The organism is Streptomyces sp. NRRL S-337 (assembly GCF_000720175.1).
GTDB lineage: Bacteria > Actinomycetota > Actinomycetes > Streptomycetales > Streptomycetaceae > Streptomyces > Streptomyces siderophoricus.
This window is the reverse complement of sequence record NZ_JOIX01000008.1, coordinates 113,215-155,678: the sequence shown is the minus strand read 5'-3', so window position 1 is coordinate 155,678 and position 42,464 is coordinate 113,215. Positions and strand designations below refer to the sequence as shown.

Here is a 42,464-nt window from a genome sequence, read left to right as displayed (position 1 = left end):
GGGCGGGGGCGCATAGTCGGGTCAGGGGGTCGGGTCAGGGTGGGCCGGTCCCGTCCACGCCCACGGCCGGTTCGCCGCCCGCCGCCAGCCGTCGGACGGCCGCCATCGGGACGGACAGCCAGTCGGGCCGGTGCCGGGCCTCGTAGAGCACCTCGTAGACCGCCTTGTCGGTCTCGTAGGCCCGCATCAGCTCGGGCGCGGAACGCGGATCGAGCCCGCCGGCCTCGGCGTAGCCCAGGCAGTAAGCGGCCCGGGTGCGCCGGGCCCACTCCAGCGCCCAGGGGTCCGCGCCGGCCGGCCCGCTGCGCGCCGCGTAGTCGAAGGACCGCAGCATCGCCGCGACGTCCCGCACCGCGGGCTGCAGCTTGCGCCGCTCGGCCAGCGGACGGGCCGGTTCGCCCTCGAAGTCGATCAGCGACCAGCGGCCCTCGTCGGCGGAGCGCAGCGTCTGGCCCAGGTGCAGATCGCCGTGGATGCGCTGGGCGGCCCAGCTGCGGCCGTCGTGCCCGACGGCGGCCAGCGCGTCGAAGGCGGTGCGCAGCCGCGCGCGGTAGGGCTGGAGCACGGGCACGGCCCGGGCGGTGGCCTCCAGTCGCTCGATCATCTGCGCCGCGATCACGTCCAGCTGCGGGCGGCGCAGCTCGGTGGTCGGCAGCGTCTGAGCCAGCGCGGTGTGCACCTCCGCGGTGGCGTGCCCGAGCGCCCGGGCCGAGCCGGTGAAGTCGGCGCGGACGGCCAGCGCATTGAGTGCCAGCTGCCAGCCGTCCGCCGAGCCGGGCAGGAACGGCTGGAGCACGCCCAGTGTGGTCGCCTCGCCGTTCTCCTCGGCGATCGCCGACTCGAACCACGCGGCCGGCGCCGGGACCCGGGCGCACTTGGCGTCCGCCAGCGCCCGGGGCAGTTCCAGATCGGGGTTGATGCCCGGCTCGACCCGCCGGAAGACCTTCAGGATGAACGAATCCCCGTACACGATCGAGGAGTTGGACTGCTCGACGGCGATCGGCCGGGCCGGCAGACCGGAGGGGATGTCCGCGTCGGGTTCGCGGCAGAAGCGCAGGGCCCCCAGCCGTCCGGGGATCCGCAGCCGTTCCAGCAGCAGCCCGCAGAGCCGGTTGTCCACCAGTGCGTCGTAGACCACCCGGCCGCGCAGCGGGCCGCCGCCGGGCCGGCCGATCACCGCCGGGGCCAGCTGGGGCGGTGGCGCCGGATGGACCCCGAGCAGCAGCTGGTAGCGGTCCCCGCCGGCCGGGGTGCGGCTCGGTGGGGAGCTCTGCTGGGCCCGGACCAGCAGCTGCAGCAGGCCCGGCGAGGTCCCGTCGCCGGTGCACGGCAGCAGCTCGGTCGCGGACAGCAGGGAGAAGCCGGTGAGCAGCCGTCCCTTGCCGGCGAACCAGCGCTGGCGGGGAACCCATTCGGCGAGCAGCGGTGTCAGCGAGGAGAGCAGATCGGGGGCGGTGACGAGCGGACGGTGGTCAGGGGTGTTGCGGGTGGCACGGGTCGGGGCGGTGTCCGACATGGCGTCGCGTCCTTTCCCCGGGCACACGACAGGTAGGGCAAAGTGTCCCGGAATACGGCCTTCACTGTGCGGTGGCGCGGTGGCGGTACCCCCGGACGGAGGGTGTGAAGATCCTCCCGGCGGGGGTGTCGGGATCGTCCGTACGGCAGCGGTCGTTCGATGTGCGTGTCCGCTGCGTGGCGGTCCCCCTCGAACCCGGGACCACCGGGGGCTCACCCGGCCCGTGCGGTAGTAAGGAGCCTGCCCGAGCGAAAGGTCAGAAAACGCCCGTACGCGGTATGCGGCCGCGTACGGGCGGGGTGCTCGGTGCCCGTGCCCGGTCAGGGCCGGGGCACTAGGTGGCGTTCTTGCGCAGCCGGAACCAGTAGAAGCCGTGACCCGCGAGGGTGAGCAGGTACGGCAGTTCCCCGATGGCAGGGAAGCGGACGCCGCCGATGAGTTCCACCGGATGGCGGCCGCTGAACGCCCGCAGGTCCAGCTCGGTCGGCTGGGCGAAGCGGGAGAAGTTGTGGACGCACAGCACCAGGTCGGCGTCCGCGCCGCCGGTGCCCGGCGAGGCCCGCAGGAAGGCCAGCACCGCCGGGTTGGTGGAGGACAGCTCGGTGTAGCTGCCGAGGCCGAATGCCGGGTTCTGCTTGCGGATCTCGATCATCCGGCGGGTCCAGTGCAGCAGCGAGGACGGCGAACTCATCGCGGCCTCGACGTTGGTGACCTGGTAGCCGTAGACCGGGTCCATGATGGTCGGCAGGAACAGCCGGCCCGGGTCGCAGGAGGAGAATCCGGCGTTGCGGTCCGGGGTCCACTGCATCGGGGTGCGCACCGCGTCCCGGTCACCGAGCCAGATGTTGTCGCCCATGCCGATCTCGTCGCCGTAGTAGAGGATCGGCGAACCGGGCAGCGACAGCAGCAGGGCGGTGAACAGCTCGATCTGGTTGCGGTCGTTGTCGAGCAGCGGGGCCAGCCGGCGGCGGATGCCGATGTTGGCCCGCATCCGCGGGTCCTTGGCGTATTCCGCGTACATATAGTCGCGCTCTTCGTCCGTGACCATTTCGAGGGTCAGCTCGTCGTGGTTGCGCAGGAAGATGCCCCACTGGCAGCCGGACGGGATCGCCGGGGTCTTGGCGAGGATTTCCGAGACCGGATAGCGCGATTCGCGGCGCACCGCCATGAAGATGCGCGGCATGACCGGGAAATGGAACGCCATATGGCATTCGTCGCCGCCGACCGCGTAATCGCCGAAGTAGTCGACGACGTCCTCCGGCCACTGATTGGCCTCGGCCAGCAGTACGGTGTCCGGATAGTGCTTGTCGATCTCGGTCCGGACCCGCTTGAGGAAGGCGTGCGAGGCGGGCAGGTTCTCGCAGTTGGTGCCCTCCTCGGCGTAGAGGTACGGCACCGCGTCGAGCCGGAAGCCGTCGATGCCCAGGTCCAGCCAGAAGCGCAGGGCGGAGATCATCTCCTCCTGGACCGCCGGGTTCTCGTAATTCAGGTCCGGCTGGTGGGAGAAGAAACGGTGCCAGTAGTACTGCTTGCGGACCGGGTCGAAGGTCCAGTTGGAGGCCTCGGTGTCGACGAAGATGATCCGGGCGTCGGCGTACTGCTTGTCGTCGTCCGCCCAGACGTAATAGTCGCCGTAGGGGCCGTTCGGGTCGCTGCGTGATTCCTGGAACCACGGGTGCTGGTCGCTGGTGTGGTTCATCACCATGTCGATGATGACCCGCATGCCGCGGTGGTGTGCGGCGTCCACGAATTCCACGAAGTCCGCCAGATCGCCGAATTCGGGGAGCACCGCGGTGTAGTCGGCGACGTCGTAACCGCCGTCCCGCAGCGGCGATTTGAAGAAGGGGGGCAGCCAGAGGCAGTCCACCCCCAGCCACTGCAGGTAGTCGAGCTTCGCGGTGAGGCCCTTGAGGTCACCGATGCCGTCGCCGTTGCTGTCCTGGAACGAGCGCACCAGGACTTCGTAGAAGACGGCCCGTTTGAACCAGTCGGGATCGCGGTCCTTGGCCGGGGTGTCCTCGAACGTGTCGGGGACAGGCTCATTGACGATCAATTGGGTGACCCTCCGATCGGTGAGGACGGTCGCAGCGACAGCACATGGGCGGGCGCGAGCGAGCGGCCCGGCTCCAGGCGCACATAGTTGTCCCTGCCCCAGTGGTAGGTATCGCCGGTGAGCTCGTCGCGCACCGGGAAGGACTCGTGCCGGCCGAGGCCGAGTTCCGGCATGTCCAACGACACCGTCGCCTCGTGGGTGTGGTGCGGGTCGAGGTTGACCACCGTGAGCACCGTGTCGGTCCCGTCGCCGTGCCCCGCGCGCTTGGAGAACGCGAGCACGGCGTCGTTGTCCACGGGATGGAAGTGCAGATTGCGGAGCTGCTGCAGGGCAGGGTGCCGGCGACGGACGCGGTTCAGGGCGGTGATCAGCGGGGCGATGGTACGCCCCTCCTTCGCCGCCGCATCCCAGTCACGGGCCTTGAGTTGGTACTTCTCCGAGTCGAGGTACTCCTCGCTGCCGGGGCGTACCGGGGTGGACTCGCAGAGCTCGTATCCGGCGTAGACGCCCCAGGTGGGGGACAGGGTGGCGGCCAGCACGGCACGGATCTCGAAGGCGGGGCGGCCGCCTTCCTGGAGGTAGGCGTGGAGGATGTCCGGGGTGTTGACGAAGAAGTTGGGCCGCAGATAGGCGGCGGACGCGCCGGACAGCTCGGTGAGGTAGTCGGTCAGCTCCTGCTTGGTGTTGCGCCAGGTGAAGTACGTGTACGACTGCTGGAAGCCGATCTGGGCGAGGGTGTGCACCATCGCGGGGCGGGTGAACGCCTCGGCGAGGAAGAGCACGTCCGGATCGGTGCGGTTGATGTCGCCGATGACCTTCTCCCAGAAGGCCACCGGTTTGGTGTGCGGATTGTCCACCCGGAAGATCCGTACGCCCTTGCCCATCCAGAAGCGCAGCAGCCGCTCGGTCTCGCGGACCAGCCCGCGGAAGTCGGCGTCGAAGGCGAGCGGATAGATGTCCTGGTACTTCTTCGGCGGGTTCTCGGCGTACGCGATCGAGCCGTCGGAGCGGTGGTGGAACCACTCGGGGTGCAGGGTGACCCAGGGGTGGTCCGGCGAGCACTGCAGCGCGAAGTCCAGGGCGACCTCCATCCGCAGGTCGCGGGCGGTGCGCACGAAGTACTCGAAGTCCTCGAAGGTGCCCAGGTCGGGGTGGAGCGCGTCGTGCCCGCCGGCCGCCGAGCCGATCGCCCAGGGGGAGCCGACGTCGTCCGGGCCGGCCGACAGGGCGTTGTTGGGGCCCTTGCGGAAGGACGTCCCGATGGGGTGCACGGGCGGCAGGTAGACCACGTCGAAGCCCATGGCGGCCACGGCCGGGAGGCGTTCGGCGGCGGTGCGCAGGGTGCCGCTGACGGCCGTGCCGTCCGGGGTGACCACCGCGCCCTCGGAGCGCGGAAAGAGTTCGTACCACGAGCCGTACAGGGCCCGGCGGCGCTCGACGACCAGCGGCATCGGGCGCGAGACGGTGAGCAGTTCCCGCAGTGGGTGGCGGCCCAGGGCCTCGATGACCTGCGGGGCGAGCGCGGCGGCGAGCCGGGTGGCGGCGGGCAGCTGCGGGTCGCGCAGGGCGTCCACGGCGGCCAGCACCGCCTCCCGGCCGTCGCTCTTGGGAACATCGGCGGCCGCCCGCTCGTGCAGCTCGGCGCCCTCGGCGAGGACCAGCTCGGTGTCGATGCCCGCCGGGATCTTGACCGCGGCGTGCTTGCGCCAGGTGGCCAGCGGGTCCGACCAGGCCTCGACGGTGAAGGTCCAGCGGCCCTCGATGTCCGGGGTGACCTCGGCGCTCCAGCGGTCGGTACCGGGCGCCCGTTCCTGCATCGGTGTCCAGGGCCCGCAGCGGCCGGCGGGATTGCGCAGCACCACATTGGCCGCGACCGCGCCGTGGCCTTCGCGGAAGACCGTGGCCGAGACCTCGAAGGTCTCGCCCACCACGGCCTTCGCCGGGCGGCGGCCGCAATCGATCTGCGGGTGGATGTCCAGAACAGGGATGCGACCGATCATGGGCTCACCTGGGGGCTTGTGACGCTTTGCGGGGTTTTGTCCTTTGTATCCGCTCCGCGGGAGGGGGACCGGGTGCGGGCATGGGGGCTCCTGTCCGCTTCACCCGGCTGGCGGAGAACACGGCCGACCGGGGCGTACTCGATGAGCCTTCCCTCGACCGGCGGACATGAACTCGGGCGGAAGGTGAACGACTGGTACGTCACCAGGGACCCGGTGCGGCCTCGCGGACACGCGGCCACCTCGGTGCGGACGGCTGCGGAGCTGGGCGGACACGATCGGCGTTCGCCTCCTCAACTCAGGTGTGATCACAGCGGAGTTGCGGTGTGCGGAAGTACCGGTGTCGCGCCGCGGCCGGTCGGCGCCACACCGCAGCCTCTCTCCAGGAGGGATCTCGTACAAGGGCGCCTGAGGGGGTGGAATCGGCCATATCGGGAAACGCGCGGGTAGGGAGGTGCGTGTGGCCCGCGGGTTCGCTCAACTTCCCTGATTCGCAGGTGAGTTGGCACGCCGTACCTGGTGTGGTCGCCGCCCGGGCCACCCGGATGAGGGAGTGGCGGGCTGCCGGGCGTCAGCGGTCCCGGCGATGGGCGACGGCCTTCCTGACCAGACGGCCCTCGGCGAAGCACAGCTCGTAGGCCGCGTCGGGGTCGGGGTCGATGCCGTAGTACGTGCAGGACCAGCCGCGGGGCGGTGCGGGGGTGCCGCCCGGGGGCACGTCCAGGTGGAAGAACGGCACCAGGCCGTCCACCTGCGCGCGCGGCATGCCCGGGCGCAGCCGGTCGTAGCTCGCCCGGTCCAGGATCGTCCACTCGGTGCTGACCAGGGCGAAGACGCCCATCAGTACCAGCAGTGCGGCGGTCACCGCGAGCGGGACGGTCACCGTCTGGCGCAGCCGACGCCGCACCTGGCGCCGGGCCCGGTCCAACTCGCGGGCCGCGGCGGTCGGTTGGGGCGCTGCATTGGCGCCGGTGAGCGGGCCGCCGGTGAGGGGGAGCCGGGCGGCGACCGTGAAGCCGCCGTCGGGGGTCGGGCCGCTGTGCAGGGCGCCGCCGGCCAGTCGTACCCGCTCGTCCAGGCCGACCAGTCCGCTGCCGCCGGAGACCGCCGCCGGGGCGGGGCCGGGCGGCGGCGCGGCATTGGTGACGGTGACCCGAAGCTGCCCCTCCGCCCGCTCGATCCGCACCCGGACGGCCGCGCCCGGGGCGTGCTTGGCGGCGTTGGTGAGCGCCTCCTGGACGAGCCGGTGCACGGCGGGTCCGGTCATGCCGGGCAGGCCGGCCGCCCCGGCCTGTTCCGCGCCGGCCCGTTCCGTCCCGCCCGGCTGCTCCGGGCCGCCCGGCCGTTCCGCCGCGTGGGGCGGCTCGGCCCCGTCGGGCTGCTCCAGTGTCACCGTCATCCCCGACGCCCGGGCGCGTGCCACCAGCTCCGTCACGCTCCCGTCCGCGGGCCGCCGGGGCGCGCCCTCGTCGTCCGTCCGCAGCACGCCGATGATCTCCCGCAGCCGCTCGGTCGCCGCACCGGCCGCCGCCCGCAGCTCACCGGCCGCCGCCCGGCGGTCCGCGGCCAGCGCCGGATCCAGCTCCAGCGCACCGGCCCGTAGCGCGATCAGCGCCAGCTCGTGGCCGAGCGAGTCATGCATGTCGCCGGCGATCCGGGCCCGTTCGCGCAGCCGGGTGCGGTCGGCCACCGCCTGCTGCTCGCGCTCCATCCGGTCGGCCAACTGCCAGCCGGTGCGGACGAGTTCGGCGTACTGACGGCGGTAGCGGCCCAGCAGCCAGGGCAGCACCACGTTCAGCAGCAGCGTCATCAGGAAGGTGAACCACGGCCACAGGGTGCGGGCGGCCAGTGCGCACACCGGTACGCCGGCCAGCGCGACGCCGGTGAAGAACCACAGCGCGGGCCGGGCCCGGGCCACCCGCACCCCGGCGAGATGCCCGAGCACGGCCAGGGCGAGGAAGTACGCACCGGTGAACAGCTGCACCGACAGCACCAGGCTCGGCACGACCGGCACCGCGACCGCCACCAGCGGGGCCCGCCGGCGGACGAGCACGGCCAGCGCGAGCAGCGGGAAGCCGGCCAGGGTCGCCCAGCGCTGTGGTCCCGAGGGGTCTTCGAGGGCGTAGAGCAGCGGAGGTACGCACAGCAGCAGCCACAGTGCGAGGCCGGGCAGCCGGGCGCGCAGCCGTCCCGCGTCCGTGCGCCGCGTCCAGGACCGCAGTGCGGCCCGGGACGGCGGACGTCTCACGAGGCGGGGACCAGGCCGGCCTCGTAGGCGAGGACTGCGGCCTGGACGCGGTTTTTGACGCCCAGTCGGGCCAGGGCCGCGCTGACGTACGCCTTGACGGTGCCCTCGACCAGGAAGAGCCGCCGGGCGATCTCCGCGTTGGACAACCCGGCGCCGACCAGGCCGAGCACCTCGCGTTCGCGCGGGGTCAGCTCGGCGACCCGGGCCCGGGCCGCCGCGCCCCGGCCCAACTGCCCGTTCGCCATATGGGAGATGACCCGCCGGGCAACCGACGGGGCGAGGCAGGCGCCGCCCTCCGCGACGGCCCGGACCCCGGCGATGAGCTCCCGCGGATCACCGGTCTTGAGCAGGAAGCCGGCGGCGCCCGCGCCGAGCGCGCCGGCGATGTGGTCGTCCTCCGAGAAGGTGGTCAGCATGACCACCGCCGTCTCCGGGAGGGCGGTGGCGAGTTCGGCGGCCGCGGCCAGGCCGTCCAGGCGCGGCATGCGGATGTCGAGGAGGCACACGTCGGGGCGGTGCCGCAGCGCGAGGTCGACCGCCGCGCGGCCGTCCCCGGCCTCCGCGACCACCTCGATGCCGGGCGCGGTGGCGAGGATCGCGCGCACCCCGGCCCGCAGCAGGGCCTCGTCGTCGGCGAGCAGCACCCTGATCGTGTCGTCCATCCGGACCCCCGTTCCGCCCCGTTGCGCGCGCCGACCGCCCCGGGACGCGCGAAGGCGGTGTCCGGAGGGTCTCCGGACACCGCCCGCTTCGGGGTCACGTTACCCCGGGCCGATCAGTGCGCATCGGCCAATTGCGTCACTTGACGGCGACGCCGGTCCAGGCCGCCTCGACGCCCTTGACCTCGGCGCTGTCCGCGCCGTAGAGGTCGGTCGCGGCCTTCTTGGTGGCCTCACGGGCCGCCTTGTAGTCGGTGTTCGAGGTCATGTACTCGGTGAGGGCCTTGAACCAGATCTTCTCGGCCTTGTCCCGGCCGATGCCCTCGACCTTCTTGCCGTCCGCCGTCGGGCTGTCGTACTTGACGCCACCGATCTCCTTCGCGCCGCTGCCCTCGGACAGCAGGTAGAAGAAGTGGTTGGCGACGCCCGAGGAGTAGTGCGGGTCGAGGTTGCCGGTGTTGGAGTCCCAGTTGTCCTGCGACTGGCCGTCCTTGCTGGGCTTGTCCATGTAGCGCAGCGGCTTGCCGTCACCGTTGATGTCGATCTTCTCGCCGATGAGGTAGTCGCCCGGGTCCTTGGCGTTCTTGGCGTAGAACTCGACCGAGGTGCCGAAGATGTCCGAGGTGCCCTCGTTGAGGCCGCCGGACTCACCGCTGTAGGTGAGGTTGGCGGTGGCGGAGGTGACACCGTGCGACATCTCGTGCGCCGCGACGTCGATGGCGGTGAGCGGCTTCTTGTTGCCCTCGCCGTCGCCGTACGTCATGCAGAAGCAGCTGTCGTCCCAGAAGGCGTTGACGTAGCTGTTGCCGTAGTGGACGCGGGACGAGGCTCCCTTGCCGTCGCCCTTGATGCCGCTGCGGCCGTGCACGGTCTTGTAGTAGTCCCAGGTCAGGGCCGCACCGTAGTGGGCGTCGACGGCCGCGGTCTGCGGGTCGTCGGGCTTGCCGGTGCCCCAGGCGTCGTCGTCGTCCGTGAAGGCCTTGCCGTCACCGGACTCGCTGTTCCCCAGGTTGGAGGTCTTGTGGCCACCGCGCCCGTCGTCGGTCAGGGTGAAGCCGCTGCCCTCCTTCTTGGTGCCCAGCTCGACGCTGCCGCTGTACTCGCTCTCGCCCTTGCCGGTGTGGATCTCGTCGTACTGGAAGAGCTTCTTGCCGGTGTTGGCGTCGGTGATGACGTGCAGCCGGCTGGGGGTGCCGTCCTTCTGGACGCCCTTGACGACGGTGTCGTAGGCCAGGACCGGCGTACCGGAGGCGGCCCAGACGACCTTCTTCGGGGTCTGCGCGGCGGGGGCCTGCTTGGCGGCGAGCGACTTCACCGCGGTGCCCTGGGCCGACTTCGCGGCGGCCTGGGGGGCGATCTTGGCGGTGGTGGAGGCCACCTTGATGCTCTTCTGCGTCGACTTGGTGGTCGACTTGATCGCGCCGCCCTTGGCGGTGTGCACGACCAGGTCGCCGCCCAGCACCGGAAGTCCGGCGAAGGTGCGGTCGTAGCGGGTGTGCGTGGTGCCGTCGGCGTCCTTGATGACGTCCTTGACGACCAGCTTCTCCTGGCCGCCGAGGCCGAGGGCCTTCGCGGTCTGCGCCTTGGTGGTGTCCGCGTCGCGCAGGAGTTCCGCGCGGTGCGAGGCGCTGAGCTGGAGAGGGGATGCGTCCTTGTGGGGGGACGGGGCCGGCGAGGCGCCGGCCGTACCGGCGGTGATGCCCGCCGCCAGCAGGGCGGCGGCCGCCAGGCCGCCACCGATCACACGGGTCTTACGGGATATGTGGGGGGCCACGGGTGCTCCTTCAACTTTGCCAAGTGGTGGGGGTGCAAAGCGATGCGGGTGTGACTCGCGTTCCGGAACACTGCCAGCTGTACGCGTGCATGTCAGGAGCCTGTTCACAGGTTGGCCGAAAGTCGTCCGTACTGAGGTGATCGGTGTTCGCATAACGGAGGCGGGCGCCGCCCCCGGAGTTCCGGGGACGACGCCCAATTTCCCTGCTCACCAGGTCAGTTGCCCGTCTTCCCGGCGACCGGCCCGGCTATGTCACAGCAAGGTGACGACTGAGTGCCCTCGCGGGATCAGAACGTCAGCTTCCAGCCGTTGATGTAACCGGAGTCCTGCGAGTAGACGTCCTGGACGCGCAGCTTCCAGGTGCCGCTCGCCGCCTCCGAGGAGGCGTTGACGGTGTACGTGGTGTTCACGTTCGCCGCGGAGTCGTACGCGTTGGAGTTCTTCAGCCGGTAGGCCGTGCCGTCCGGGGCGATCAGGTCGATGACCAGGTCACCGCGGTAGGTGTGGACGATGTCCACGCCGACCTTCAGCGTGCTGGAGGCGTTGCCGCTGCGGCTGACGGTGATCGGCGAGGTGACCGCCGCGCCCGCGTCCGGGATCTGCACATCGGCGGAGTTCTCGAAGACGTTGCCGCCGCCGGTCGCGTTGACCGTCCAGGTGAAGGAGGTGGTTCCGGTCTTCTTCGCGGAGTCGGTGACCGTCACCGTCACGTTGGACGTGCCGGCCGTGGTCGGCGTCCCGGAGATCAGACCGGTGCTCGCGTTGATGGACAGCCCGGAGGGCAGTCCGCTCGCCGCGTAGGACAGCGCGCCCGCGGTGCCGCTGGTGGCCTTGATCTGCAGGCTCGCGGCCTGGCCGACGGTGCTGGTCTGGTTGCCCGGGTTGGTGACGGTGACCCCGCCGCCGTCCGGTACGCGGGAGCCGACGTTGACCGCCGCCCAGGTGTTGGCGACCGTGTTGTACGACGCGCTGCCCTGGCCGAACAGGTCCGCTGCCGCCTTCAGCGTGGCGGTGCGGGCGTCGGCGTAGTTGGTGGTGGCGGTCATGTACTGGCTGAGCGCCTTGAACCACACCTTCTCGGCGTTGGCCCGGCCGATGCCCGGCACCGGAAGGTTGTCGGAGGTCGGGCTGTCGTAGTGGACGCCGCCGATGTCCTTCGGGCCGCTGCCCTCGGACAGCAGGTAGAAGAAGTGGTTGGCGACGCCGGACGAGTAGTGCACGTCCTTGTTGCCGACACCGCTCGACCAGTAGTCCGCGGAGGCGCCGTCCTTGCTGGGCTTGTCCATGTAGCGCAGCGGGGTGCCGTCGCCGTTGATGTCGATCTTCTCGCCGATGAGGTAGTCACCGGGGTCGGACGCGTTGTTGGCGTAGAACTCCACCGCCGTGCCGAAGATGTCGGAGGTCGCCTCGTTGAGGCCGCCGGACTCGCCGCTGTACTCCAGGCCTGCGGTGTTGGAGGTGACACCGTGCGACATCTCGTGGCCGGCCACGTCGAGGGAGGTCAGCGGGTCGGCGTTGCCGCTGCCGTCGCCGTACGTCATGCAGAAGCAGCCGTCGTCCCAGAAGGCGTTGACGTAGCTGTTGCCGTAGTGGACGCGGGAGTAGGCGCCGACGCCGTCGCCCTTGATGCCGCTGCGGCCGTGCACGTTCTTGTAGTAGTCCCAGGTCTCCTGGGCGCCGTAGGCGGCGTCCACACCGGCCGTCTGGGCGTTCTGCGTCGTGCCGTCGCCCCAGGTGTCGTCGGCGTCGGTGAACAGCGAACCGGTGCCCGACGAACCGTGGTTGAGGTTGTAGGTCTTGTGGCCGCCGCGGGTGGCGTCGGTCATCGAGAAGTTCGGGGCGGAGCCCGAGGTCCCGATGGTGACCTTGCCGCTGTACTTGCTGTTGCCGACGCCGGTCTCGATGCCCTGGTACTGGAAGATCTTGGCACCGGTGGTGGCGTCGGTGATGACGTGCAGCTGGTTGGGGGTGCCGTCGTCCTGCAGCCCGCCGACCACGGTCTCGTAGGCCAGCCGCGGCTTGCCGTCGGCGACCCAGATCACCTTGCGGGGAGCCTTCGCCGGGGCGGTCTTCTTCGACCCGAGGGTCTTCGCCGCGGAGACGGCCTTCGCGGCGGCCGCGGCCGGGGTGATCTTGGCGGTGGTGCTCGCGACCTTCAGCTGCGAACGGACGGCCTTGGTGACGCCCTTGAGCGTGCCGCCCTTGCTCTCGTGCACGACGAGGTCGCCGCCGAGCACCGGCAGTCCGGCGTAGGTGCGCTCGTAGCGGGTGTGGACCGTGCCGTTGGCGTCCTTCGAGACGTCCTTGACGACCAGCTTCTCCTTGGCGCCGAGCTTGAGCTCGCGGGCCGTCTTGGCGGTGGTGGCGCCGGCCGCCCGTATCAGCTCCGCACGCTGGGACGGGGACAGCTTGGCCGGCAGTGCGCCGGGATCGGGTACGGCGTGCGCGGTGCCGGGCCGCGGGGCGGCCGCCGTACCGGTGCCGGCCTGGACTCCGACGGCCAGCATCGCGGTGACGGCGACCAGCGCGCCGGTCGCGACGGCGCGTCCATGGGGGGTGCGTCTCACACTGACTCCTTCTGCGGTGGCCGCTACGTGACGGCGCGGCCGAGGGGGACCGGGCGGCCCAACGGCCGTCCGGGCAGATCGAGGCAGAACACTTGGAGCGTGTGGGGGGAGACGTACGCAAGAGGTGCGACGTACTGGTGGAACGGATCGTGCAGGGGAAGCCCGCTGCCGCAGGGCGTGGTGCTGTGGGGACCGTGCGGCGGCTGCGGGGAAGAGTCCCACCACGGCTGGCTGGTTGTCAGGGTCCGTTCAAGTAATTGGCCGGAAAACGTCCGTTGCGCGAAATCGACGTCCGGAATCCGGACGATGAGTGATCGCCGTCACGGCCGTCCCCCGTGCCAGGACCGCCAGAGCGCCGCATACGCACCACCGGCCGCCACCAGCTCGTCATGGGTGCCGAGTTCGGCCAGCCGGCCGGCCTCCATGACGGCGACCCGGTCCGCGTCATGTGCGGTGTGCAGCCGGTGCGCGACGGCGATGACCGTACGGCCCGCGAGCACGGCGGCCAGCGCCCGCTCGGTGTGCCGCGCGGTACGCGGATCGAGCAGCGCCGTCGCCTCGTCCAGGATCACCGTGTGCGGGTCGGCCAACACCACCCGTGCCAGGGCCAGTTGCTGGGACTGCGCGCCGTCGAGGCGGTGGCCGCCCGGCCCCAGCTCGGTGTCCAGACCGGCCGGCAGTTCCCCGGCCCAGCCGGCCCCGACGGCCGCCAGCGCGGCCCGCAGCTCGCCGTCCCCGGCACCGGGCGCGGCCAGCCGGAGGTTGTCGCGGACGCTGCCCAGGAACACGTGGTGCTCCTGGGTGACCAGGACCACGTGCCGCCGCAGCACCTCAGGATCCAGCCCCGCGACCGGCACCCCGCCGACCGTCACCGACCCGCGGCGCGGCGCCTCGATGCCGGCCAGCAGCCGCCCCAGCGTGGACTTCCCGGCCCCGGAGGGACCCACCAGCGCCAGCCGCTCACCGGGGCGGACGGTGAGGGTGACGCCGTGCAGGACGTCCCCGGCACCCGGGTCCGCCGCCCCGGCCGGCCCGTCACCGCCGGTGGGGTAGGCGTAGTGCACGCCACACGCCTCGATCCGGTCACCGGCCGGGACCGGACCGGCGCCGCCGGCCGCCTCCCGGGCCTCCGGGACCGCCCCCAGCCCCTCGACGCGGGCGAACGCCGCGCCGCTGCTCTGCAGTTGCTCCATCCACAGCAGAACCGTGTCCAGCGGCTCGGACAGCTGCCGCAGATACAGCGCGGCGGCGACCACCGCGCCCAGACCGACACCTCCCCGCCCCATCAGGGCCCCGCCGGCCAGCAGCACACCGGCCACCGGCAGGACATGGCCGACGTCCACGGCGGGCAGCAGCACACTCCGCAGGAACAGCGTCCGCAGCCGCGTGCGGCGGCACTCGGCGATCGCCCGCTCGCTCGCCGCCCACCGGCGCTCCTGCAGGCCCAGCGCCTCCACCGTCCGGGCACCCGCGGCGGTGGCGGCCAGCAACTCGGCCAGTTCCGAGGTCGCCGCGCCCTCCGCGAGATACGCCCGGTGCGCCCGGCGCAGATACCAGCGGACCGCCAGCAGTCCGCCCAGCAGCCCCAGCGCACACAGCCCGAGCAGCGGAGCGACCACCACCACGGCACCGAGCAGGAACAGTGCCTGCACGGCCGCGACCGAGACCTCCGGCGCGGCGTCCCGCAGCGTCCGCCCGACCGAGGTGACGTCCGTCGTGCCGCGGGCCGTCAGATCGCCGGTCCCGGCCCGCTCCACGACCGCGGCCGGCAACGCCAGCGCCCGGTCGACGTAACGCTCCCGGATCCGCGCCGCGGCCCGTTCCCCGAAGCGGTGGCCTACGTACCGGGCCTGCCGTGCCAGCAGCAGCTGGGCCACCGCGCACACCAGGATGACCAGTGCCAGCCGGTCCACCGCGGCCACCCCGCCGCCGTCCCGGACCGTGTCCACGATCCGGCCGAGCAGCCACGGGCCGGCCAGTCCGGCACCGGCCGCCAGCGCGTTCAGCACCAGCATCAGCGTGAACGCCCGGCCGTCCCGGCGCACCAGCCGCAGCGCGGCCCGCCGGGTCGCGGTCGGCCCGGCCACGGGAAGCCCGTGCGAGCCGGGTGGTGTGGCGTGTGCCGTCGATGACGTCATGACGCGGCCCCTCCGTCCTGGTCCTCGTATGCTTCCGCGTCGTGTTCCTCGCCCTCGCCCTCGTCCTCGTCGCGGGCCACCAGGCGGCGGTACGCGGGTACGTCGTCGAGGAGTTGGCGGTGCCGGCCGACCGCGCTGACCTTGCCGTCAACGAGGAAGCACACCACGTCGGCGTGGTCCAGCAGCAGCGGGGAGGCGGTGGTGACGACCGTCGTACGGCCGGTGCGGGCGGCGTGCAGCCGGGCCGCGACCGCCGCCTCGGTATGGGCGTCCACGGCCGAGGTCGGCTCGACCGCGAGCAGCACCTCCGGGTCGGCCAGCAGGGCCCGTACCAGGCGCAGCCGCTGCCGCTGGCCGCCGGAGAGGTTGCGGCCCTGCGCCGCGACCGGCGCGTCCAGCCCGTCGGGCAGGGCCCGGACGATGTCCTCGGCCAGGGCCGTGTGCAGGGCCCGGCCGATCGCCGCGTCGGTACGGTCCCGGCGTCCGCTCACCACCTCGCGCAGGGTGCCGGCGAACAGGTCCGCCTCGTTGTCCGCGACCAGGATGCGTGCGCGGACCCGGTGCAGCGGGATCTCGTCCAGCCGGACCGCGCCCCACGCCGCCGCGGAGTCGGCGAACCGGCCCAGGCGGTCGACCACCGCCGCCGATTCGGCCGGCCGGGCGGCGACCAGCGCGGTCAGCAGCCCGGGCACCACCTCGACGCCCGACTCCGGATCCCGCAGCACGGCCACCTGCTCGGGCCCGGCCGATCGCCGCGTCGCTACGGTCCCGCCGTCCGCTTCCACGGCATCCGCTTCCACGGCATCCGCGGCGCCGGTGACGCCCTCGGGATCCGCCGCGTCCGCCCGCAGGTGCAGGAACCGTACGACCCGGCGGGCGGCGACCAGGCCGCGGGTGAGGTCGTAGCCGCCCTCGATGAAGAACGACACCGGCACCACCAGGGCCGCCGTATAGCCGTAGACCGCCACCAACTCGCCGGTGGTGAGGTCCCCTTGTGCCGCCATCCGGGCCGCGAGCCAGGTGACGGCGGCCAGGAACAGGACCGGCAGACCCACCCCGAGTGCCTGGATCCAGCTCGTCACCGCACCGACCCGGTAGCCCTCGCGGCACAGCTCCTGCGACGCGCGTCGGTAGCGGCCGGCGAAGACCTCCTTGCCGCCCAGCCCGCCGAGCACCCGCAACCCGCCCACCAGATCGCCCAGTTGGGCCGCCAGCCCGCTCTGCCGCTCGCGGTAGTGGGTCTCCGCGCCCTGCAGCCGTCCCAGCAGCGGCCCGACCGCCACCGCCAGCAGCGGCACGCCCAGCAGCACCACCGCGGCGAGCAGCGGCGAGACGGCCAGCAGCAGCACGGCGACGACGCCGTACGCCAGCACCCCGCCGACGCCCGGCCCGGTCATCGTCAGGGTCTGGCTGATCACCGCGACGTCGCCGATCCCGATGGTGACGACCTCCCCGGTCGTCACCTGCCGGGGCAGCGCCGCGCCCAGCCGCAGGGTGTGCGCCACGACCGCCCGGACCGTACGGAACGTGGCGTCCATCCGGATCCTGGTCATCGTGCGGTGCCGCATCATGCCCAGCCAGGCGGTCAGCCCGCCGACGGCCAGCAGCACCGCCACCCAGCCCGCCAGCGCCGCGGTCCGCCCCGGCGCCAGCCCCTCGTCGATCGCCCGGGAGAGCACGTACGGCGGCACCATCAGCCCCGCGTTCCACAGGCTCCCGTACGCCGCCCCCGCCGCCACCCGCCCCCGCTGGCTCGCCACCAGCCACCACAGATAGCGCCCGGCACTCCGCGGCGCGTCCGCCGGCTGCTCCATGTCATTCCCCCCGGTTCGGTCCGCCCACTGTAGATCGCCGGCTTGACCTTCGCCCATGGGGCAATCCCTGGCGTCGCCGCCATGAACTCCGCACCGAAGAGCGCAGTGGCATCCACCCGTTCCGCCGGTCCCCGTACGGGACTTGAGGTCCGGCTCGCCGGGCGGCCCGAGGGGCTGCCCGGCCCCGACGACGTCGAGGTCAAGGCGGTACCGCGGACGCACCGGCCGCCTGGACGACGCAGATCCGGGCCACGCCGCCTACCCCACGCTGTCCCGCCACGCCTGGTGCAGGGCGGCGAACCGGCCGCGGTCCTTGATGAGCCGGTCCGGTGGGCCGTCCTCGACGATCCGGCCGTCGGCCATCACCAGGACCCGGTCGGCGATCTCGACGGTGGACAGGCGGTGGGCGATGACCACGGCCGTACGGCCCCGCAGCACAGTGTCCATGGCCCGCTGGACCGCGCGTTCACCGGGGATGTCCAGGGAACTGGTCGCCTCGTCGAGGATCAGCACGGCCGGGTCGGCGAGCAGTGCCCGGGCGAAGCCGACGAGCTGGCGCTGGCCGGCGGATATCCGGCCGCCGCGCTTGCGCACGTCGGTGTCGTAGCCGTCCGGCAGGGCGGCGATGAAGTCATGGGCGCCGATGGCCTTCGCGGCGCTCTCGATCTCCGCGCGGGTGGCGTCCGGCCGGCCGAGGGCGATGTTGTCGGCGACCGTGCCGGAGAACAGGAACGCCTCCTGGGTGACCATCACGACGGCGCGGCGCAGCTCCGCCGCGGACAGCTCGCGCAGATCGACGCCGTCGAGCAGGACCCGGCCCTCGGTGGGGTCGTAGAAGCGGGCCAGCAGCTTGGCGAGGGTGGACTTGCCGGCGCCGGTGGCGCCCACCACGGCGGTGGTCGAACCCGCCGCGAGGGGCAGGTCGAAGCGGGGCAGCACCTCGCCGCCGGTGCGGTAGGCGAAGCTGACCCCGCGGAACGCCACCTCGCGGCCCGGACTGCCGGACGCGACGGCCGGCAGCCCGGCGGGGGCGGACGGTTCGGGGACCGTCGGGCGCTGGGCGAGCAGACCGGCGATCTTCTGCAGCGAAGCGGCGGCGCTCTCATAGGCGTTGAGGAACATGCCGAGGCGGTCGATGGGGTCGTAGAGCCGGCGCAGATAGAGCACCGCGGCCGCCAGCACACCGAGCGCCAGCCCGCCCGTGGCCACGCGGTAGGCGCCCCACAGGACGATCGCGGCGACCGCGACGTTGGCGGCCAGGCGGGAGAGGACGACATAGCGGGCCATCTCCAGGAACGCGTCGCCGTTGACCCGCTCGTGGCGGTGGTTGAGCCGGGCGAACGCCTCGTCGTTGGGCCGCTCGCGGCGGAACGCCTGCACCGGGCGGATGCCGTTGAGGGTCTCGGTGAACTGCACGATGACGCCCGCCATCGCCGTCGACTTGGCGCTGTAGACCCGGTGGGAGCGGCGGCGGTACGAGCGCACCTCGAGCGCCAGCGGGGCGGCGGAGACGAGCGCGGCCACGCCGAAGCCCGGGTCCAGGAAGAGCAGGGTCACGGTGATGTAGACCGACGACAGGGCGATGGTGATCAGTTCCTGGATGCCCTCGTCGAGGAGTTCGCGCAGCGACTCGACGTCGGTGGTGGCCCGGGATATCAGCCGGCCGGAGGTATAGCGCTCGTGGAAGTCCAGGCCGAGCGCCTGACCGTGCCGGAAGATCCGGCCCCGCAGGTCCAGCAGCACGTCCTGGCTGACCAGGGCGGACACCCGGATGAAGCCCCACTGCAGCCCGCCGGACGCCGCGGCGCACAGCCCGGCCGCGACCGCCACGGCGACCAGCGGCCCGTGGTCGCCCGCGCGCAGCGCCGGCACCGCCCGGTCCAGTGCGTAGGCGACCAGCAGCGGACCGGCCTGCACGGCGGCCTGCTGCAGGAGCAGCAGTACGGCGACCAGGCCGACGCGGCGGCGGTGCGGCGCCAGTAAGGAGGCGAGGAGTGCCCGGGCGGCGTTCCTGGGGGCGGGCAGCCGGTCCCGTTCGAAGGCGTCGTCGACCTCCGGCCGCTGCCCTGCGGAGCGCTCCGTGTCGGCGGAGGGCTGCCGGGTCGCTCCGGGGCCGGGCTCGGGGGCGTCGGAGGGGCGGCCGGTCGTGGTGGTGGTCATCGGGCGGCCTCTTCCTCGCCGGACATCAGGGCGGCGTATTCGGCGTGGTCCCGGAGGAGTTCGTGGTGGGTGCCGACGGCGGTGATCCGGCCGCCGGAGAGCAGCGCCACCCGGTCGGCGAGCAGGACCGTGGACGGGCGGTGGGCGACGACCAGGGCCGTGGTCGTCGCCAGGACCTGGCGCAGCGCCGCCTCCACCAGGGCCTCGGTGTGCACGTCGAGGGCGGAGAGCGGATCGTCGAGGATCAGGAAGCGGGGCCGGCCGACCACCGCGCGGGCCAGCGCCAGCCGCTGCCGCTGCCCGCCGGACAGGCTCAGGCCCTGCTCGCCGACCGGGGTCGCGCCGCCCTGCGGCAGCGCGTCGACGAACCCGTCGGCCTGTGCCACCCGCAACGCCCGGCGCAGATCGGCCTCTTGGGCGTCGGCCGCGCCCATGAGGACGTTCTCCGCCGCGGTCGCGGAGAACAGCGTGGGCTCCTCGAAGGCCACCGCGACCAGCGAACGGACCTCGTCGCGGCCGATCGTCGCCAGATCGCGGTCGTCGAGGGTGATCCGGCCGGCGGTCGGGTCGTACAGCCGCGGCACCAGCGCCGTGAGCGTGGTCTTACCGCTGCCGGTCGCGCCGACCAGGGCCATCGTCTCGCCGGGCCGGATGTGCAGGGTGACGTCCTGGAGGGTGGGCGGGGCGTCCGGCGGGGCGTCGGGATAGCGGAACTGAACCCCGGAGAAGACCAGACCGCCGGGGGCCGACCGGGGCCGGCCCCCGCTCTCCGGCCCGCGACCCGCCACCGGCTCCGCGCTCCCCGCCGGCCTGCCGCCATCCGCCGCGTCGGCGCGCGGCTCACCCGGTGCGCGGCCCACCTCCGGCCCGCCCGCCACCGGCGCGTCGCTCACCTCCGGCTCGTCCATCACCTCGAAGTACCGGTCGGTGGCCGTGGCCGCCTCGTTGCTCATGGCCAGCAGGAAGCCGATCGACTCCACCGGCCAGCGCAGCGCCAGCGCCGTCGACAGGAACGCGACGAGCGTGCCCGCGGACAGCGCGCCGTCGGCCACCTGGACCGCGCCGAGCACCAGGGCGGCGCCGAGCGCACACTCCGGGAGGGTGGTGTTCAGCCCCCATATCCAGGCCAGCAGCCGCGCCTTGCGCAGTTCGGAGGCGCGCAGCCGGCGGGTCAGCTCCTTGAAGGCCCGGGCCTGGCTGCGGTGGCGCCCGAAGCCCTTGATGATCCGGATGCCGAGCACCGACTCCTCGACCACGGTGGTCAGATCGCCGATCTGGTCCTGGACGACGCGGGCCGCCCGCCCGTACTTCGCCTCGAAGACCGAGCACAGCACCAACAGCGGCAGCAGCGGCGACAGCAGCACCAGCCCCAGTGACCAGCGCTGGGCCACCAGCAGCACCCCGCCCACCAGGATGGTCACGCCGTTGACCAGCAGGAACGTCAGGGGGAAGGTCAGGAACATGCGCAGCATCTGCAGATCGGTGGTGCCCCGCGACAGCAGCTGGCCCGACGGCCAGCGGTCGTGGAAGGCCACCGGCAGCCGCTGGAGCCGGCGGTACAGCGCCGCGCGCATCGCCGCCTCCACCCCGGACAGCGGGCGCGCCACCAGCCAGCGCCGGAACCCGAACAGCAGCGCCTCGGCGAGCCCGAGCAGCAGGAGATAACCGCCGCCCAGCCACACCCCGCCCGGGTCACCCGTCGCGATCGGCCCGTCCACCAGCCACTTGAGCACCAGCGGGATGACGAGGCTGACGCAGGAGGCCACCACCGCCACGAACGCGGCCGTGAACAGCCGCGCCCGCACCGGGCGCACGAACGGCCACAGGCGCAACAGCGAGCGCACCGCGGAGGGTTGGGGTGAGGGGGATAAGGACGTCGGGTCGGTCGGGTTCGTCGCGTACGTGGTATCGGCCATCACTCGCGAGCGTAAGGCGCACCACTGACATCGCTCAGCCGGATTTCCGCGGGCCGCGGCCGGCACCCGTCAGTTCGCGCCGCGCCGCGCCGCGCCGCTCCCGCGCCGGCCCGCACCGCCCCGGCCTCAGCCCGGCACCGCCCGGAACAGCAGCACCGACCGCCCCTCCACCGTGAGCGCGCCGCCCGCCGGGCAGGGTGGTTCGCCGGCGGTGGGCTGTTCCTCGCGGGCGGTGTCGACGAGGAGTTCGTAGGTCTGGGCCCAGGGCGGGCCGGGGAGGGTGATCCGGCGGGGGCGGGCGGCGGCGTGCAGGACGGCGAGGAAGCTGTCGTCGACGATGCGGACGCCCCGTTCGTCGCGCTGGGAGATGTCGTTGCCGGAGAGGTACATGCCGAGCGTCGCCCCCGGGGTGTACCAGTCCTGTTCGGTCATCTCCGTCCCGTCCGCGGTGAACCAGGCCAGATCGCGCAGCCCGCCCTGCTCGTGCGGCCGCCCGGAGAAGAACGCCCGGCGGCGCAGTACGGGGTGGGCGCGGCGCAGCGCGATCAGCCGGGCGGCGAGGTCGGCCAGCGGGCGCCAGCGGGGGTCGTCCAGGAGCGACCAGTCGAGCCAGCCGGTGGGGTTGTCCTGGCAGTAGGCGTTGTTGTTGCCGTGCTGGGTGCGGCCCATCTCGTCGCCGGCCACCAGCATCGGCACGCCGGTCGACAGCAGCAGGGTGGTCAGGAAGTTCCGCAGTTGGCGGTGGCGCAGCGCGGTGACCTCGGGGTCGTCGGTCTCGCCCTCGGCTCCGCAGTTCCAGGACCGGTTGTCGTTGTTGCCGTCCCGGTTGTTCTCGCCGTTGTCGCCGTTCCGTTTGTGCTCGTAGGTGACCAGGTCGCGCAGGGTGAAGCCGTCGTGCGCGGTGATGAAGTTGACCGACGCGTACGGGCGGCGGCCGCCCCAGGCGTAGAGGTCACTGGAGCCGGAGAGCCGGTAGCCCAGGTCCCGCACGTCGTGCTGGGCGCCGCGCCAGAAGTCGCGGACGGTGTCGCGGTAGCGGTCGTTCCACTCCGTCCACAGGGGTGGGAAGGCGCCCACCTGATAGCCGCCGGAGCCGACGTCCCACGGCTCGGCGATCAGCTTGACCCGGCGCAGCACGGGGTCCTGGGCGATCACGGCGAGGAACGGGGAGAGCATGTCGACGTCGTGCATCGAACGGGCCAGCGCGGCCGCGAGGTCGAAGCGGAAGCCGTCCACGCCCATCTCGGTGACCCAGTAGCGGAGGGAGTCCGTGATCAGCCGCAGCACGTGCGGCTGGACGACGTGCAGGGTGTTGCCGCAGCCGGTGTAGTCGGCGTAGCGGCGGGCGTCGCCGGCCAGCCGGTAGTAGCCGCGGTTGTCGATGCCCCGCAGGGAGAGAGTCGGGCCCAGTTCGCCGGCCTCCGCGGTGTGGTTGTAGACCACGTCGAGGATCACCTCGATGCCCGCGTCGTGCAGCGCCCGCACCATCCGCTTGAACTCGCCGACCTGCTGCCCGCGGGTCCCGGTGGCGGCGTAGCCCGCGTGCGGCGCGAAATAGCCGATGGAGTTGTAACCCCAGTAGTTGCGCAGCCCCCGGCGCACCAGGTGGTCCTCATGGGCGAACTGGTGGACCGGCAGCAGCTCGACGGCCGTGACGCCGAGCCGGACCAGGTGGTCCAGCGCGGCGGGGTGCGCCAGCCCCGCGTACGTGCCGCGCAGCCGCTCCGGAATGCCGGGGTGACGCATCGTGAAACCGCGGACGTGCAGTTCGTAGAGGACCGAATCCGGCCAGGGGGTCTTCGGGCGGCGGTCGTCCCGCCACTCGTCGTCGCCCTCCTCACCGGCGTCCCCGCCGACCACGACGCCCTTGGGGACGAACGGGGCGGAGTCCCGGTTGTCGCGGACCGTGTCGGCGAGGTGCTGGTCCGGCCAGTCCCGGACGTGCCCGTAGAGCTGGGCCGGCAGCGCGCCCCCGGGGCCGGCCGGCTCCGTACGGTGGCCGAAATCGCCGTCGACGGCCCTGGCGTACGGGTCGAGCAGCAGTTTCGCCGGGTTCCAGCGGGCGCCGGACCAGGGGTCCCAGCGGCCGTGCACCCGGTAGCCGTACCGCTGGCCGGGGCGCACGCCGGGCAGGAAGCCGTGCCAGATCTCATGGGTCAGCTCGGTCAGCGGATGGCGGGTCTCCTGCTCCGCCTCGTCGAACAGGCACAGCTCCACGGCCTCGGCGCCACCGGCCCACAGGGCGAAGTTGGTGCCGGCGACCCCGTCGGGGCCGGTGCGGTGGCGCGCTCCCAGGGGAGTGGGGGCGCCGGGGCGGATGTCCGCGGGCGGGGCGAGGGGTTCGTCCGCCACCGCCTCTTGTTCGGGTGCGCTCGACACGTGCCGGCCTCCTGCGGCTCATGGCTCGGTCGGGCGGTGCCCCCGCACGGAGTCCCGGCCGCGCGTACGTCCCGCCCTCCCGGTTGTTCTTCCCGCAACCGGCCGTTGCCTCACGTTTCCCCGCGCGGGGGCTCGGCGCGCCGTCCCGGAGCCCCTCGGGGACGGGACAAACGGATGGATCCGCACGCGACATACCGTCGTCACTCCCCACCATCCCGCACACTTCGGTATATGACCGGCCATCAGCAGGAACGTGCAGGGGGACGAGCGAAGAACCACCGGGCCGTCCGCGTCCGCGTCGCCCGCGTCGTCGCGGCCTGGCTCGCCGGGACGGTGGCACTGGCCGGCTGCGGGGACCCCGAGGCGCTCATCGGCGGCGCCCCGCGCTCCCCGGAGGAGGCGATCAGGATCGTCCCGGAGAACGGCGCGCGCGGTGTACGGGCCAACGGGCGGTTCGAGGTCCGGGTGCCGGAGGGGCGGCTGGAGCGGGTGCACGTCACCCGCACCGCAGGAGCCGGCCGGCTGCCGGTGGTCGGCCGGATCTCACCGGACGGCATGGTCTGGCGGCCCGCCGCCGGCCCGCTGCGGCCCGGCACGACGTACACCGTCGACGCGGTGGCGCTGGACGGCGCCGGCCACCGCGCCGCCCGCCGCACCACCTTCACCACCGCCCCGCCGGTCCACCACGTCACCGGCTCGTTCTCGCCGCAGAGCGATGCCACGGTCGGCACCGGCCTGATCTTCTCGATGGTCTTCAACCGCCCGATCGCCGACCGCGCGGCCGTCGAGCGCGCCGTCCGGGTGAGCGCCCGGCCCCGCGTCGAGGTCGCCGCCCACTGGTTCGGCCACCGCCGCCTCGACTTCCGCCCCCGCGACCGCTGGCGGCCGGGCACCAGGGTCACGGTGGAGCTCCGGCTGCGCGGCGTGAAGGCCGCACCCGGCGCCTACGGGACGCAGCGCCGGACCGTGCACTACCGGGTGGGCCGGGACCAGGTCAGCTTCATCGATGCCGCGCGGCACACGATGACGGTGCGGCGCGACGGACGGACCGTCGCGGTGCTGCCGGTCACCGCGGGCGACGCCGCGAACCCCACGTACAACGGGCGGATGGTCATCCTGGAGCGGCATTCGCTGACGCGGATGGACGGCGGCACGGTCGGCTTCGGCGGTGAGTACGACATCCCCGACGTGCCGCACGCCATGCGCCTCACCAGGTCCGGGACCTTTCTGCACGGCAACTACTGGGCGCGGCCCGAGGTCTTCGGCGGCCTCAACACCAGCCATGGCTGCGTCGGCCTCAAGGACATCAGGGGCGGCGGCCCGCACACCCCGGCGGGCTGGTTCTTCGCCCAGTCGATCGTCGGGGACACCGTGGTCGTCCAGAACTCCCCGGAGCGGCTGGTCGCACCGGACAACGGCCTGGGCGGCTGGAACCTGTCCTGGGAGCAGTGGCGGTCCGGCTCCGCGCTGCGCTGACCGGCGCCGACGGCGAACCGGCCGGGGCGAGCCCGGAAGCGACCGGGGCGGGCGCCGGGCCGGAGGCACGGGGCGCCGGACGGGCCCGCGACCGCGCCGGAGCCGCTCCGGCGGGCGTGCCCGGCCGTCCGCTCCCGCTCACCCCCGCACTTGGGACTAAACGGTGACATCCGCGGGGAGTTCACATGTCAGTGCGGTGTGGTTATCTAACGCCAGGCGCGCGGCCCTTCCGCGTCCGCGCGCGGGGGAGTGCGGGCCGTGCGAGGGGAAATGGGGCCAGTGGTGGACGTCCAGCCGAATCCGGGGGTGCCGGCGCGCCGGCGTCGGGGGCCGCGCGGGGGCCGCGCACCGCTCGCGTTGCTGCTCGGCGCGACGCTGATGCTGGTGAGCGCGTGCGGTGGCGACGACGGCGACGACGGGAAGGCGGCCGGCAAGGCCGGCGGCGCCCAGGCCGCCTCGCAGGCCGCCGTGACGATAGCCCCCAAGGACGGCGCGGACGGCGTGGCCACCAGTGGCGCGCTGAAGGTGACCGCCCGGAAGGGACGGCTCAAGACCGTCAAGGTCACCGACGGCAAGGGCAATGCGGTCGACGGGAAGATATCCGGCGACGGTGCGCTGTGGCAGCCGAGCGGCCATCTGGGCGCCTCGACGAAGTACACCGTCGACGCGGTCGCGGTGGACGGCCGGGGCCGGGCGGCCGCCGAGCACGCGACGTTCACCACCCTCGTCCCGAAGAACACCTTCATCGGCCAGTACAGCCCGGAGAACGGCCAGCAGGCCGGCGTCGGGATGCCGGTCTCGCTCCGCTTCACCCGCGGCATCACCCACCCCAAGGCGGTGGCGGACGCCATCAAGGTCACCGCCAGCCCGTCGGTCCCGATCGAGAGCCACTGGTTCGGCAACGACCGGCTGGACTTCCGGCCCGAGAAGTACTGGGCGCCCGGCACCAAGGTCACCCTGAAGCTCGACCTCGACGGCGTCGAGGGCCGCCCCGGCGTCTACGGCACCCAGGCCAAGCAGGTCTCCTTCACCGTCGGCCGCAGCCAGGTCAGCACGGTCGACGCGGAGAAGAAGACGATGACCGTGGTCCGCGACGGCAAGAAGATCAAGACCGTCCCGATCACCGCCGGCGCACCGGGCACCGAGACGTACAACGGCACGATGGTGATCAGCGAGAAGCACGTGGTGACGCGGATGAACGGCGACACCGTCGGCTTCGGCGGCGAGTACGACATCAAGGACGTCCCGCACGCCATGCGGCTGAGCAATTCCGGCACGTTCATCCACGGCAACTACTGGTCGGGCGGGTCGACGTTCGGCACCCGCAACGCCAGCCACGGCTGTGTCGGCCTGTTCGACCAGCGCGGCGGCGGCGACGGCTCCACCCCGGCGGCGTGGTTCTTCCGGAACTCCCTCGTCGGCGATGTCGTCATCGTCAAGAACTCGCACGACGAAACGATCCAGCCGGACAACGGCTTCAGCGACTGGAACCTCTCCTGGGAGAAGTGGAAGGCCGGCCAGTAGGTCCCTGCCGGAGCGCCGGAGCGCCCGAGAGTCGAGAGCAGGCGGGGAGCGGCGGGAAACGGCCGGAAGGTGGCCGGGTGCGGACACTGTGACGGACCGCACCGGTCCGCCCGCCGTTAACGCGTACTAACCTTCCGGCATGACTGTGAATCTTGAGGTCACCGAGGGTGTCGGCACCATCCGCCTGGACCGCCCGCCGATGAACGCACTGGACATCGCCACCCAGGACCGGCTGCGCGAGCTGGCCGAGGAGATCACCCGCCGCGACGACGTGCGCGCGGTCGTCGTGTGGGGCGGCGAGAAGGTCTTCGCGGCCGGCGCGGACATCAAGGAGATGCAGGTCATGGACCACGCGGCGATGGTCGTGCGGTCCAAGGCGCTGCAGGACGCGTTCACCGCCGTCGCCCGGATCCCCAAGCCGGTGGTCGCCGCGGTCACCGGCTACGCCCTCGGCGGCGGCTGCGAGTTGGCGCTCTGCGCCGACTTCCGGATCGCCGCCGACAACGCCAAGCTCGGCCAGCCGGAGATCCTGCTCGGCCTGATCCCGGGCGCCGGCGGCACCCAGCGGCTGGCGCGGCTGGTGGGCCCGTCCAAGGCCAAGGACCTGATCTTCACCGGCCGTCAGGTGAAGGCCGAGGAGGCGCTCGCCATCGGACTGGTCGACCGGGTGGTGCCGGCCGCCGAGGTCTACGAGCAGGCGCACGCCTGGGCGGCGCGGCTGGCGGCCGGACCGGCGCTGGCGCTGCGGGCCGCGAAGGAATCCGTCGACGCCGGACTGGAGACCGACATCGACACCGGGCTGACGGTCGAACGGAACTGGTTCGCCGGGCTGTTCGCGACCGAGGACCGGGAGATCGGGATGCGGAGCTTCGTCGAGGAGGGCCCCGGCAAGGCCAAGTTCCTCTGATACGCGAGGTGTTGGCGGGACGCCTGAGGTTTGGCCGGGACCCGATGCCTCGTGTGGGCGAATCGCTGAAGCCTTAACTGCCGCTTAAAGCAGCCTTGTTGACGCACCGGATCGATCCTTCGTATGCCCGGTGTCGTCGCAGGTCAGCGGCAGGGTTTCGAGACTTCGAATGTCACTGGCATATGACTCCGTCGGGGGCGGGAACCGTCGATTCCGGGCAACGGATTCCGTCGGTTCCGCCCCCGCGACCGCCAAGTAACAGCCATGATGGGGGCATGGCGGGCCTCGAAGGAATGGAGCAGCCGCGGCCGCGGAGCGATGCGGCCGCCGCGCGATGGGGCATCCCGGATGCGGACCGGGCCCCGACGCCGGCTCCCGGCAGTCCGGTTTCGGTGTCCGTCGACCTGGTGGCCGAGCCGACCCTCGGCGAGGTCCGGCTGCCCTCCCGTCCGCAGTCCGCCGGTATCGCCCGCCGGCTGACCGCCGCCGTCCTCCTGAAGCAGTGGTCCCTGACGCCCCAGCTCGCCGAGCAGGCCGTACTGCTGGTCTCCGAGCTCGTCGGCAACGCCGTACGCCACACCGGCGCCCGGACCCTGGCGCTGCGGATGCTGCGCCGCCGTGGCTGGATCCGCATCGAGGTACGCGATCCGTCCCGCGGGCTGCCCTGTCTCATGCCCGTCCATGACCTCGATGTCAGCGGGCGTGGGCTCTTCCTCGTCGACACACTCTCCGACCGGTGGGGCGTGGACCTGCTGCCGCGCGGCAAGACCACCTGGTTCGAGATGCGGGTCGGCGACCGCTGAACGCTCCCCTCCGGCCGGTGCTCCGGTCGCGCGGTGGCGGTCCGTAGGATGGGCTGTTCATGCGCGTGACGGTACGGAGGAGGGACATGTACCAGCTGCGGCGCTCGGCCGGCATGATGCTGCTGCTCCTCCTCGCGGTCACCTTCGGTCCGCTGCTGTGCCGGACCGGCCTCGAAGCGCCGGCCCCGGCCGGCCGTACGGCAGCGTCGGCGGCCGTGGCGACCGCCGTGCCCGCGACCGACGGGCGGCCCGCCGCAAAGCCGGAGGCCGCGCCGCTGACCGACCCGCCGGCCGCCGCCGACCCGGCGAAGCGGTGCTCGGACCGGCATGCGCCCGGCCCCGACGAGTCCGCGCCGCTGCCCGCCCCGCACCGCGGTGAGCCGCTGGCCCCCGCGCCGACCGCCGGACCCGGGCCGCTCGCCGCCGACGCGCCCGCACAGTTCGCGCTGGCCCGTCCGCCGACGGACCAGGCCCCCGCCAACGACCCCACCGCGCTCCTGCCCGTACTGCGGATATAGGCCGCCGGCCACACCCACCCGGCCGACTTCCCTCTCCGTACGTCAGGAGCTTCCGCATGCCCGCAAACGCTTCCCGCACCCGCAAACTGGCCGCCCTCGGCGCGGTCCTGGCCCTCGTCGTGGCGTTGGTCGCCATCGGTGTCGCCGTCGGCAAGGCCGTCGAGGGCGACCGTGACACCACCGCCGGCGGCGAACCCGGGACCGCCGCCTCGACCCGGCCCGAGGAGGACCCCGCCCAGCAGAAGATGTTCGACGACCTCGCCCGGCGGACCAGCCGGCGCACGGCCGGCGACCCGCTGGCCGTCGGCAAGAAGGACGCCCCGGTCGTCCTGGTCGAATACGCCGACTACCAGTGCTCGTTCTGCGGCCGCTTCACCCGCGAGACCCAACCCGAGCTGATCAAGAAGTACGTCGACGCCGGCACCCTGCGCATCGAATTCCGCAACTTCACCGTCTTCGGCGCCGACTCCGAGCGGGCCGCCCGCGCCTCCTGGGCGGCCGGCCGGCAGGGCAAGTTCTGGCAGCTGCACGACACGCTGTACGCCAAGACCCGCAAGGGCGCGGCGCTGGCCGAGGACAAGCTCGTCGAGCTGGCCGAGGAGAGCGGGGTGCCGGACCTCGACAGGTTCCGCAGCGACCTGAAGAGCGCGGACGCCGGGCGGGCGCTGAAGAAGGACCAGGACGAGGGCTACCGGCTCGGGGTGCAGTCCACGCCGTCCTTCCTGATCAACGGCCGGCCGGTGGCCGGGGCCCAGCCCACCGAGGTCTTCGCGCAGGCGATCGAGGACGCCGCGGCGCGGGCCGGCAAGGGCGGTGCGGGGGCCGGGAAGTGACCGACATCGGCTACCTCGCGGCGTTCCTCGGCGGTGTGCTGGCGCTGATCAGCCCCTGCAGCGCACTGTTGCTGCCGGCGTTCTTCGCCTACTCGCTCACCGGCACCGGCCGGCTGCTGGCCCGCACCGGGGTCTTCTACCTGGGGCTGGCCACCACGCTCGTACCGCTCGGCGCGGCGAGCACGGCGGCCAGCCGGCTGTTCAACGGCCACCGCGACCTGCTCATCACCCTCGGCGGCTGGACGGTCATCGCGATGGGACTCGCCCAGATCCTCGGCCTGGGCTTCGCCTCCCGGCGCGCGCAGGCCGCGGCGGCCCGGATCACCCCGCGGTCGGCGGTCACCACCTTCCTCCTCGGCTGCGTCTACGGCCTGGCCGGCTTCTGCGCCGGCCCGATCCTCGGCGCGGTGCTGACCGTGACGGCGGTCAGCGGCTCACCGGTGTACGGCGCCTCGATGCTGGCCGTCTACGCACTGGGCATGGCGCTGCCGCTGTTCGTGCTGGCGCTGTTCTGGGACCGCTTCCGGCTGGGGTCCCGCGGCTGGCTGCGCGGCCGGGAGTTCACCCTGGGGCGGCTGCGGCTGCACACCACTTCTGTGGTGTCCGGGGTGTTCTTCCTCGGCATCGGGGTGCTCTTCCTGTGCTTCAACGGGACCAGCGGGCTGCCCGGCATCCTCGACGCCGACGCCGAATTCCGGGTCGAGGAATGGGCGACCCGGCTCGGGAACGGCGTGCCGGACTACGTCCTGATCGCCGTGGCCGCACTGGTCGTCGCCGGGGTGCTGGGACGCATCGCCCTCCGGCCGGAGAAGCGGCCGGAGGACGGGGGCGGCGAGGCACCGCCCCCGGGCCGGTAGCCCGGTGCGTGCCGGGTCCGCCCCCGGACCGCCGCGGTGGCCGCCCCTCGTGCTGCGGGCTGCCGCCGCGGCCGGGCGTCAGGCGCTCAGGGGGCGGCGCCAGCGGGGGTGGGGGCGGGCGAACCGGCGTATGTGCGGGTGGTGCGCATCCGCCCGGCGCCGGCGGTCGTTGCAGAGCAGGCACTTGCCGTAGCCCGGCGGGAGGGGGTCCTCCGGGTCGCCGTACAGGGGGTCGACCGCGCCGTGCGGATGCAGGGCGCAGCCGGTCGGGCCGGTCTCGGCGCCCAGCGAACTGGCGGCGGTCAGCGCCTGCCGGAGGACGTCGACGAGTTGGTCCGCGTCGTGCCGGTTGGGCGCGGACTGGAGGGCGGTGGTCAGGTCGGAGGCGGTGGTCAGCGCGGTCTGGAGTTCGCGCAGGTGTGCGTAACCCATGCCTTGGAGCGTAGGCGGACCCACTGACAGTTGATCTTCCGATCGCACTTCGCGGCTTCCCATGCCCGCATTCATGCCCGCCCACGCCCACGATTTAGCACCGGAAGGGTGACCGTCCCCTTGCGGGCGCATGACGGGCGGGGTAGGGCGCCGGCGGCCGGGCCGGCCGCCGGCTTCGCGACTACGGCGCCACCGGCAGTGCCCGCTTGTGGGCCGTGAGGCGGTAGCGGCGGGTGATGGCCTCGAAGGCGGGGGTCGGGACCGGCTTGCCTTCGAGGAAGTCGTCGATCTGGTCGTAACTCACCCCGAGGGCGTCCTCGTCCGGCTTGCCCGGGTCGAGGGTCTCCAGGTCGGCGGTCGGCACCTTGGTGACCAGCTCCTGCGGGGCACCCAGGGCCGCCGCCACCGCGCGCACCCGGCGCTTGGTGAGACCGGTCAGCGGCACGACGTCGGCCGCGCCGTCGCCGAACTTGGTGAAGAAACCGGAGACCGCCTCGGCCGCGTGGTCGGTGCCCACGACCAGTCCGTCGTGGGCCCCCGCGACCGCGTACTGCGCGATCATGCGCTGCCGGGCCTTGATGTTGCCGTGCACGAAGTCCTGGTGGTGCGCGTCGCGGAAGACCAGCCCGCCGTCCACCGCGGCCTGCAGCGCCGCGTCGCTCGCCGGGCGGACGTCGACGGTCAGTTCCCGGTCGGCGCGGATGAACTCCAGCGCGCGCTGGGCGTCCTTCTCGTCCGCCTGGACGCCGTAGGGCAGCCGCATCGCGTAGAACGTCGCCTCGTAGCCGTTGGCCCGGGCCCGCTCCACGGCGAGCTGGCACAGCCGGCCGGTGGTGGTCGAGTCGACGCCGCCGCTGATCCCCAGGACCAGCGAGCGCAGACCCGAGGAGGTCAGCTGCTCCGTGAGGAAGGCCACCCGGCGCTCGATCTCCTGCTCGGCGTCGAAGGACGCGGTTACCTGGAGATCCCGGGCGATCTCCTGCTGCAGGGCCATGGACGCCGGGTCGGTCACGGCTGCTCCTTTTCCGCTCGGGTTCGTTTCCGGTACGGGCTCGCGGGCGTTTTTCGGCGAGGCCGCGTACGGGGAAATGTGGGCCTGGTCACGCGTGGCGCGCTCCGGTCACCGTTTGTCGCCTTTTGCCTACGAAGCGTTGCGCATGGTTGCGCTGTGCTTGTCGCCGGCATACGGACGGTGGCCGTAAGCGCGCTTTCGCGTGCCGTAGGAAACTTTATGCCGGGTGCGCCCACTTCTTCAGAGCGGTCCGGCTGGAAAAGTTCGCGACGTCCTTGTCCAGCGGCTGGTCGGTGTACTGGTGGATGCGCCACTTCGCCTTGATCCGCGGATGACCGGCGGAGACGTAATCGGCGATCCACAGGCCGTCGGCCGTGTAGGACGTGGTGTCGTGGTGGAGCCAGAAATCGCGGTTGCAGTAGAGCATCACACGGTGCTTAGGACGGAGCTTCTTCACCTCGACCAGGAACTGGTCCTTCTGCGCGTTGCTGGCGGACGTTCCCTCGCCGGTGCGCTCCCAGTCGCACGCCAGGATGTCGCCCGGGACCGAAGCGCACTTCTCCACGAAATACCGCGCCTGGGCGGAGATGCTGCCCGGCCACAGGAAGTGGTAGAAGCCCACCACGCAGCCCGCTTTACGGGCCTTCGCGGCCTGGGACTTCTGGTGCGGATTGATGTAGGAGCGGCCTTCGGTCGCCTTGACGAAAACGAAGTCCAACCCCTCGACGGAATATGAGGTGTTGTACGAGCTGACATCGACACCGTGCAGCATGAGTGGCCTCCTGCCGATCGGACCTGCGATTCGAAGCGCCAACTGCTCGACACGTCAACTGCCTTGCCACGAGTGCCGTGCTCTGCCGTGCGTGTTCCGTGCCCGCCGTGCCCGTGCCGTCCCCGTGCCGTGCCTCTTCTGCGTCTCTGCGCGCCCCGCGTCCTCGGTCTGCCCTTTCCCTGAGTCTTCCCGTTCCTGACCGGACGTACGTTCCCCACGGGCCGCCAGTTCACCGCGGGCGGCGGATGTTGTCCCGGTGAGCGGGCGCGGGAGGAGACGGCCCGTCAGCGGCGCAGTGCGCGGCGCAGTACGGCGCGGACCCGGCGCCGGACGCGGCCGAAAGCGCGGTGCGCCGCGCGGCGGGTCCGGGTGGCGCGCAGCTCCTGGAAAAGGAGTTGGTAGCGCTCGGCGATCGGCTCGGGGTCGTAACGGCGGGCGCTCTCCCGCGCGGCCTCGGCCATCTTCCGGCGGCGCACGGGGTCCTCGATGAGGCCGAGCAGCCCGGTGGCGAGCGCCCGGCCGTCGCCGGGCGGCACCAGCAGGCCGTCCGCGCCGTCGTCGATGATCTCGGCCGGTCCCAGCGGGCAGTTGGTGCTGACGACCGGCACACCGCAGCGCATCGCCTCGACGAGGGTCATGCCGAACGACTCGGCGTCCGAGGCGGAGGCCACGATCGAGGCCTTGGCGAACTCCGCCTCGATCGGCGAGCGCGGCCCGGTCAGTTCGGCGCGTTCGGTCAGCCCGAGCCCGTCGATCAGGCCCTGGAGCCGGTCGCGTTCGGCACCGCCGCCGTGTATCCGCAGCCGCCAGTCGGGGTGCTTGGCGGAGACCGCGGAGAACGCCTCGATCAGCAGGTCGAAGCGCTTGCCGCGGACCAGCCGGCCGGCCGCCGCGATCACCTTCGCGGTGCCGTCGGAGGGCACGACGGGCGGGGCGGGCACGATGTTGGGCACCGCCAGGACCCGTACGCCGGGCAACGGCATCCGGGTGCGGTAGACCGCCGCGTCCGCCTCGGTGGTGGTGACCAGTGCGTCCAAGTGCTGGTAATGCCGGGCGAGTTCGGCGCGCAGACGCTTGCCGTGCGCGTCGTGGCGCAGGTGCTCCTGGGCGATCCGCAGGGCGCGGCGGGGGCCGAAGCGGGCCAGGTAGACGTTGATGCCGGGGCGGGTGCCGATCAGGACGTCGGCGTCGGTGCCGCGCAGGAACTCCGCGGCGCGCACGTCGACGAGCCGGCTGTACTGGTGGTGCCGCTTCTCGGCGAGCGGGAAGTCCTTGGCGGGCTCGCCGAACCGCGGGTCTGCCATGTCGTCGCTGCCGACCCGGGTGTCCACCAGGGGCACCAGCCGCACCCGGGGGTCGAGGGTGAACCGGGGGACCTCGCGGTGGCGCAGCATCGAAACGATCTCGACCTCGTCGACGCCGGGCCGGCCGGCGAGCGCGGCGGCGAGGTTGAAGGTGGTGCGGATGGTGCCGCCGATGGCGTACGCGTTGTGCAGCAGGAGGGTGATCTTCATCCGGAGTGGTGTCTTCCCGAGGTCTGCCCAGTCGTGGGGCCGGCGGGTCGCGCACCGAGGCCGACCCGCCGTGCCGGCCCGTCCGGCACGGGGGCCACCGTGTCGGCAAGGGGTAAGCCGACTGCGTGGCGGGGGTGAGAGGCCGGTAAGAACCGTGGGTGAGAGCCGGGTAAGAAAGCCGCCGCCGGGCCGGCCGCCCGCCGTCGTCCCGCCGTGGCCTTGGCAGACTTGCCGGGTGACCCATTCCGTACTGCTCGCCGAGGACGACCGCCCCATCCGCACCGCCCTGGAGCGTGCCCTGACCCTGGAGGGGTACCGGGTCACCGCGGTCGCCGACGGCATCCAGGCGCTGGCCGCCGCGCACCGCGAGCGGCCGGACGTGATCCTGCTGGACGTGATGATGCCGGGCATCGACGGGCTGCAGGTGTGCCAGGTGCTGCGGGCCGAGCAGGACCGCACCCCGATCCTGATGCTGACCGCCCGGGTCGAGACCGCCGACCGGATCGCCGGTCTGGACGCCGGGGCGGACGACTACGTGGTCAAGCCCTTCGAGGTCGAGGAGGTCTTCGCCCGGCTGCGGGCGCTGCTGCGGCGGACCACGACGGACGGGGCCGGGGCGGCAGCGGGCGGCGCTCCCGGGACGGCTCCCGGGCCGGCCGGCGAGGAGGCGGCCGGCGGGTACGACGTCCGGGCGGTGGACAGCGGGGTCGTCGAGGCGGCGGACCTGCGGATCGACGGGCCCTCGCGCCGCGCCTGGCGCGGGGACCGGGAGCTGGAGCTGACCCGGACCGAGTTCGAGCTGCTGGAGCTGCTCGCCCGGAACGCCGGGATCGTCCTGGACCACTCGACGATCTACGACCGGATCTGGGGCTACGACTTCGGGCCGGGCTCCAAGAACCTCGCGGTGTACGTCGGCTACCTGCGCCGCAAGGTCGACGTCCCGGGCAGCCGCCCGCTGATCCACACGGTGCGGGGCGTCGGCTACGTCCTGCGGGAGGACTGAGGTGCCCGGCCGGCTGCGGGCCTGGTTCCGGTCCCGGGCCGGCGCCTGGCGGGACCGCGGGCGCGCCGTCTGGCTGCGCACCCGCCGGCCGGCCAGTCTGCGGACCGCCTTCGCGGTGGCGTTCGCCACCGGGGCCGCGGTGGTGACCGTGCTCGTGGGGTTCCTCAGCTACGACGCGGCCGCGCGGCTGGTGCGGGTGGACGAGAGGTCGGTGTTCTCCGAGGTCGTACGGGATCTGCGCACCCAGGTGCAGGAGAAGGAATTCGGGCCGGCCGACTACGCGGCCTCCGACCCCGACCACGACGGGCCGCGCGACGACCTGACCCGGCCGACCCGCACCGATGTGCAGATCCTGGGCGCCGGCGGCCGGATCGTGGAGCTGGGGCGCCCGGCCCTGCCCGCCGGTGCCGCCGAGCGGCGGATCGCCACCGACCCGCAGGCCGGCCGGTACGCGGAGCGGGAGGCGGAGCTCGGTGACGACGAGTACCACGTCGCGACCGTCGCGCTCGGCGGCGGCCGCGGGGCGGTGCAGGTCGCCCAGAAGTTCAGCGAGACCGAGGACCTGCTGTCCGCGCTGCAGCAGCGCACCATCCTGCTGGCGGCGGTGGTCATCGCGCTGGCCGGCACGGTCGGCTGGTGGCTGGCGCGCCGGATCACCGGCCGGCTGGTGCGGCTGACATCGGTCGCGGAGAGCGTCGCCGAGCACGGGCGGCTGGACGTGCCGGTGCCGGTGGCCGGCCGGGACGAGGTGGCCCGGCTGGGGCGGGCCTTCGACGACATGCTGGGGCGGCTGGCCAGCGCCGTCCAGGACCAGCAGCGCCTCGTCCAGGACGCCGGGCACGAGCTGCGCACCCCGCTGACCTCGCTGCGGACCAACATCTCGTTGCTGAAGCGGTTCGACGACCTGCCGCCGGACGCCCGCGAGGAGCTGCTCGCCGATCTGGCGGGCGAGGCCCGGGAGCTCAGCGATCTGGTCAACGAGCTGGTCGGGCTGGCTGCCGGGCAGCGCGACGACGATCCCTTGTCGGAGGTGAGTCTGGCGGAGGTCGCGGAGAAGGCGGCCGCCTCCGCCCGCCGCCGCACCGGCCGCGAGATCACCGTACGCACCCTCCGCCCGGCGGTGGCCTGGGGACGGCCGGCCGCGCTGAACCGGGCGATCGGCAATCTGCTGGAGAACGCCGCCAAGTTCGACGCGGGCGGCACCGAACCGATCGAGGTGCGGGTCACCGGCGCCCGGATCGAGGTCCTCGACCGGGGGCCGGGGATCGCGGAGGCCGATCTGACCCGGGTCTTCGACCGCTTCTACCGCTCGGCCGCCGCCCGCGGGCTGCCGGGCTCCGGGCTCGGCCTCGCCATCGTCCGGGAGATCGCCACCGCCCACGGCGGCCACGCCTTCGCGGCCGCCCGGCCCGGCGGCGGAGCCGTCCTGGGCTTCACGGTCGGCCGGGGCTACGCCCACTGACCCGGCCTGCGGCCTGTGGCCCGTGGCCTGCGGCCCGTGGCCGGTGCGTCGGCCCTGGTGGATGACCCGATGGCTCGGTCCGATGGCTCGGTCCGGGGGCAGCCCTCCCTCAGCCCCTCGCCCCACGTCCCTCAGCCCACGTCCCTCAGCGGGTCTCGCCCTGGGCCACCTCCACCGACGCGTGGAGGTCCGCCGCGGCGTCCAGGGCGGCGGCCGCGGAGAACGTGACGCAGGTGAGCAGGGCCGCCGCGACGAGCCGGCGGCCGCGAAGGCCGGTGGGTATCCGGGGGCGGCCGGCTGCCGCCTGGGAGCCGAGCAGCGCGGCGACCCGGCGCGGCACCGGGCCGGTGGTCGCGGCGAGGACCGTACGGGGGCGGTGCGGCGCCGGGGCGTGCGGCCCGGCGGCCAGGGCGGCGCGGCCGATGGCGCGGGCGGTGACCCGGCGGTCGCCGACCCGGGCGGCGGCCGCTTCGTCCGCCCAGCGCTCCAGGGCGTACGCCAGCGGCGCCCGCAGACCGCGGAGCAGCGGATGGCAGACCTCGGCGAGCGCGGCGGTGAGCAGGAAGAGGTGGTGCCGGGCGGCGAGATGGGCGCGCTCGTGGGCGAACAGTGCCTCGCGCTCGGCGGCGGACAGCGCCCGCAGCATCCCGGCGGTGACCACCACCCGGCCCGGCCGCCCGGGGAGGGCGTACGCGTCGGGCGCGGCGTCGGGCAGCACGCACAGGTCGCCGGAGACCGGGTGCGGTGCGGTGGCGCGCCGGGCCGCGCGCAGTTCGGTGCGGTGCCGGCGGGCGCGGTGCGCGGCGGCGAGGGCGCAGACGGCGAGCGACAGGCCGGCGGCCCCGGCGGCGGGGAGCATGACGGCCGGATCGCCGTCGGTCAGCGGGAGGGAGAGATGACCGAGGGCGGCGACCGGCGGCAGCCGCAGCGCCCCGGCGGCCACCAGCAGGCCGAGCGCGGCGGTCGTGCACCCTGCGAGCAGGGCGGCGCAGCCGGTCAGCAGCCAGGCCGCGGCGCGCGGCGGCAGCGACTCGGCCAGCCGGCGGGCGGCGGGCACCGCGAGCAGCGGCATCAGCAGCGGGATCCAGACGGCGACGATCACGGGGCGGCCCCCGGGGCGGGCGGCCGGCCGGTACCCGGCGTCCCCTGCGGGCCGTCCGCTGCGCTCTCCAGCAGGGAGCGCAGCAACTGCTCGTCCTCGCGGGTGAGTTGGGAGACGAAGCGGGCGAGCGCGGTGCCGCGGTCGTGTTGCTTGTCGAGCTCGCTGCGCATCCGCCGGGCGGTCAGCCCCGCGGAGTCCTGTATCGGGGAGTACGTGAAGCCGCGGCCCGCCCGGGAGCGGGACACCGCGCCCTTGTCGTGCAGCCGGGACAGGATCGTCGTGACGGTCGTACGGGCCAGCCGGCCGCCGAGGGCGCTCTGCACCTCGGCCGGGCTGAGCGGACCCTCGGCCGCCCAGAGCGCGGCGAGGACGCTCGCCTCCAGCTCGCCGGAGGGGCGCCGCTGCGCGGGTGGTGTCTCCGACATGGAACGCCCTTCGCCTGCTCGTCGTCTACAGTTCCGTAGACCGTCTACGTGACTGTAGTCGGTCGGGCCGGTCGGACGGCAGGCCCGCGACCCATTATGTAAGGGGCCACCGACATGGCCGTAGCCGCTGCGTTTGCGCAGGTGGCAGCCGATGCGACGGGCACGGTCCAAGCCGTCGACGTGCTCGACGCCGGCTCGCTGCTCGCCGCGTTCGGGGCGCTCGGCGTCGCCGTCGTCCTGTTCGCCGAGACCGGACTGCTGGTCGGGTTCTTCCTGCCCGGCGACTCCCTGCTCTTCACCGCCGGACTGCTCTGCGCCCCGGGCGCCGGCGGCGCCGTGCACCTCGCCCTGCCCCAGGTGCTGCTCGCCGCCACGGCGGGCACGCTCGCCGGATCCCAGACCGGCTACTGGCTCGGCCGGCGCGGCGGCCGCGCCCTGCTGGCCCGCAGCCGCTCCCGCAAGCTGCGGGAGGGCGCCGCCCGCGCCGAGGAGTACCTCGCCCGCTACGGCCACGCCAAGGCCCTCGTCCTCGCCCGCTTCGTCCCGATCGTGCGCACCGTGCTGAACCCGCTGGCCGGGGCCCTTCGGGTGCCCGCCCGCACCTTCACCCTCTGGCAGATCACCGGCGGAGTGGTCTGGACGCTCGGTCTCACCCTCGCCGGATACGCACTGGGCTCGTCCGTGCCCAACGTGGACCGCTATCTGCTGCCGCTGGTGGCCCTCGTGGTGGCGGTGTCGCTGACCCCGCTCGCCCTGGAGGTGCTCCGCGCCCGCCGGCGCCCGGCGACGGCCGACCCGGAGGAGCAGCACCCATGACCTCCCTCGCCCTCGGCGGAGCCGCGATCGACGGCACCGCCTACACCTGGATCACCGGTCTCGCGCACCGCGCCCCGCACGGCCTGAACGTCGCAGTCGCCGCCTGGAGCGACTACGGCCTGGCGCTCTTCGCCGTGCTGATGCTGCTCGCCTGGTGGCGGGCGCGCCGCCGCGGGCCCACAGCCATGGCCACGGCCCTGGCCACCCCCCTGACCGTCGTCCTCGCCTACGTCGCGAACGACCTGGTCAAGAGCCTCTTCGACGAGCAGCGGCCGTGCCGGACGCTGCACACCCTCACCGTCGAGAGCTGCCCGGGGCCCGGCGACTGGTCCTTCCCCAGCAACCACGCCGCCATCGCCGCGGCCGCCGCGGTCGCGCTCCTCCTGTGCGACCGGCGGCTCGGCCGGATCGCCGCCCCGGCCGCCGTCCTGATGGCGGCCTCCCGGGTCTGGATCGGGGCCCACTACCCGCACGACGCCGTCGCCGGCCTGCTCACCGGCGGCCTGGTGGCCTGGGCACTCACCCCGCTCGCCGACCGCGCGGCCCCCGCCGTCGCCCGGATCCGCACGACCCGGTTGCGCCCCCTGGTGGCCGCGCGGTGACCGCGCCGGGAGGAGAGACGGGGCCCGGGCCGGGCCGGGAGCCGGTGGCGGGCCGGCGACCGCGGCCGGAACTGGGCCCCGGCTCCGTCCCCCGGCCGGGGAACGGCGCGCTCCTGGCCCTGGCCGCGGTCTGCGCGGTGCTGTTCGCCGCCGCCGCGACCACCGTCTCCGTACGGCACGGCACCCCCCTCGCCCCCGAACAGGCCACCGTCCACTGGGCCGCCGCCCACCACGGCGAGCCGGTGCGGTCCCTGGCGCGGGCCCTGACCGCCACCGGAACCGGCCTCGTCCCCTACCTGATGGCCGTCCTCGCCGGACTGCTGGCCGGCCGCGGCGCGAGCGGCCGCCTCCGGGCGGTGACCTGCACGGTGGTCGTCCTCGCCGTCGGCCAGGCGATCCGCTACGGCCTGATGGAACTGCTCGCCCGGGCCCGCCCACCGGCCGTCGACTGGGCCGGGCACGCCACCGGATACGCCTTCCCCTCCGGCCACGCCACCACCTCCGCGCTCGCGGCCGGCCTGCTGGCCTGGGGCCTCGCGCACCGCTGCGGCCCCGCCGTCGCCCGCACCTGGTGCGCGGTCCTCGCCCTCTGGGCCGCCGGGGTCGGCCTCACCCGGGTCTATCTGGGCGTCCACTGGCTCGGCGACGTCGTCGGCGGCTGGCTGCTGGCCGCCACCTGGCTCACCCTCGCCCTGCTCCTGGAACCGGCCGCCTTCCGCCACCGGCGTCCCCCGGGTGCGCCGCACCCCGCAGCGGCGCACTCCGGGGACGGGCATTCCCATGAATAGCTGACGATCCGACCAGGTCTTCCCCAAGGCGGCATGGACGCCGTCCGCGCCGAGCACCACTGTCCTGGGCGCCGGGACCGCAAGGATCCCGCCACCGCCCACGGCACGCACCACCGCACCGCACCGCCAGGGGGAGATCGCCATGAACCAGCCGTTCGACGCCCGGTCCCCGCACCCGGCAGCCGGCCGGGAAACCGTCGCCGGAGCCCCGCCCGGCCGCTGCCCGGCCGCCGCCGTCAAGGACCCCACCCCGTGCGAGGGACCGCACGACGCCGCCACCATCGTCGACCGCCACGGCCGCGAGGTGGCCGGCTGCGTACACCACTGCGCCCGCCTGCTGGCCGGCCTCGAAGGCGCCCGCGTGCACCCGTTCGTCCCGGCCCGGCACGCCCTGGAGATCTACTCCCGGGCCCGCGAACTCCCGCCCTTCGCCTGGGAGATCGGCAGGTAGCCGCGCCGGAACCAGGTCGGACGCGGCCTCGCGGAGTCAGACCTTGACGACGCGGGCGCCGGAGCCGCAGAGCATGCGGAGGTCCTCGGGGTCGGACGTCAGAACGGTCACGGGGGCGGGTGAGGCGAGTGCGGTCGCGGCCACGATGGCGTCGAGGGCGTACTTGTGGCCGTGCAGCCCGGCTGCGGCGAGGAGCTTGCTGGCGTGGCGGGCGATGGCTTCGGTGGGCGGGACGACGTTCACACGGGAGACGGCGTAGTCGAAGCGAGTCTGGTTGGCCTTGGGGTCGCGGGCTTCGACCAGCGTGACGGAGCTGGTGACCACGTGAATGTCCTCGGCCTCGGCGGCAGCCAGCCACTCGGTGAGTTCAGCGGAGCGTCGTACGAGTTTGGAGAGCCCCTCGCAGTCCAGGACGAGTGTTCCGCTCGTGAGTGTCCCGCTCACGCGGCGTCCGCCGAGCCGGCCGTGTCGCCACGCAGGACGGCTCGTTTGGCCTCGACCGCTACCTGGTCCACCGGGCCGTGTTCGGCTTCGGCGTCTTCGATGAGTTCACGCAGCCGGTCTCGCTCCAGCTGGCGCTGGATGAGGGCTTCGACGTAGGCGGACATGCCGCGCTTGCCGGTACGTGCCTTGAGAGCGGCGATGGTGCCTTCGTGGAGGGAGACGGAGACCGGACGGACGGGGCCTTCGCCGGGAGCGGAGGAGGTGACCATGGCCCTAATTTAACAAAACTCTTGTTATTGGGCGTCGCTATGGGTGGCCGGTCCTCCGTGCAGACAGCGCCAGGGAAGGCCCTGACAGCGCCGAAAAAGCAAACGCGCTGGTCAGGGCCTATTTCCTCAGCACTCGATGATGTTCACCGCGAGCCCGCCGCGGGCCGTCTCCTTGTACTTGACGGACATGTCGGCGCCGGTGTCCTTCATGGTCTTGATGACCTTGTCGAGGGAGACGTGGTGCCGGCCGTCGCCGCGCAGCGCCATGCGGGCGGCGGTGACGGCCTTGACGGCGGCCATGCCGTTGCGCTCGATGCACGGGATCTGGACCAGGCCGCCGACCGGGTCGCAGGTCAGGCCGAGGTTGTGTTCCATGCCGATCTCGGCGGCGTTCTCGACCTGCTCGGGGGAGCCGCCCAGGACCTCGGCCAGACCGCCGGCGGCCATGGAGCAGGCCGAGCCGACCTCGCCCTGGCAGCCGACCTCGGCGCCGGAGATGGAGGCGTTCTCCTTGAAGAGCATGCCGATGGCGCCGGCGGCGAGCAGGAAGCGCACCACACCGTCCTCGTCGGCGCCGGGCACGAAGTTGATGTAGTAGTGCAGCACGGCCGGGATGATGCCGGCGGCGCCGTTGGTCGGCGCGGTCACGACCCGGCCGCCGGCGGCGTTCTCCTCGTTGACGGCCATCGCGTAGAGGGTGATCCACTCCATGGCGCGGGCGGTGGCATCGCCCTCGGCACGCAGCTTGCGGGCCGAGCCGGCGGCCCGCCGGCGGACCTTCAGGCCGCCCGGCAGGATGCCCTCACGGGACATGCCGCGCGTCACGCAGGCCTGCATCACCCGCCAGATCTCCAGCAGGCCCTCGCGGATCTCGTCCTCGGTGCGCCAGGCCTTTTCGTTCTCCAGCATCAGGGCGGAGATGGACAGGCCGGTCTGCTGGGACAGTCGCAGCAGCTCGTCGCCGGTGCGGAACGGGTACTTCAGGACCGTGTCGTCCGGCACGATCGGGTTCTCGTCGGCCGCCCCCTCCGCGGCCAGCACGCTCTCGTCGACGACGAAGCCGCCGCCCACCGAGTAGTACGTCTTGCTCAGCAGCTCGGTGCCGTCCGCGTTGTGGGCCCGGACCGTCATGCCGTTGGCGTGGTACGGCAGGGTCTTGCGGCGGTGCAGGACCAGGTCCTCGTCGAAGTCGAAGGCGATCTCGTGGGCGCCGAGCAGGCTGATCCGACCCGA

34 protein-coding genes (1 of these 34 running past the window's edge) are annotated in these 42,464 nt (G+C 73.2%); 13 read left to right on the top strand and 21 right to left on the bottom strand.

The window, feature by feature from the left end; all coding sequences use genetic code 11:
- Positions 1-34: 34 nt before the first annotated feature.
- The 12 genes from IG62_RS0109355 to glgX form a co-directional block, all read right to left on the bottom strand.
- Positions 35-1,516 carry a maltokinase N-terminal cap-like domain-containing protein gene (locus tag IG62_RS0109355; protein ID WP_030799718.1) on the bottom strand — a complete coding sequence of 494 codons (1,482 nt, stop codon included), beginning with the start codon at positions 1,514-1,516 and terminating at the stop codon, positions 35-37.
- A 334-nt stretch (positions 1,517-1,850) separates the two neighbouring features.
- On the bottom strand, positions 1,851-3,569 hold the full coding sequence (gene treS / locus IG62_RS0109350) for a maltose alpha-D-glucosyltransferase (RefSeq protein ID WP_030799716.1): 1,719 nt from the start codon (positions 3,567-3,569) through the stop codon (positions 1,851-1,853).
- Positions 3,566-5,569 (bottom strand): alpha-1,4-glucan--maltose-1-phosphate maltosyltransferase, encoded by a 2,004-nt coding sequence (locus IG62_RS0109345; RefSeq protein WP_030799713.1) that lies wholly within the window; start codon positions 5,567-5,569, stop codon positions 3,566-3,568. The genes treS and IG62_RS0109345 overlap by 4 nt, the downstream gene beginning before the upstream one ends.
- 568 nt (positions 5,570-6,137) lie before the next feature.
- A complete protein-coding gene (locus IG62_RS0109340) occupies positions 6,138-7,814 on the bottom strand; it encodes a sensor histidine kinase (RefSeq protein ID WP_234326352.1) in 1,677 nt (558 codons plus the stop codon).
- Complete coding sequence (locus IG62_RS0109335) at positions 7,811-8,476, bottom strand: response regulator transcription factor (protein WP_030799709.1); 666 nt, start codon at positions 8,474-8,476, stop codon at positions 7,811-7,813. Before IG62_RS0109335 ends, IG62_RS0109340 begins: the two co-directional genes overlap by 4 nt.
- Before the next feature lie 136 nt (positions 8,477-8,612).
- Positions 8,613-10,247, bottom strand: coding sequence for a M4 family metallopeptidase (locus IG62_RS0109330; protein ID WP_030799707.1), 1,635 nt, complete (start codon positions 10,245-10,247; stop codon positions 8,613-8,615).
- Positions 10,248-10,534: 287 nt separating this feature from the next.
- Positions 10,535-12,814: a M4 family metallopeptidase gene (locus IG62_RS0109325; protein WP_030799704.1), complete on the bottom strand. Its 2,280-nt coding sequence runs from the start codon at positions 12,812-12,814 to the stop codon at positions 10,535-10,537.
- Positions 12,815-13,134: 320 nt separating this feature from the next.
- Positions 13,135-14,952 (bottom strand): ABC transporter ATP-binding protein, encoded by a 1,818-nt coding sequence (locus IG62_RS0109320; protein WP_051797793.1) that lies wholly within the window; start codon positions 14,950-14,952, stop codon positions 13,135-13,137.
- On the bottom strand, positions 14,949-16,766 hold the full coding sequence (locus tag IG62_RS0109315) for an ABC transporter transmembrane domain-containing protein (protein ID WP_037838023.1): 1,818 nt from the start codon (positions 16,764-16,766) through the stop codon (positions 14,949-14,951). The genes IG62_RS0109320 and IG62_RS0109315 overlap by 4 nt, the downstream gene beginning before the upstream one ends.
- 258 nt (positions 16,767-17,024) lie before the next feature.
- A complete protein-coding gene (locus tag IG62_RS0109310) occupies positions 17,025-18,926 on the bottom strand; it encodes an ABC transporter ATP-binding protein (RefSeq protein ID WP_030799696.1) in 1,902 nt (633 codons plus the stop codon).
- Positions 18,923-20,842, bottom strand: coding sequence for an ABC transporter ATP-binding protein (locus IG62_RS0109305; RefSeq protein ID WP_030799693.1), 1,920 nt, complete (start codon positions 20,840-20,842; stop codon positions 18,923-18,925). The genes IG62_RS0109310 and IG62_RS0109305 overlap by 4 nt, the downstream gene beginning before the upstream one ends.
- Before the next feature lie 126 nt (positions 20,843-20,968).
- Positions 20,969-23,221 (bottom strand): glycogen debranching protein GlgX, encoded by a 2,253-nt coding sequence (gene glgX / locus IG62_RS0109300; protein ID WP_030799690.1) that lies wholly within the window; start codon positions 23,219-23,221, stop codon positions 20,969-20,971.
- Between the two features lie 231 nt (positions 23,222-23,452).
- Here glgX and IG62_RS0109295 point away from each other — a divergent pair, with 231 nt between their 5' ends.
- The 7 genes from IG62_RS0109295 (at position 23,453) to IG62_RS0109265 (ending at position 30,139) form a co-directional block, all read left to right on the top strand.
- A complete protein-coding gene (locus tag IG62_RS0109295) occupies positions 23,453-24,697 on the top strand; it encodes a L,D-transpeptidase (RefSeq protein ID WP_030799687.1) in 1,245 nt (414 codons plus the stop codon).
- Between the two features lie 270 nt (positions 24,698-24,967).
- Positions 24,968-26,221, top strand: coding sequence for a L,D-transpeptidase family protein (locus tag IG62_RS0109290; protein ID WP_078871893.1), 1,254 nt, complete (start codon positions 24,968-24,970; stop codon positions 26,219-26,221).
- 139 nt (positions 26,222-26,360) lie between these two features.
- Positions 26,361-27,128 carry an enoyl-CoA hydratase/isomerase family protein gene (locus IG62_RS0109285; RefSeq protein WP_030799678.1) on the top strand — a complete coding sequence of 256 codons (768 nt, stop codon included), beginning with the start codon at positions 26,361-26,363 and terminating at the stop codon, positions 27,126-27,128.
- A 275-nt stretch (positions 27,129-27,403) separates the two neighbouring features.
- Entirely contained in the window at positions 27,404-27,931 is a 528-nt protein-coding gene (locus IG62_RS0109280; RefSeq protein ID WP_030799676.1) for an ATP-binding protein, read from the top strand.
- 86 nt (positions 27,932-28,017) lie between these two features.
- Positions 28,018-28,449, top strand: coding sequence for a hypothetical protein (locus IG62_RS0109275; protein WP_030799673.1), 432 nt, complete (start codon positions 28,018-28,020; stop codon positions 28,447-28,449).
- Positions 28,450-28,505: 56 nt separating this feature from the next.
- Positions 28,506-29,282 (top strand): DsbA family protein, encoded by a 777-nt coding sequence (locus IG62_RS0109270; protein ID WP_030799671.1) that lies wholly within the window; start codon positions 28,506-28,508, stop codon positions 29,280-29,282.
- A complete protein-coding gene (locus tag IG62_RS0109265; RefSeq protein WP_030799669.1) occupies positions 29,279-30,139 on the top strand; it encodes a cytochrome c biogenesis CcdA family protein in 861 nt (286 codons plus the stop codon). The genes IG62_RS0109270 and IG62_RS0109265 overlap by 4 nt, the downstream gene beginning before the upstream one ends.
- 78 nt (positions 30,140-30,217) lie before the next feature.
- Here IG62_RS0109265 and IG62_RS0109260 read toward each other — a convergent pair whose 3' ends face one another.
- From IG62_RS0109260 to IG62_RS0109245, 4 genes are all read right to left on the bottom strand, one after another.
- The gene (locus tag IG62_RS0109260; RefSeq protein ID WP_030799666.1) at positions 30,218-30,571 is read right to left on the bottom strand and encodes a hypothetical protein; all 354 of its coding nucleotides are present in this window, start codon (positions 30,569-30,571) and stop codon (positions 30,218-30,220) included.
- Positions 30,572-30,752: 181 nt separating this feature from the next.
- Complete coding sequence (gene nadE, locus IG62_RS0109255) at positions 30,753-31,583, bottom strand: ammonia-dependent NAD(+) synthetase (RefSeq protein WP_030799664.1); 831 nt, start codon at positions 31,581-31,583, stop codon at positions 30,753-30,755.
- A 217-nt stretch (positions 31,584-31,800) separates the two neighbouring features.
- Positions 31,801-32,355: a GH25 family lysozyme gene (locus IG62_RS0109250; protein WP_030799662.1), complete on the bottom strand. Its 555-nt coding sequence runs from the start codon at positions 32,353-32,355 to the stop codon at positions 31,801-31,803.
- Positions 32,356-32,639: 284 nt separating this feature from the next.
- Positions 32,640-33,869 (bottom strand): glycosyltransferase family 4 protein, encoded by a 1,230-nt coding sequence (locus IG62_RS0109245; protein ID WP_030799660.1) that lies wholly within the window; start codon positions 33,867-33,869, stop codon positions 32,640-32,642.
- A gap of 235 nt (positions 33,870-34,104) precedes the next feature.
- Here IG62_RS0109245 and IG62_RS0109240 point away from each other — a divergent pair, with 235 nt between their 5' ends.
- The gene (locus tag IG62_RS0109240; RefSeq protein ID WP_030799658.1) at positions 34,105-34,872 is read left to right on the top strand and encodes a response regulator transcription factor; all 768 of its coding nucleotides are present in this window, start codon (positions 34,105-34,107) and stop codon (positions 34,870-34,872) included.
- A gap of 1 nt (position 34,873) precedes the next feature.
- A complete protein-coding gene (locus IG62_RS0109235; protein WP_078871892.1) occupies positions 34,874-36,334 on the top strand; it encodes a sensor histidine kinase in 1,461 nt (486 codons plus the stop codon).
- 145 nt (positions 36,335-36,479) lie between these two features.
- Here the strand turns inward: IG62_RS0109235 and IG62_RS0109230 are convergent, their stop codons facing one another.
- Positions 36,480-37,436, bottom strand: coding sequence for a M56 family metallopeptidase (locus tag IG62_RS0109230; RefSeq protein ID WP_030799654.1), 957 nt, complete (start codon positions 37,434-37,436; stop codon positions 36,480-36,482).
- Complete coding sequence (locus IG62_RS0109225) at positions 37,433-37,861, bottom strand: BlaI/MecI/CopY family transcriptional regulator (protein WP_030799652.1); 429 nt, start codon at positions 37,859-37,861, stop codon at positions 37,433-37,435. The genes IG62_RS0109230 and IG62_RS0109225 overlap by 4 nt, the downstream gene beginning before the upstream one ends.
- 114 nt (positions 37,862-37,975) lie before the next feature.
- On the opposite strand from IG62_RS0109225, the gene IG62_RS0109220 reads away from it, so the two are divergent.
- From IG62_RS0109220 to IG62_RS0109205, 4 genes are all read left to right on the top strand, one after another.
- Positions 37,976-38,677 carry a DedA family protein gene (locus IG62_RS0109220; protein WP_051797791.1) on the top strand — a complete coding sequence of 234 codons (702 nt, stop codon included), beginning with the start codon at positions 37,976-37,978 and terminating at the stop codon, positions 38,675-38,677.
- Complete coding sequence (locus IG62_RS0109215) at positions 38,674-39,279, top strand: phosphatase PAP2 family protein (protein ID WP_030799646.1); 606 nt, start codon at positions 38,674-38,676, stop codon at positions 39,277-39,279. The genes IG62_RS0109220 and IG62_RS0109215 overlap by 4 nt, the downstream gene beginning before the upstream one ends.
- Positions 39,280-39,323: 44 nt before the next feature.
- Complete coding sequence (locus IG62_RS0109210; RefSeq protein ID WP_234326350.1) at positions 39,324-40,067, top strand: phosphatase PAP2 family protein; 744 nt, start codon at positions 39,324-39,326, stop codon at positions 40,065-40,067.
- 142 nt (positions 40,068-40,209) lie between these two features.
- Positions 40,210-40,518, top strand: a complete 309-nt coding sequence (locus IG62_RS0109205) for a hypothetical protein (protein WP_030799642.1) — start codon at positions 40,210-40,212, stop codon at positions 40,516-40,518.
- Between the two features lie 36 nt (positions 40,519-40,554).
- On the opposite strand, the gene IG62_RS0109200 is transcribed toward IG62_RS0109205, so the two are convergent.
- The 3 genes from IG62_RS0109200 to IG62_RS0109190 all read right to left on the bottom strand — a co-directional run.
- Complete coding sequence (locus IG62_RS0109200) at positions 40,555-40,962, bottom strand: type II toxin-antitoxin system VapC family toxin (protein WP_030799640.1); 408 nt, start codon at positions 40,960-40,962, stop codon at positions 40,555-40,557.
- Positions 40,959-41,231 (bottom strand): hypothetical protein, encoded by a 273-nt coding sequence (locus IG62_RS0109195; protein ID WP_030799637.1) that lies wholly within the window; start codon positions 41,229-41,231, stop codon positions 40,959-40,961. Before IG62_RS0109195 ends, IG62_RS0109200 begins: the two co-directional genes overlap by 4 nt.
- 126 nt (positions 41,232-41,357) lie before the next feature.
- Positions 41,358-42,464, bottom strand: the 3' portion of a protein-coding gene (locus tag IG62_RS0109190) for an L-serine ammonia-lyase (RefSeq protein WP_030799635.1). It continues 279 nt past the right edge of the window; only the last 1,107 of its 1,386 coding nucleotides appear in the window; the start codon falls outside the window, past its right edge; the stop codon is at positions 41,358-41,360.

Coding starts and splice junctions, on each gene's coding strand:
- IG62_RS0109335 (WP_030799709.1), bottom strand. CDS start 8,476: ATGGACGACACGATCAGGGTGCTGCTCGCCGACGACGAGGCCCTGCTG.
- IG62_RS0109290 (WP_078871893.1), top strand. CDS start 24,968: ATGGGGCCAGTGGTGGACGTCCAGCCGAATCCGGGGGTGCCGGCGCGC.
- IG62_RS0109205 (WP_030799642.1), top strand. CDS start 40,210: ATGAACCAGCCGTTCGACGCCCGGTCCCCGCACCCGGCAGCCGGCCGG.
- IG62_RS0109225 (WP_030799652.1), bottom strand. CDS start 37,861: ATGTCGGAGACACCACCCGCGCAGCGGCGCCCCTCCGGCGAGCTGGAG.
- IG62_RS0109345 (WP_030799713.1), bottom strand. CDS start 5,569: ATGATCGGTCGCATCCCTGTTCTGGACATCCACCCGCAGATCGATTGC.
- IG62_RS0109285 (WP_030799678.1), top strand. CDS start 26,361: ATGACTGTGAATCTTGAGGTCACCGAGGGTGTCGGCACCATCCGCCTG.
- IG62_RS0109295 (WP_030799687.1), top strand. CDS start 23,453: ATGACCGGCCATCAGCAGGAACGTGCAGGGGGACGAGCGAAGAACCAC.
- IG62_RS0109355 (WP_030799718.1), bottom strand. CDS start 1,516: ATGTCGGACACCGCCCCGACCCGTGCCACCCGCAACACCCCTGACCAC.
- IG62_RS0109305 (WP_030799693.1), bottom strand. CDS start 20,842: ATGGCCGATACCACGTACGCGACGAACCCGACCGACCCGACGTCCTTA.
- IG62_RS0109315 (WP_037838023.1), bottom strand. CDS start 16,766: ATGGAGCAGCCGGCGGACGCGCCGCGGAGTGCCGGGCGCTATCTGTGG.
- IG62_RS0109320 (WP_051797793.1), bottom strand. CDS start 14,952: ATGACGTCATCGACGGCACACGCCACACCACCCGGCTCGCACGGGCTT.
- IG62_RS0109280 (WP_030799676.1), top strand. CDS start 27,404: ATGGCGGGCCTCGAAGGAATGGAGCAGCCGCGGCCGCGGAGCGATGCG.
- IG62_RS0109215 (WP_030799646.1), top strand. CDS start 38,674: ATGACCTCCCTCGCCCTCGGCGGAGCCGCGATCGACGGCACCGCCTAC.
- IG62_RS0109310 (WP_030799696.1), bottom strand. CDS start 18,926: ATGACCACCACCACGACCGGCCGCCCCTCCGACGCCCCCGAGCCCGGC.
- IG62_RS0109260 (WP_030799666.1), bottom strand. CDS start 30,571: ATGGGTTACGCACACCTGCGCGAACTCCAGACCGCGCTGACCACCGCC.
- IG62_RS0109220 (WP_051797791.1), top strand. CDS start 37,976: ATGGCCGTAGCCGCTGCGTTTGCGCAGGTGGCAGCCGATGCGACGGGC.
- IG62_RS0109270 (WP_030799671.1), top strand. CDS start 28,506: ATGCCCGCAAACGCTTCCCGCACCCGCAAACTGGCCGCCCTCGGCGCG.
- IG62_RS0109195 (WP_030799637.1), bottom strand. CDS start 41,231: ATGGTCACCTCCTCCGCTCCCGGCGAAGGCCCCGTCCGTCCGGTCTCC.
- IG62_RS0109250 (WP_030799662.1), bottom strand. CDS start 32,355: ATGCTGCACGGTGTCGATGTCAGCTCGTACAACACCTCATATTCCGTC.
- IG62_RS0109245 (WP_030799660.1), bottom strand. CDS start 33,869: ATGAAGATCACCCTCCTGCTGCACAACGCGTACGCCATCGGCGGCACC.
- IG62_RS0109275 (WP_030799673.1), top strand. CDS start 28,018: ATGTACCAGCTGCGGCGCTCGGCCGGCATGATGCTGCTGCTCCTCCTC.